General features: G+C 53.0%; 51 protein-coding genes and 4 pseudogenes (1 of these 55 running past the window's edge). 44 read left to right on the top strand and 11 right to left on the bottom strand.

Going from position 1 to position 57,671, the window contains the following annotated elements; all coding sequences use genetic code 11:
* A protein-coding gene (locus DS901_RS12890; protein ID WP_113777353.1) for an ATP-binding protein crosses the window boundary here: on the bottom strand, positions 1 to 1,118 show its 5' portion. Its footprint begins 640 nt before the window's first position; the window shows 1,118 of its 1,758 coding nt (coding positions 1–1,118); its start codon is at positions 1,116 to 1,118; its stop codon lies off the left edge, out of view.
* Between the two features lie 12 nt (positions 1,119 to 1,130).
* The gene (locus DS901_RS12885) at positions 1,131 to 1,673 is read right to left on the bottom strand and encodes a heme NO-binding domain-containing protein (RefSeq protein ID WP_113777352.1); all 543 of its coding nucleotides are present in this window, start codon (positions 1,671 to 1,673) and stop codon (positions 1,131 to 1,133) included.
* Positions 1,674 to 1,966: 293 nt separating this feature from the next.
* On the opposite strand from DS901_RS12885, the gene DS901_RS12880 reads away from it, so the two are divergent.
* From DS901_RS12880 to DS901_RS12845, 8 genes are read left to right on the top strand one after another with little or no spacing between them, the layout of a single operon-like run.
* Positions 1,967 to 3,163 (top strand): PP2C family protein-serine/threonine phosphatase, encoded by a 1,197-nt coding sequence (locus tag DS901_RS12880; RefSeq protein ID WP_258546729.1) that lies wholly within the window; start codon positions 1,967 to 1,969, stop codon positions 3,161 to 3,163.
* A complete protein-coding gene (locus DS901_RS12875) occupies positions 3,160 to 3,504 on the top strand; it encodes an STAS domain-containing protein (protein ID WP_113777351.1) in 345 nt (114 codons plus the stop codon). Before DS901_RS12880 ends, DS901_RS12875 begins: the two co-directional genes overlap by 4 nt.
* Positions 3,501 to 3,923: an ATP-binding protein gene (locus tag DS901_RS12870; RefSeq protein ID WP_147249928.1), complete on the top strand. Its 423-nt coding sequence runs from the start codon at positions 3,501 to 3,503 to the stop codon at positions 3,921 to 3,923. Before DS901_RS12875 ends, DS901_RS12870 begins: the two co-directional genes overlap by 4 nt.
* Positions 3,924 to 3,958: 35 nt before the next feature.
* On the top strand, positions 3,959 to 5,683 hold the full coding sequence (locus DS901_RS12865; RefSeq protein WP_258546728.1) for a DUF3131 domain-containing protein: 1,725 nt from the start codon (positions 3,959 to 3,961) through the stop codon (positions 5,681 to 5,683).
* 9 nt (positions 5,684 to 5,692) lie between these two features.
* Positions 5,693 to 6,838: an acyltransferase gene (locus DS901_RS12860; protein WP_113777349.1), complete on the top strand. Its 1,146-nt coding sequence runs from the start codon at positions 5,693 to 5,695 to the stop codon at positions 6,836 to 6,838.
* The gene (locus DS901_RS12855) at positions 6,835 to 8,661 is read left to right on the top strand and encodes a glycosyltransferase family 2 protein (protein ID WP_113777348.1); all 1,827 of its coding nucleotides are present in this window, start codon (positions 6,835 to 6,837) and stop codon (positions 8,659 to 8,661) included. The genes DS901_RS12860 and DS901_RS12855 overlap by 4 nt, the downstream gene beginning before the upstream one ends.
* On the top strand, positions 8,662 to 10,026 hold the full coding sequence (locus DS901_RS12850; protein WP_113777347.1) for a DUF3131 domain-containing protein: 1,365 nt from the start codon (positions 8,662 to 8,664) through the stop codon (positions 10,024 to 10,026).
* Complete coding sequence (locus tag DS901_RS12845) at positions 10,023 to 10,718, top strand: peptidoglycan-binding domain-containing protein (protein ID WP_113777346.1); 696 nt, start codon at positions 10,023 to 10,025, stop codon at positions 10,716 to 10,718. The genes DS901_RS12850 and DS901_RS12845 overlap by 4 nt, the downstream gene beginning before the upstream one ends.
* A gap of 147 nt (positions 10,719 to 10,865) precedes the next feature.
* Here the strand turns inward: DS901_RS12845 and DS901_RS12840 are convergent.
* The 3 genes and pseudogenes from DS901_RS12840 to DS901_RS19020 all read right to left on the bottom strand — a co-directional run.
* Positions 10,866 to 11,073 (bottom strand): annotated as a pseudogene (locus DS901_RS12840) (IS3 family transposase); the annotation flags it as partial.
* A gap of 95 nt (positions 11,074 to 11,168) precedes the next feature.
* Complete coding sequence (locus DS901_RS12835) at positions 11,169 to 11,675, bottom strand: hypothetical protein (protein WP_181820865.1); 507 nt, start codon at positions 11,673 to 11,675, stop codon at positions 11,169 to 11,171.
* Positions 11,654 to 11,800 (bottom strand): annotated as a pseudogene (locus DS901_RS19020) (transposase); the annotation flags it as partial. The pseudogene DS901_RS19020 and the gene DS901_RS12835, both read right to left, overlap by 22 nt.
* Positions 11,801 to 12,044: 244 nt before the next feature.
* Between DS901_RS19020 and DS901_RS12825 the strand changes: the two are divergent.
* The 14 genes from DS901_RS12825 (at position 12,045) to nagB (ending at position 28,100) form a co-directional block, all read left to right on the top strand.
* Positions 12,045 to 13,190, top strand: a complete 1,146-nt coding sequence (locus tag DS901_RS12825; RefSeq protein ID WP_113777343.1) for an MFS transporter — start codon at positions 12,045 to 12,047, stop codon at positions 13,188 to 13,190.
* Between the two features lie 182 nt (positions 13,191 to 13,372).
* Positions 13,373 to 14,131 carry a copper homeostasis protein CutC gene (locus DS901_RS12820; protein ID WP_181820864.1) on the top strand — a complete coding sequence of 253 codons (759 nt, stop codon included), beginning with the start codon at positions 13,373 to 13,375 and terminating at the stop codon, positions 14,129 to 14,131.
* Positions 14,128 to 15,321, top strand: coding sequence for a Gfo/Idh/MocA family protein (locus DS901_RS12815; RefSeq protein WP_113777341.1), 1,194 nt, complete (start codon positions 14,128 to 14,130; stop codon positions 15,319 to 15,321). The genes DS901_RS12820 and DS901_RS12815 overlap by 4 nt, the downstream gene beginning before the upstream one ends.
* Before the next feature lie 3 nt (positions 15,322 to 15,324).
* A complete protein-coding gene (locus tag DS901_RS12810; protein ID WP_113777340.1) occupies positions 15,325 to 16,212 on the top strand; it encodes a carbohydrate ABC transporter permease in 888 nt (295 codons plus the stop codon).
* Positions 16,209 to 17,051 carry a carbohydrate ABC transporter permease gene (locus tag DS901_RS12805; RefSeq protein WP_113777339.1) on the top strand — a complete coding sequence of 281 codons (843 nt, stop codon included), beginning with the start codon at positions 16,209 to 16,211 and terminating at the stop codon, positions 17,049 to 17,051. Before DS901_RS12810 ends, DS901_RS12805 begins: the two co-directional genes overlap by 4 nt.
* A 67-nt stretch (positions 17,052 to 17,118) precedes the next feature.
* Positions 17,119 to 18,333, top strand: a complete 1,215-nt coding sequence (locus DS901_RS12800) for an ABC transporter substrate-binding protein (RefSeq protein ID WP_113777338.1) — start codon at positions 17,119 to 17,121, stop codon at positions 18,331 to 18,333.
* A gap of 71 nt (positions 18,334 to 18,404) precedes the next feature.
* Positions 18,405 to 19,535 carry an ABC transporter ATP-binding protein gene (locus DS901_RS12795; protein WP_113777337.1) on the top strand — a complete coding sequence of 377 codons (1,131 nt, stop codon included), beginning with the start codon at positions 18,405 to 18,407 and terminating at the stop codon, positions 19,533 to 19,535.
* Between the two features lie 66 nt (positions 19,536 to 19,601).
* Positions 19,602 to 21,503, top strand: coding sequence for a beta-N-acetylhexosaminidase (locus DS901_RS12790; RefSeq protein ID WP_113777336.1), 1,902 nt, complete (start codon positions 19,602 to 19,604; stop codon positions 21,501 to 21,503).
* 9 nt (positions 21,504 to 21,512) lie between these two features.
* Complete coding sequence (locus DS901_RS12785) at positions 21,513 to 22,952, top strand: M81 family metallopeptidase (protein WP_113777335.1); 1,440 nt, start codon at positions 21,513 to 21,515, stop codon at positions 22,950 to 22,952.
* A gap of 23 nt (positions 22,953 to 22,975) precedes the next feature.
* Entirely contained in the window at positions 22,976 to 24,064 is a 1,089-nt protein-coding gene (locus DS901_RS12780; RefSeq protein WP_113777334.1) for an SIS domain-containing protein, read from the top strand.
* On the top strand, positions 24,061 to 24,978 hold the full coding sequence (locus DS901_RS12775; protein WP_113777333.1) for an ROK family protein: 918 nt from the start codon (positions 24,061 to 24,063) through the stop codon (positions 24,976 to 24,978). Before DS901_RS12780 ends, DS901_RS12775 begins: the two co-directional genes overlap by 4 nt.
* Before the next feature lie 25 nt (positions 24,979 to 25,003).
* Positions 25,004 to 26,269 (top strand): class II D-tagatose-bisphosphate aldolase non-catalytic subunit, encoded by a 1,266-nt coding sequence (locus DS901_RS12770; RefSeq protein WP_113777332.1) that lies wholly within the window; start codon positions 25,004 to 25,006, stop codon positions 26,267 to 26,269.
* A complete protein-coding gene (locus DS901_RS12765; RefSeq protein ID WP_220150240.1) occupies positions 26,266 to 27,372 on the top strand; it encodes an N-acetylglucosamine-6-phosphate deacetylase in 1,107 nt (368 codons plus the stop codon). The genes DS901_RS12770 and DS901_RS12765 overlap by 4 nt, the downstream gene beginning before the upstream one ends.
* On the top strand, positions 27,369 to 28,100 hold the full coding sequence (gene nagB, locus DS901_RS12760; RefSeq protein ID WP_113777330.1) for a glucosamine-6-phosphate deaminase: 732 nt from the start codon (positions 27,369 to 27,371) through the stop codon (positions 28,098 to 28,100). Before DS901_RS12765 ends, nagB begins: the two co-directional genes overlap by 4 nt.
* Here nagB and DS901_RS12755 read toward each other — a convergent pair.
* The 3 genes from DS901_RS12755 to DS901_RS12745 all read right to left on the bottom strand — a co-directional run bounded on the left by DS901_RS12755 (position 28,097) and on the right by DS901_RS12745 (position 30,902).
* Positions 28,097 to 28,951, bottom strand: a complete 855-nt coding sequence (locus DS901_RS12755; protein WP_113777329.1) for a transcriptional regulator — start codon at positions 28,949 to 28,951, stop codon at positions 28,097 to 28,099. The genes nagB and DS901_RS12755 overlap by 4 nt on opposite strands.
* Positions 28,952 to 29,632: 681 nt before the next feature.
* Complete coding sequence (locus DS901_RS12750; RefSeq protein WP_113777328.1) at positions 29,633 to 30,268, bottom strand: ChrR family anti-sigma-E factor; 636 nt, start codon at positions 30,266 to 30,268, stop codon at positions 29,633 to 29,635.
* A 1-nt stretch (position 30,269) separates the two neighbouring features.
* Positions 30,270 to 30,902, bottom strand: a complete 633-nt coding sequence (locus tag DS901_RS12745; RefSeq protein ID WP_113777327.1) for a sigma-70 family RNA polymerase sigma factor — start codon at positions 30,900 to 30,902, stop codon at positions 30,270 to 30,272.
* Positions 30,903 to 30,997: 95 nt separating this feature from the next.
* Here DS901_RS12745 and DS901_RS12740 point away from each other — a divergent pair, with 95 nt between their 5' ends.
* Genes DS901_RS12740 through DS901_RS12715 form a run of 6 tightly spaced genes read left to right on the top strand, consistent with a single transcriptional unit; the run spans position 30,998 to position 36,025 of the window.
* The gene (locus tag DS901_RS12740) at positions 30,998 to 32,278 is read left to right on the top strand and encodes an NAD(P)/FAD-dependent oxidoreductase (RefSeq protein ID WP_113777356.1); all 1,281 of its coding nucleotides are present in this window, start codon (positions 30,998 to 31,000) and stop codon (positions 32,276 to 32,278) included.
* Positions 32,275 to 33,030 carry a DUF1365 domain-containing protein gene (locus DS901_RS12735; RefSeq protein WP_113777326.1) on the top strand — a complete coding sequence of 252 codons (756 nt, stop codon included), beginning with the start codon at positions 32,275 to 32,277 and terminating at the stop codon, positions 33,028 to 33,030. The genes DS901_RS12740 and DS901_RS12735 overlap by 4 nt, the downstream gene beginning before the upstream one ends.
* Complete coding sequence (locus DS901_RS12730; protein ID WP_113777325.1) at positions 33,030 to 34,187, top strand: SAM-dependent methyltransferase; 1,158 nt, start codon at positions 33,030 to 33,032, stop codon at positions 34,185 to 34,187. The genes DS901_RS12735 and DS901_RS12730 overlap by 1 nt, the downstream gene beginning before the upstream one ends.
* A complete protein-coding gene (locus DS901_RS12725; protein ID WP_113777324.1) occupies positions 34,180 to 34,917 on the top strand; it encodes an SDR family NAD(P)-dependent oxidoreductase in 738 nt (245 codons plus the stop codon). The genes DS901_RS12730 and DS901_RS12725 overlap by 8 nt, the downstream gene beginning before the upstream one ends.
* Positions 34,917 to 35,630, top strand: coding sequence for a hypothetical protein (locus DS901_RS12720; RefSeq protein WP_113777323.1), 714 nt, complete (start codon positions 34,917 to 34,919; stop codon positions 35,628 to 35,630). The genes DS901_RS12725 and DS901_RS12720 overlap by 1 nt, the downstream gene beginning before the upstream one ends.
* Positions 35,627 to 36,025 (top strand): DUF2177 family protein, encoded by a 399-nt coding sequence (locus DS901_RS12715; RefSeq protein ID WP_113777322.1) that lies wholly within the window; start codon positions 35,627 to 35,629, stop codon positions 36,023 to 36,025. The genes DS901_RS12720 and DS901_RS12715 overlap by 4 nt, the downstream gene beginning before the upstream one ends.
* Positions 36,026 to 36,215: 190 nt before the next feature.
* On the opposite strand, the pseudogene DS901_RS12710 reads toward DS901_RS12715, so the two are convergent.
* Both DS901_RS12710 and DS901_RS12705 read right to left on the bottom strand, forming a co-directional pair.
* Positions 36,216 to 37,522: pseudogene (locus DS901_RS12710) on the bottom strand (O-antigen ligase domain-containing protein).
* Entirely contained in the window at positions 37,519 to 37,995 is a 477-nt protein-coding gene (locus DS901_RS12705) for a hypothetical protein (RefSeq protein WP_113777321.1), read from the bottom strand. Before DS901_RS12705 ends, DS901_RS12710 begins: the two are co-directional and overlap by 4 nt.
* A gap of 63 nt (positions 37,996 to 38,058) precedes the next feature.
* Between DS901_RS12705 and DS901_RS19165 the strand changes: the two genes are divergently transcribed.
* Positions 38,059 to 38,529, top strand: a complete 471-nt coding sequence (locus tag DS901_RS19165) for a glycosyltransferase family 4 protein (RefSeq protein ID WP_113777320.1) — start codon at positions 38,059 to 38,061, stop codon at positions 38,527 to 38,529.
* A gap of 280 nt (positions 38,530 to 38,809) precedes the next feature.
* Positions 38,810 to 39,127 carry a hypothetical protein gene (locus DS901_RS12695; protein ID WP_147249926.1) on the top strand — a complete coding sequence of 106 codons (318 nt, stop codon included), beginning with the start codon at positions 38,810 to 38,812 and terminating at the stop codon, positions 39,125 to 39,127.
* A 23-nt stretch (positions 39,128 to 39,150) separates the two neighbouring features.
* Here the strand turns inward: DS901_RS12695 and DS901_RS12690 are convergent.
* Positions 39,151 to 39,521 (bottom strand): annotated as a pseudogene (locus tag DS901_RS12690) (transposase); the annotation flags it as partial.
* 401 nt (positions 39,522 to 39,922) lie between these two features.
* Here DS901_RS12690 and DS901_RS12685 point away from each other — a divergent pair.
* From DS901_RS12685 to DS901_RS12620, 14 genes are all read left to right on the top strand, one after another.
* Positions 39,923 to 40,687, top strand: a complete 765-nt coding sequence (locus tag DS901_RS12685) for a helix-turn-helix transcriptional regulator (protein WP_181820863.1) — start codon at positions 39,923 to 39,925, stop codon at positions 40,685 to 40,687.
* A 225-nt stretch (positions 40,688 to 40,912) separates the two neighbouring features.
* Positions 40,913 to 42,232, top strand: coding sequence for a nucleotide sugar dehydrogenase (locus DS901_RS12680; protein ID WP_113777317.1), 1,320 nt, complete (start codon positions 40,913 to 40,915; stop codon positions 42,230 to 42,232).
* A 6-nt stretch (positions 42,233 to 42,238) separates the two neighbouring features.
* Complete coding sequence (locus DS901_RS12675; protein WP_113777316.1) at positions 42,239 to 43,714, top strand: glycosyltransferase; 1,476 nt, start codon at positions 42,239 to 42,241, stop codon at positions 43,712 to 43,714.
* A gap of 25 nt (positions 43,715 to 43,739) precedes the next feature.
* The gene (locus DS901_RS12670; protein WP_113777315.1) at positions 43,740 to 44,819 is read left to right on the top strand and encodes a hypothetical protein; all 1,080 of its coding nucleotides are present in this window, start codon (positions 43,740 to 43,742) and stop codon (positions 44,817 to 44,819) included.
* Between the two features lie 93 nt (positions 44,820 to 44,912).
* The gene (locus DS901_RS12665; protein WP_113777314.1) at positions 44,913 to 46,313 is read left to right on the top strand and encodes a mannose-1-phosphate guanylyltransferase; all 1,401 of its coding nucleotides are present in this window, start codon (positions 44,913 to 44,915) and stop codon (positions 46,311 to 46,313) included.
* Positions 46,306 to 47,829 carry a NosD domain-containing protein gene (locus tag DS901_RS12660; RefSeq protein ID WP_113777313.1) on the top strand — a complete coding sequence of 508 codons (1,524 nt, stop codon included), beginning with the start codon at positions 46,306 to 46,308 and terminating at the stop codon, positions 47,827 to 47,829. Before DS901_RS12665 ends, DS901_RS12660 begins: the two co-directional genes overlap by 8 nt.
* 33 nt (positions 47,830 to 47,862) lie before the next feature.
* Positions 47,863 to 49,278: an MBOAT family O-acyltransferase gene (locus tag DS901_RS12655; RefSeq protein WP_258546727.1), complete on the top strand. Its 1,416-nt coding sequence runs from the start codon at positions 47,863 to 47,865 to the stop codon at positions 49,276 to 49,278.
* Between the two features lie 13 nt (positions 49,279 to 49,291).
* Entirely contained in the window at positions 49,292 to 50,374 is a 1,083-nt protein-coding gene (locus DS901_RS12650) for an alginate O-acetyltransferase AlgX-related protein (RefSeq protein ID WP_113777311.1), read from the top strand.
* Entirely contained in the window at positions 50,367 to 51,125 is a 759-nt protein-coding gene (locus tag DS901_RS12645; protein ID WP_113777310.1) for a hypothetical protein, read from the top strand. The genes DS901_RS12650 and DS901_RS12645 overlap by 8 nt, the downstream gene beginning before the upstream one ends.
* Complete coding sequence (locus DS901_RS12640; RefSeq protein ID WP_113777309.1) at positions 51,122 to 52,471, top strand: alginate O-acetyltransferase AlgX-related protein; 1,350 nt, start codon at positions 51,122 to 51,124, stop codon at positions 52,469 to 52,471. The genes DS901_RS12645 and DS901_RS12640 overlap by 4 nt, the downstream gene beginning before the upstream one ends.
* Positions 52,468 to 53,088, top strand: coding sequence for an alginate O-acetyltransferase AlgF (locus DS901_RS12635; RefSeq protein ID WP_113777308.1), 621 nt, complete (start codon positions 52,468 to 52,470; stop codon positions 53,086 to 53,088). Before DS901_RS12640 ends, DS901_RS12635 begins: the two co-directional genes overlap by 4 nt.
* 30 nt (positions 53,089 to 53,118) lie before the next feature.
* Entirely contained in the window at positions 53,119 to 55,881 is a 2,763-nt protein-coding gene (locus DS901_RS12630) for a tetratricopeptide repeat protein (RefSeq protein WP_113777307.1), read from the top strand.
* A gap of 35 nt (positions 55,882 to 55,916) precedes the next feature.
* The gene (locus tag DS901_RS12625) at positions 55,917 to 56,918 is read left to right on the top strand and encodes an alginate lyase family protein (protein ID WP_181820862.1); all 1,002 of its coding nucleotides are present in this window, start codon (positions 55,917 to 55,919) and stop codon (positions 56,916 to 56,918) included.
* 400 nt (positions 56,919 to 57,318) lie between these two features.
* On the top strand, positions 57,319 to 57,671 hold a 353-nt coding region (locus tag DS901_RS12620), incomplete at its 3' end, for an SDR family NAD(P)-dependent oxidoreductase (protein WP_113777305.1).

Below are 57,671 nucleotides of genomic sequence, written 5' to 3'. Positions count from 1 at the left end.
ACTAGGTCGTATTTTCCAGGCGCAAATTTTTGTAGCGCAACGCTTCCGTCTTCGGCCAAATCTGCAATCAAGCCCATTTTGTCTGCATAAGTTAAGAGCAGCTTTTGGTTGATCGTGTTGTCTTCGGCAATCAAAACGCGGGTTCCCTCGATTCCTTCGGGGGGAAGGAGGAGGGGCGTATCTCGCCCGTCCGTCCCAATGGTGTCAGGCAGATCGACGGTTTCGATCTCGATTTCGAACCAGAATGTTGACCCCTCGCCAAGCGTGCTATCGACGGATATTTCACCACCCACACCATTAATGATGCGTTTGCAAATCGCGAGCCCCAGCCCAGCGCCTTGCGCCGCCGCTGTCAATGGGTTCGATATCTGCGTGAAGTCTTTGAACAGATTTGAAATGCCCTCAGCGTCGATGCCAACGCCGAAATCTTCAACTTCTAGGCGTAAAATTGTCTTATCAGCATCACCCTTGGCCGTCGCCTTGATGGTGATCGGACCGTCGAAAGAATAGCGAATGGCATTGCTGACGAAGTTTGAAATCACTTGTCGGATGCGCGTTGCATCCCCCAAGAATAGTTTGGGCACGCTGTCACTCACTTTGCTGACAATCTGTCGGTCTGCTCCAGTATCGTGCGATTGGGCAAGTATCTTGACGCTCTCAATCAACGCGCGAATATCGACATTTTCTTCTTCGAACAAAAAGACGCCTGCTTCCATTTTTGAGAAGTCCAGCACATCGTTCACGATCCTGCTGAGGCCGACACCTGCTGTCTTGGCATAGTTCAACAGCTCAAGCTTTCCGGGCTCTTGTTCGTCCATTTCCAAAAGGTCGATCATACCCAAAAGACCACCCAACGGCGTACGAATTTCATGGCTCATGGTGGCCAGAAACCTGCTGCGCGCGGCGGACGCGGCTTCGGTGCGTTCTAATGCCAACCGCACTTCGGCCGTCCGCTCTAAAACGGCCTGCTCCAGATCAGTGGAGTACTTTTCCAGTTTCTGATTGGCCAAAAACAAGTCACGGCTTTTCTCTTCGAGCAGCGTTTCCGCCTCTGCTCGGGCGGCCGTCTCTCGTTCGTATCTCTTCCTTGAGACGCGATCGTCTGTATTTTCAGTCATCAAGAAGCCACCCTACGCAGTCGTGGTGACGTCAAATGTTGTCGTGTTCTCTGCGGTGGGATGGGGTGTCCGTGCAATGTCGCCCTCTTCTCCGAAGTGCAACAAGCAAGCTTCGATCAGCCCTTGGCAAAAGGCATCCAAAGGACGCGGCGATGAATAGATCATCGAAAGATGGCTGTCTGAAAGGCGCTCGGTGTCAAAACGCGGGAGTTCTGCGTCAGGGTACAGCTTTCGCACTTCAACGTGAATTTCCTGATCTACCGATTCAAGAAGCGCAAATGCAGATGTCTTATCCTTAAAAAACTCGGGGTAGTGTTCGATGAAGAAGGCCATCATCCAATGGCCAAACTTGATTTGCAGAACTTCGGGGCTTAGTCCGGAGTGCTCGCTGAATGCCATGACGATCTTTACCAATTCAGAACATGGGTAGTTCCCAACCGTAGTGAAGGCGCCGTCATTTTCGAGTTCAGCTTTATCAAGAACACTGTCGACGGTGTCCTCACCGAACGCATCTTCAGCCATCTTTACAAGCTCGACAAAAACAACACCCTTCATACCATACTCCTAGCTTTGTTTGCGCCGCCGATACTGGATCGGCCTCTCCGATGCCGCGGGCTCATCGGAACCTGTTATAGTCTGCATAGATGGTGTGGCGAACTCAAGGCAGATGTGTAACATTGATGAGGGATATATGAGGTAAATAGAAACCATTGATGTTTTATCCCTGAAAAATGCCGCAATTTCCCCGCTTCGGTGACATAGTTTTATGGTTGATTCGAAGCGGAAATGAATCTGTCTTAGATTGTACCTTCACGCAGTAGTAGAGTATCTTTGAGGGGGCCCGCAACGTGCGCGAACAAATTGAAATCATCGTCGCTGAGGATAACGTGGTGCAACGCGCCTACATGTGTCGTCTGATCGAGAATGTTGGTTTTGACTTTTTCAAAGTTCTTGAAGCCGAGGACGGTGCGGTCGCCCTGGAATTGCTAAAGACGTCGCGCGCCGAAATCCTGATCACTGACTATCAAATGCCGCGCCTTAACGGCGTCGAGTTGACTAGGGCTGTCCGTTCGCTTGATCTTGGGCGCTATATCCATATCATTCTGATCACTGGAACCGAGACGGGTGATTATGGTGTTCGCGCCGATGCCTTGGACGCAGGTGCCGATGATTTTTTGAATAAACAAGACGATCCAACGGGCCTTAAGGCGCGTCTGACAACTGCAATGCGCCTAATTGACCACGGCAAAGAACTAGAAGAACAGCACAGGGTGCTGAAAGAAGCCAATGACCGAATAAATGAAGATCTTGCTGCCGCCGCCCACGCCCAGCGCAACCTGTTGCCTGACATCAACACCGACATCCTCGGCGCGCATATTGCGTCTGCCTTTGTGCCGTCCTCTGTGGTGTCAGGCGACATGTTTGGGTGTTTTCCACTGAACGACAGTCAAATAGGATTTTACGCGGTCGATGTTTCGGGGCACGGTATTCGTGCGTCCCTTTTATCGGTAGCCATTGGTTACCTCATCACGCCGGAGTTTTTTGTAAAATCGGTTCTAGACGAGGATGGAATCCCCCGTCCGGCGCGTCTGGTTCGTGAGCTAAATGCACGTTTCTGCACCGATGTTCATGATGATTATTTTACGATGTTTTGTGGCGTGATGGATACGCAAAGGATTAAGGTATTTTATTGTCAGGCCGGATATCCATCTCCTTATTATGTTGATGCACAGGGTAATGTGACGCGGATTGGAAGCGGCGGATTTCCTGTGGGAATGTTTGGCGACGCGGATTATGAAGATGGGGTTATCGGCGTCGATTTGGACGGGATGCTGCTTTGCTGCTCGGACGGTGCATTTGAGGCCGAAAACGATGAAGGCATCCCTTTTGGTGAACCGCGGATGGAAAAGATCGTAAAAGAGATCTACCGTGATCCGGCCGACAAGGTGCCTGAGAAGATTATAAAAGCCTTGGCCGATTGGCGCGGGCGAAAACCGCTAGAAGACGACCTGACCGTGGTCGCAGTGAAAAGGAATATGAAATGATCCATTCAACCCAGACGGATGATGGCATTATTATTGTGCGGCCAGGCGTCCAGCGATTAACAGCGGTCAACTCAAAGGCGTTTAAGGACGAAATTGTTGCACTGATCGACGCAGGCAACAGCGAGTTTGTCATCGATTTTACAAGCACCACATTCCTTGACTCATCTGGCCTAGGCGCGCTTGCGGGTGTCCTCAAGAAGATCGGCCATCGCGGCGATTTGGCCGTCTGCGGCTTGGGGCCAGACGTGATGCAAATGTTCACGATCTGCCGAATGGATCGTGTGTTTTCAATCTACCCTGACGAAGCTGCTGCCCTTCGGGCACTGAGCGAAAAATCGTGATCTCAGAAACGTTCTATTTGGATCATAACCTTGAGAGCATTGATCCAATGGTACAGCTCTTGGTCAGGACCGCAGAGAATTCTCTGCGGCAAGATGTGCTTGGCCGCTTTGGCATTTGTACAAGCGAAGCTTTGACTAATCTTGTCCTACACGCAAAGAACTGTGCGCCGGACGCAGAAATGCAAATCAAGTTATCGGAAACGGAAATAGCGGTGTTTCTTGAAGTATATGATCCTGAAGGCGCAGACCCTTTTGACCTTCGCAAATACGCCACAGATTTGTCTGAAATCGATGTTATGGCCGAAGGTGGTCGTGGTTTGGGGCTTATCATGGCCTGCGCTGATCATGTCGCTTACGGGCGCGTCGACAATAAATACCGACTGGGGCTGACGTTTAATAAAGCAGATAAACTCGGCTAATGGCGAAGAAGCTCACGAGAGTTATGGAGAGAGTTATGACGATTTCAACGGCCAAGAATAAGCTGATGACTTCTTTTGTCGTTACCGCTTTGGGACTGTTGTCGACGAGCGCGGTCTCGCAAGGGGCGCCCAACACGTTAGATCTTCAGCAGATCACGATCGACAATGTCACCGTAAATGGAGCAGAATTTAATTCCGTAACAATCACCTCGGATGCTCCACTTACGATCGAATATGGCGGTGCTTCAGACGTGCATGAATGTAACCGTGGCGTGGGCGCGGCTTCAAGTGTCCACTTTGGTCGCAATGGCGCGTTGACCGAGCGCGAATTTGAGATGGCAAATGTGGCTTGGTCCTATTTTGAACGATATTTCCAAGAGGAAACCGGGCTGGTTAACGCCGTTGGTAATTATCCTTCAACAACCCTTTGGGACACAGCTTCCTACATCAGCGCTATGGTATCTGCTTATGAACTATGTGTAATCGACAAACGTGAGTTGGATACCCGAGTGACCCAGTTAACCAATACGTTAAGAAACCTTGATCTATTCCGCGGCGAGGCGCCCAACAAAGTTTACCACACTCAAACCGGCGCCAAAGTGAACTACGCTAATGAAGAAGGCGAAGTTGGAATGTCTGCATTGGACATTGGTCGTATGCTTGTATGGCTTCGAATTCTGAAAGAACGCCACCCTCATCTGGCTAACAGTGTTGACAACATTCCAATGCGTTGGAATTTCTGCAATCTGGTCAGCGACGATGGGCGTATGTATGGCTCCTTCGTTCAGGGCGATGGAGACACCCGCTACGTTCAGGAGGGTCGGCTTGGCTATGAAGAATATGCAGCCAAAGGCTTTGCACTTTGGGGGTTTGATGTTCCACGTGCCCTGTCACCAGAACCATTGAACTATACAACGATCTACGGCGTCGACGTGCCCTATGATGGGCGCGACCCACGCATTTTCAAGAACCAGAACTACGTCCTGACCGAAGGCTATATCCTCGATGGGATCGAAATGGGCTGGGACCTTCCATCAGATCGTACAGGTGACGGACTTACGGCTTCGCATGGCTGGAGGGCAGAGTTTGCGCAGCGGATTTATCTGGTTCAACAGCGCAGGTACGAACAAACTGGCATCATCACGGCACGCTCTGAACATCAGGTGGATGGTCGCCCTTATTTTGTCTACGATTCAGTCTTTGCAGATGGCTATGCATGGAACACGCTTGACCCGACGGGTGAATACCAACCAGATCGCGCGGCCGTTGCGGCCAAAGCTGCGATTGGCTTGTGGGCGCTATGGGAGACCGATTACACCGATTTGCTCTTTGAAACGGTCGCGGATTTGTATGATCCTGAATTGGGGTTCTACGAAGGTCTTTACGAAAACGGGAATGGTTACATCCCTTTGCAGACAGCCAACAACAACGGAATTATCCTTGCCGCGCTCTTGTATAAAGTGCAGGGACCTATCCTTCAGCAAACTAATGACAACACGCAATATTGGGACACGGCCTATGCCGGCACCGACCTGCGCGACAACAAATGCCACCCGCGTCAGATGGAAGAAGTGGTGAACTGCTGCAACTGTGCCGGCGTCGAAATCCCGCCGGTCATTCCGCTCGAAGAGTTCACCTATTGTCGTCCTGTCCCGACAGGTGGCGAGACGGCAGCCACGGAATGCGGCACGACAGAGCATAGCTTCCCCTTGCCGGAACCACGCGCTGTCTTGCCGCAATCTTGCAGTGCGCAGCAGTAGGTTCGCGAGATGAGCCGCGCAGGAAATAGGATGGTTTGGTTCGACGCCAATCGCGTGTTTGCTGCGGTGGGCGTCGTGCTGATCCATTCTAGCACCGATTTTGGCGGGAAACCTTTCGAAGCCGCTGAGCCTGCCGAACGCCTGTTTCCGATTTTTCTGCGTTCCATTGGCGAGTTTTCGGGCTCAGAAATGTTCTTTTTGTTTTCGTTATTTCTGATGGCGCTTCGCGTTGATCGAAAACTCCCTAGTTACCGCGAAACGGTTCTGACGCAGGCGGAGCGGCTATTGGTGCCGTTCGCGTTCTGGGTCGTATTCTACGCGTTCTTTCGTCTTTTGAAGGCGGATGCGTTCAACTACTCAGACTATATTTGGACGCAACTGTCTGATATCAAGAACTGGTACGGCTATTTCCTGCTTGGGAAAGTGCAATACCATATGCATTTCCTGCCCACATTGTTCGCGCTGTTCTTGTTCTATCCATTGATGAGGGGGGCAACGCGCTATCCGATCTTTGGACTGATATTGTTCGTCACACTCGGGATTATGAACAATACCCAAGGGTTCGTCTGGGGGCTAAATCTGGACCCATCGCTGCGTGACTACATCATCCGCGCCCTTAAGATATTTGGATACGTCGGCTACGGCTTCGCAGCCTTCGCGCTGTACGGGATATGGAAAGACGGCGTGCCTCGGGGCGAAAGCCGGCTGATGCGTCGCTTTGGATTGTATTTGGCGATACTTGCCTATGTCGCGACGATCCCGTTCTTTGCAATCGCGTGGCAGACAGGCGACTGGGGCGTGCGCAGCGGCTGGGATTTTTACGGCCATTTCTTGATGCCTATCTGCATTTTCCTGATCTTTATGGGCGGGCAATTTCTTGATTGGTCGCCCCTATGGTCCAAGCTAGCCAAGTATTCGTTCGGCATTTATCTGGTGCACCCTGCGGTCATCGACCTGTTCGATATTGCCCTGTTTAAAAGTGGGATGTCAGGTGAGATGTCGCCAACGGTCATCGTGCTGGTACGGTATGCGTTTGTGTTGCCGGGCTCGTTCGGCATTGCATATGCGTTGTCTAAAATCAGCCTTCTTGCGTGGACGGTTGGCCTTGGTGAACCGCCTTTGAAATGGGGAAGATCAAAAGGTGGCATGGCATGATCCAGGACGACTATTTCCTGAAGTTCGAGGACCGTACGCCGCCGCCGCCGCTGGAGTATAACCCTTGGAGAGAAGCGCTTTGGCAGTTCCTCGCCACAATCGCCTTGGTGATCGGCGCTTGGTACATCATCTGGCGTTGGACAGGGTCACTGAACCCCGATGCGATGTGGTTCGCCGTGCCGTTGGTTGTGGCGGAAACCTGTGCGTTCATTGGGATGGTTCTGTTTGTCTTTAACCTTTGGAAAGATGACCCGATCAAGATTGGAGAGCCGCCCGTGCGGCTAGGCGATGTTGTAATGGAGCATCCCGAAGCGGACCGTCCGCTTGTTGTAGATGTAATGTTTGCAACCTATGATGAAGACCCTGAATTGGTCCGACTTGGCATTCTGGATGCCAAGAAGATGACCTATCCCCATCCAATTGATGTGCATGTCCACATTCTGGATGACGGCCGCCGTCCCGAGATGCAGGCCGTTACGGAAAGCGAGGGTGCGAACTACATTTCGCGTGCAACGAACGAAGGTTTCAAGGCCGGCAACCTGCGCAACGCTATGGAGCAAACCCACGGGGATTTTCTTGTGATCTGCGATGCGGATACGCGGCCTTTTCCAACTATGCTGGAACATACGCTCGGCTATTTCCGGGATCCGAAAATGGCTTGGGTGCAGACCCCTCAGTGGTTCTATGATCTGCCCGAGGGCGAACGCTTACCTCAAAAGCTCGGTCGCCGTTTTGGTGACCGTGGTCAGGCATTCGGAACATGGATCGAACGGCTGTTTGGCCCGGTTCGCGTGGGCGAAGACCCTTTCGTGAACGACCCGAAGATGTTCTACGATGTCATCCAAAGGCGCAGAAACCGCGCGAACGCCTCGTTTTGTTGCGGAGCAGGGTCCATCCACCGCCGCGAGGCGGTGATGATGGCAGCCTTGCGCAGCTTTGGCGCCAAAGTAGAAAAGCGGACGTGGGACGTTGAAGAAGTCGTCACCGTTTCGTCCAAGGAACGCGAACTGGCCCCCGATCTTATGGAGGCGATCAAAACCGAAGCTGCCGCCACAGAAGCCCTGACGCCCTATAAATTCCACGTCTCCGAGGACATATATACATCGATAGTACTCCATTCTGATCGCGAAAGCGGCTGGAAGTCAAAGATGCACCCCATCGTGGAAAGTAAAATGCTCTCGCCCCAAGATTTGCTAACGTGGACAGTGCAGCGGTTCAAATACGCGGGCGGTAGCCTTGATATTCTTGTCAACGACAACCCGATCTTCCGTAAAGGTCTGACGTTCGGACAGCGCATGATGTATACGACGACGTTCTATTCCTACCTCGCACCGCTGTGGAACATCATATTCCTACTGGCCCCGGCGATCTATCTTTTCACGGGCGTTTCACCCGTTGCGGCCTATTCAGCAGAGTTCTTCTTCCACCTGATCCCGTTTCTCGTCACGCTTGAACTTGCGATCATGATCGGGACATGGGGTATAGCCGGATATGCGCCGAAGGCCAGTTATCTGGCCTTCTTCCCTTTGGGGTTAAAGGCGATCTTTACCGTCGCCCGAGGAGAGAAAATCACCTTTAAGGTAACGCCAAAGGTCCGCCAGTCAGGTAACTTTCTTGGGCTGGTATGGCCGCAAATTGGGGTCGTGGTTCTGACAGGATTAGGCGCGATTTACGCCATTGGTGCACTTATTTCGGGTGCAACAGATCACTCTGCCAGTGGTGTCATCGCCAACATTATGTGGGGCATCAACAACTGCCTTGCGATGGCAGGCATGATTGCTGCCGCGGTGTGGCAACCCAGTAAGACAGAAAAGGAGAGCTAGATGAGCTTTCGTGAAAACATCATCAAAGCGCGCGGCAGTTTGATCTTTTTGGTCGCATTGATCTTTGGTCTGTTTCTGGTCACAACTTTGGAAAGAAATATGCCAACCACCCCCGAAACCGTGGACGGTGCCGACGCGCCAACCGAAGTATCCGCACCAATCGCGGCAGCTGCACCGATTACGGCCTTTGACGCTGTAGCGCCTTTGCCATTAGCAAACACCGGCGAAAGCAAACCCGACGATCTGGACTACGCCCGTATCGCGTGGCGGTATTTCGAGAACAACACAAACCCCGAAACGGGCCTTGTGAATTCTGCTGACCAATATCCATCCACAACGATGTGGGAAACGGGGTCCTACTTTATCGCTGTGATCTCGGCGGACCTGCTGGGTCTTATCGAGACAGAAGAGGCGGTTGGGCGGATTTCTTTGGCGCTCGACACGCTTGCAAGCATTCGCCTGTTTGATGACGTATTACCAAATAAAGCCTACAACACGCGCACAGGTGAATTGGTGGACTACTCGAACCAGCCTGTGGAACGCGGGCTTGGCTGGTCCGCCCTTGATATCGCTCGCATGGTCGGCGCGATGAGCCATGCTGAACAAAGCTATCCGGAATTGGCCGTGAAAGTTGACGCGGTAATTGATCATTGGGATCTGGATCAGATGGTCGAGAACGGTGAGCTGATTGGCGGCAACATCGCCGACGGCAACCTGCGCCGCGACCAGGAAGGGCGCGTGGGCTATGGTCAATACGGAGCCAAAGCCATGATGCTGCGGGGGTTTGATATGGTTCTTGCCTATAACGCCGAAACCAACCTGATGGTGCAAACCGTCGAAGGCCAGCCAATCCCTGTCGACTCCCGCCTGCACCGTAATATTACCCCGGCCTTCACCGTTTCGGAACCTTATGTTTTCGACGGGTTGGAGTTCGGGTTCGATTACCGATCACACCGGTTCGCTACAGCGATCTATCAGGCCCAAGAGGCGCGTTTCCGTGAGACGGGTCAACTAACCGCTGTCAGTGAATCGCACTTGGACGAAGCCCCGTATTTCGCCTATTCGACCATCTGGGGCGGTGGGGCGCCTTGGGCTGTCATGACCTTTAGTGGCGAACGGATCGACAGCAAACGCACAGTCACAGTGAAGACCGCCTTTGCTTGGGATGCCCTGTTTGGCACAGAGTACACGGCCCAACTTGTCGATGAACTGTCCGAACTGGGTGACCCTGAGCGCGGCTGGCCCGAGGGCATCTATGAGGCGGATGGCGTAGTGAATGGCTCGTTCACCACGAACACCAATGCAGTTGTGCTTGCGTCACTCGCCTTTAGGGCTTTCGGGCCGTTATCACGCGTAAATCAATGAGCGGAACACAACTTGGAGCGGCGGTTTTTACCATTTGCATCGTGGTCAGTGGCGCGCGCGCAGCCCCCTGTGTCGGGAGCGATTTTGCTACGCCGTTTCCAGGCGCGTTGAACGTTACAGTACATGCCGTCGACGTCCCATCGCCGCGCTTTCCGGGGTTTTGGCAAGAGGGCACGAAAGACGGATATTTCTTTTCGCTCTTTGCCAATGGGGATGCTGCCCTGACTGCTGGTCGCGATAGCTCTTGGCATCTCTCGTATAGTTGTGACGCAAGTTTGGATGAATGCTCTGCGAATATCGAAGGCAGCCCTCCAGACGGGGCAATGCAAGTCGCAGAGCAACTTAAACAATGCCTGCTGGAGGGCGAGGTTTCCCTACCAGCCGAAGAAACTGAAGCCCCTTCGCCAGAAGAGGAGCCCACAAACGGCCTTTCAGAAGAACCAGTTTCGCCCGCTCTGCCTGAAGAAACCCAAGCCTGCGGCATGGAGACAATCGACGACGAAAACCCGACCCGTAAGCTGCAACGCATGTTGATCTTAGCAGGCGCCGATCCTGGCCCTGTGGACGGCATTCCCGGCGCGATGACGGCCAACGCACTGGTGAGCGTTCTTGGCGATGCTGCAACTCAGCTTACTTCGCAAGACGCGATTAACGCCCTGCAAGAACGCGTTTGCTCTTACGGTGATCAATAGGGTTTCACATTTAGGGCTTTGGCTGGAATGGCCTTTTTCGAGCAATGTTTGGCATGAAGGCGATTTATCTGGTCCAAAGTTGGGGAAAATGTACGCCAAATCTACCGATAAATTCTTACTTCACTAAGTGTCTGACGTCAGCGCTTACCTCATTCGTGGTCGCCCCCACCGCCTGTCATGCTTTTTTTTGAGAAGACGCAGCTCGAGCGTTTGCTTGGCAACCACCTCCTTCAGATCACGCGCTTCGCGGCGCAGATCTTTCACTTCGTCGGTGTTTGCCGCACGTGCGGTATCGCCCGCCAGACGTCGTTTCAACAGCCTCCATGAAGTCTTTCGACCATTTGTAATAAGCGCTGACATCGGACAGTGCGGCTACTTTCAACAATAACTTTGCAATTTGATTTGTCTCGCTTCGAGGGATGTCCTGCCCCCAGGGCAATAGACGTTAGTCTAAACAGGGCACCTAAGCTTTGGTAGATCTCGGCGGTTGCAAGCTCCCGCAACCAACACTAATTCACTAGCATTATCAAAGACTTGAGTTTTTACACTCAGGTCATTTTTGCGTTTGGCCCCCAACGCAAGCGCAAGAAGACCAGATAACGCACCTTCCAGCATGATATCCAATTTACCAGTCTCGGGCGACGGTTGCAGCACAATGCGGTCAACGAGGCCCCGTAACGCTTCCTGTGCTTCTTGAAGCCCGTCCGCTTCGTTTAGACCTGAAATCAGCTCCGAGACCCGTTCTTGATATGTCACCGCCATCTTTGGATGAATACGGATGGGATCGGGGGCAGGAGCTCTGGACAGCTCCGCCTCAAGTGCCGCGCGTTGCTCCGTGAGGGTCTGCATCTTATCCTTCACCTGATCGGCTGGGATCCCTGCGATGATCGCATCGACAAGCTTTGCGTGATCGCGGGTGACCTGACACGCGGTGACTTCGCAAACTGCGCTTTCCACGTGTACAGGGATTTGGTGCTGATACCCAACCGCTCCGCCACTTCGCTGACCGCATACCCACGCTCAACAACCTGCGCCACAGCGTCCTGTTTGAACTCGTCTGTAAACCGTATTCCCTTGTTCATATCCGTCTCTCCTTGGTTCCAAAATTACCAAGCAAACCGTCTACAAATCTAGGGGCACCTCAGACAGTAGCAGCCCTTCTGCTTCGCCCTCCCTCGTACGTACGTTGCCCTTGGCGTTGCCTTGGTCATCCATGGGCTGCCATATTTTTTGATTGTTTATATAACAAATTTAATTTTTAAAGTAATGTATATGATCGCTTAACTGTCGTGACTTCTTATTTACTTTTGCAGAAGAACCTACCGCATGTCCCGTCGCGCTAATTTATCTCTATACCTGTTGTTCTTTATTCAGCCGCTAGCATGGGGCGGGTGGCTGGTCCGAATTTCAGAGATTCAGCAAAAGCTGGACCTTAGTCCAGCGTCGCTGTCGACCGCGATCGTCGCTGTGCCGATTGGCTTGATGCTGTCACTGGCATTCGCCAGCCGCCTGTACGCGCGTTGGGGCGTTAAGCGATCGACGGCATCTTCCTTGATGTTTTTCCTGATTATTGCACCAATTCCTGTATTCGCGTCCAGCTGGATCGCGCTGTTTATAGCGCTGTTCTTTGTCGGATTCGGTTTGGCGGCGACCGAGCTGGGGCTAAATGTGGCAGCGGATATCGTCGAAAAACGGGGCGGACGGCCTATTATGGGAACGGCGCACGGTTTTTGGAGCCTTGGACTGCTGACCGGTTCAGTTGTGTCTACGGGGTTAGCTTGGGCGGGCATTTCGGCTGGGGCAGCCTTGATCGTGTTGGCAATTGTATCAGGTATGATTGCTGTCTGGGTGTTCAAAAACCTTCCTGATCTCACGTCTCAAGTAATTGAAAATGAAAATAACAAAACAAAAAATAGATCTTTTTATCCGGGGTGGGGGACAGCATCCATTAGCTTGTTTGCCTTTGGGATTGCCTTGGGGGAAGGAGCGATGGCCGATTGGGCTGCGGTTTATATGACAGATGTTCACGCGGCACCGTTTGGGACAGAGGGGCTGGGTTTTGTTGTTTTTGCAGTCAGCATTGTTCTGGCGCGATTCGCGCTGGATCGTGTTCGTGGATACATGACGCCAGTTCGGATCGGGGTGATCGGCTGCGGTGTTGCTATGGTTGGCGTGACGGTGCTGGTGTTCGCGTCCGCGCCGCTGTTTTCTTACTGCGGTTTTGCAATGGTCGGCGTCGGGCTAGCTGCCGGGTTTCCAATGGCTGTAACCGCCGTCGCATCACAACCAGGTCGATCTGCCGAAGCGCATGTGGCGTTTCTGTCCCAGATTACACTTTGCGGTCAGTTGCTTGGGCCGTTACTGATCGGGTTTACGGCCGAGGTGGCAGGTATGCAGTTTAGCTTTATGGTGCTGATTCCCGTTTTGGTAATGAGTCTACTTCTTGCAAAGCAGCTGATGCCCGCAAAGTGAGGCACCACATTTACCGAGTGCAATAAATATTAACATTCAGAAAACTTTTGATGATTGCAGTAATAAATTTTTACTAAATGTGAATTTTTTGATTGATTGGTGTAAGATTTTGTCTAAAATTTTATTTGAAACAATAAAAAGAGTTGCGATCTTTACCGATGCTAACAGAAGCGGCAACAGCAATGACCAAAGGGGGCTCCGCAGGCGCAAAGCGCCCCGTAGCCCTTCTTGAGGTTTGCGTCGATAGTCTAAGCGACGCGTTTATTGCGTTTAAGTCTGGCGCCGATCGGATTGAGCTATGTGCTGGATTGTCCGCCGGAGGGTTAACGCCATCTTACGGGGCTGTGCGCGCTGCCGTGGCGCTGGGGGGACAGGTTATCGTTCTAATTCGCCCATCCGAGGGTGGCTTTATCTATCAATTTGACGAGATTGCCCAGATGGTTACGGATATTGAACTGGCGCGCGATGCTGGTGCTGCTGGTGTTGCGATTGGCGTGCTTTCGGATGATTTGACGCTTGATATGCCTGTTATGAAACGACTGTGTGATGCGGCTGCGGGGATGCAGATTGTGTTGCACCGTGCCTTTGATCTGGTTCCTGACCCCTTTGTCGCACTGAACCAGGCGATTGATTTGGGGATTGTACGAATTTTGACGTCTGGCCAAAAAGCGACTGCATACGACGGCCGTGAACTGTTGGCACGGCTTGTAACGGCGGCCAAAGGGCGAATTGAAATATTGCCCGGCGCGGGTGTGAGACCCGAAACCGCGGTTACGCTCATGAATGACACAAAGGCTACGCAGTTGCATTCTTCTTGTCGCGTAAATCGGAAATCGGATCCGCGACTTGCAGCGTTCGGGTTTGCGCCCGCGGACGAGGTTTCAACGATCAGCGCTGCACGAATCAAAGAAATGAAGAATATAATGGAGAGCGCGCTATGAAAGTCGCTATTGTTGGTCTTGGCGCGCGGATTTCGCATGTTGCGGCGCTTCTGAAAAAGGCCAAACCTGACTGCGAATTTGTCGCTTTTGCGGACCCGACGCCAACGGGCCATACCTACTTGGAAAGCGAGCTTGGCTATTCAATGTCCGCTTACGCTACGCTAGAAGACATGTTGGTGGCCGAACAGATCGAAATGTTGATGATTGGTTCACCCAACCACATGCATATCGACCATCTGCGCGCAGCAATCATGGCTGATATTCCTTATGTCTTTGCTGAAAAACCTGTCGTGATCAGCGAAGAGGAAACATTCGAGCTGCTTGAATTGATGCGTGACCACGGGGGGCATCAACGGATCATGATTGGGTTGGTTCTACGGTATTCTCCTCTTTATGTGATGCTAAAAGACGCGCAAGCCAAGGGGCAGCTTGGTAATGTCGTGTCCATCGAGGCGTCTGAACATATTGGTGGTTACCACGGTAGTTTCTTTATGCGTGACTGGCGGCGGTATTCAAAATTCTCTGGCGGGTTCATGCTGGAAAAATGCTGTCACGACATAGACCTGTATCAAGGCGTTGTCGGCGAACGCCCAAAATATATCGCAAGCTTTGGTGGTCGCAAAAGCTTTGTTTCTTCAAACCGCCCCGAGGTCGCGCCTGATTATGTGGGCATCGCTGAACGCTGCGCCCCCCAAGACCCTGAACGCCTCAGCAGCTATCAGCCGCGGTGGGGCGGCGGTAACGACGATTTCGAAAGCGATGGAGATATCGTCGACTACCAAACAGCAAATGTTGAATATGAGAGCGGCGCAGTGATGGCGTTTCATACTAATATCAACGTGCCAGATGAATTTCGCCGGTTTGCGGTCATGGGGACGCGTGGGATGGCGGAAGGCGACTTTATCCGAAATACTTTCAAGTTAACTGACGCATTTACCGCCGATACATTGTCGGAAAACGACCATGTTGGACCATCCAAAAGCAATCATTATGGCGCCGATGATCAGATGGTTGCCGATATTGCGGCTTATGTGGATCAAGGCATTCCGTTGAAAGTGACGGTTCTTGACGCGCTAGAGGCAGGTTTGACCGCATTGAAAATGGACGAAGCCCGTATGACGCGCACCGTTATCGATATGACGCCGACGTGGGAAAAATTCGACAGCTACGGCTTGAAGAAGGGATCATAAAATATGTCCGCCCACAAAAAAATCGATTGGTTTCCCTATATGCTGCTTGTGCCAGCGTCGCTGATCACATTGATCATCGTGGCATGGCCATTGGCAGAAACGATCCGATTATCTTTTACAGATGCATCGATGAGCCCGGAAACCCAGTATGTGGGTTTTGAGAACTACCAGAAAATGTTCTCTCGGCGTTTTCCAGAGGTTATCGCGCGCACCTTCTATTGGATGATGCTTTCGGTGACGTTCAAGATTGTGGTCGGTATTATTGGTGCAGTGCTCTTGAATGCCGCGGTGCCCGGACGCACCTTGGCGCGCCTGTTGATCATGCCTCCGTGGATTGTGCCGATTGCGGTGGGCGTGTTTATCTGGGGCTGGATGTACAATGGCCAGTTCGGCATGATTTCGGGCCTAGGACAACGCTTGGGGCTTTTGGCGGGGCCGTTCGAATTTCTCGCCTATCGAAACTCTGCCTTTATGTCGACGATCATAACGGATGTCTGGATCGGGACGCCCTTGGTTACCATCTACCTTTTGGCCGCGATGCAGGGTGTTCCGCGTGATTTGTATGAGGCCGCATGGACAGACGGCGCATCGCGCATGTACCGGTTTCGACGCATTACATTGCCACTGATCATGCCCTCGATCGCAACCATGTCGCTGCTGTCCGCGATCTGGACGTTCAATTCTTTCGACATCATCTGGATTCTGACCGAAGGCGGGCCGCGCAATGCGACTACAACGATGATTATCGATACATATAAGACGGCGATTTCACGTTTCCGCTACGGCGAAGGGTCCGCACGGGCCGTCATGATCGTGATCTTTCTCGCACTCTTCTCGGGGTTCTATTTCCTTATGATCCAGAAACTGTCCAAACGGGGAGACATCAAATGATTGATCGCTATAGCTGGTGGGAATACGTGCTGATCTATGTGGGCCTCGCGCTGTTCCTGATCTTTGCGCTTGCCCCGTTCTTTGAGGCGTTCTTAGTGTCTTTGCGGCCATTGGATGGGCTGTTTTCCATTCCCTACCGTTTCTTTACCGATGACATGTCGTTTGATGCCTATATTTCCATGTGGAAATCGGTGCCGCTTTTATGGCGCTACATGCTCAACTCATTCGGTGTTGCTGTTGCTGTGACGCTGTTTGGACTGATGGCGATTGTACCTGCGGCCTATGCCTTCGCGCGGTTCGAATTTAAGGGGCGCGACGCGTTACTTGGCGTGTTTTTGGCGGTGAATATGGTGTCGGGCGCGGTTCTGATCATCCCGCTGTATAAGGTGATGCAAGGACTGGGCCTGTTGAACACATATTTTGCGATGATCGCACCCGGGACGGCATTTGTTATCCCCACCGGGATTTGGTTGCTGCGGTCCTATCTGATGAAAATCCCGCGTGAGCTTGAAGAGGCGGCGTTGGTTGATGGGGCAGGGCGCGTCTATACGTTGGTCCGTGTGATTTTGCCGGTTGCGATGCCCGGAATCATGGTGGTTGCGATCGCGACATTCATTGCGGCCTACGCCCAACAGTTTCTCTACGCGCTGACATTCAATTCAGTGAATGAGCTGAACACATTGCCCGTCGGGTTATTTCAATTTTTCGGCCGCCAGAACGTGGTTTGGAACGAAATGATGGCTGCGAGTCTCGTGGGTATTCTGCCCGTGATGATCGTCTACGTTTTTCTACAAAAATATATCGTCGCAGGCTTAACGGCCGGGGCGGTCAAAGAATGAGGCAGCGCCAAGATTGGCCAAACTCATCAACCATAACTGCAACCAAAATGAACAGGGAGTTCACACAATGAAAAAATATACAGTAACTTTGGGTGCCGCGCTTATGGCGACGACAGCAGGCGTTTCTGCTGCCAATGCCGAGGACATGCACATGATCATGTGCGGCGACGACACTACCCCCGGAATCGCAGTTCAGGCGGACCTGATCAGCGAATGGGAAGCAGCCAACCCAAATTACGATGTTGTCGTAGAGTTCGTGCCTTGGGGCCAATGTCAGGAAAAATCCATGACACTTGCTGCTGCGGGCAATCCTGCTGCCTTGGCTTACCTTGGATCACGCACGTTGAAACAGTTGGCGCAGAATGACCTGATCGTACCAGTGAACCTGACCGAAGAAGAAGCAGCGACATACGCGGCACCCATCCTTGGAACCGTGACGTGGAATGACCAACAGTGGGGCCTGCCGCGTGCGTTCTCGTCTAAGGCGTTGTGGTATAACCGGGGGCTGTTCGAAGAGGCTGGCCTTGATCCGGAAACACCCCCAACTACTTGGGAAGAGCTTCTGACGGCTGCGAAAGCAATCACAGAAAACACCGAGGCTGCAGGTTACGGTCTGGCCGCCGCGTCGTTCGACAACACAATGCACCAGTTCATGACTGTGATATATTCCAACGGCGGCGAAGTTATTAACAGCGACGGCGAGATTGTTTTCAACAGCGAAAACAACGTACAAGCGTTGCAATTCGTGGCTGACATCGTTGAATACGCAGAGCCCGGCCCGGTTGCCTATGACCGTGGTAAGCTGGAAACATTGTTCGCAGAACAACAGATCGGCATGTTGATTGATGGTCACTGGCTAACAGGCCGTGTGGCCGAAGACGTTAACATGGACGTCGTGCCGTTCCCTGCCGGTCCAATGGGCGCATCTTCGTCTTTGTTGATCACCGATAGCCTCGCGATCTTTAATGGCTCCGGAATGGAAGACGCCGCATTGTCATTGGCAAAAATGCTGACGAACCCTGCGAACCAAATGTCCTTTGACATCGCTGAGGGTTACACCCCTATCCGTACAGGCCCAGAGGTTGACGCCCTGATCGCAGGCGACGCGACATGGTCGCCATTTATCGACGTGATCCCCGCAGGTGGCCCAGAGCCATTCGTAACAGATTACGTTGCAATGCAAGATATCCTGAACGAAGCAATCCAGGGTGTTGTTCTGGGCGAAGTCGATGCGGCTGAAGCCGTTGAATACGCTGCCGAAGAACTAGAATCCGTCAAATAACCACTCACGATAACTGGCCGTCCCGCATTTGTGGGGCGGTTAACCCAACCGAATAAAGATAAAGGTGTCCGATGGGCCAACTGAGCATGCGCGACGTCCGCAAAAGCTTCGGAACTGCCGAAGTAATTAAGGGTGTGTCGCTCGATATTAACCATGGTGAATTCGTGGTTTTCGTCGGCCCCTCCGGCTGCGGTAAATCAACCCTGTTGCGGATGATTGCAGGGCTAGAGGAAATTACAGCGGGCGATGTCACCATTGATGGGAAGGTCGTGAATGATCTGGCCCCCGTAAAGCGCGGGATTTCGATGGTGTTTCAATCTTACGCACTTTATCCGCATATGTCGGTGTACGAAAACATCGCTTTTCCGCTGCGTGTAGAAAAAATAGAAAAGGACGCGCTTGACGCCAAGGTGAAACGCGCCTCAGCGATCCTGAAGCTGGACGAACGCCTTAAACATAAACCGGGCCAACTTTCTGGTGGTCAACGCCAACGTGTTGCAATTGGCCGTGCGATTGTGCGGGATCCGTCCGTGTTCTTGTTTGATGAACCACTGTCGAACCTGGACGCGGCTCTTCGAGCCGAAATGCGGGTTGAGCTGTCAAAACTGCACGGCGAACTTGATGCGACAATGATATACGTCACCCATGACCAAGTAGAAGCCATGACCATGGCGGACCGTATCGTGGTTCTAGATGGTGGTGTCATTTCGCAAGTTGGTTCTCCTCTCGAATTGTATCACAAGCCGGCCAATATTTTTGTCGCCGGGTTCATCGGCAATCCAAAGATGAACTTTATGCCCGTGACATGTCTGTCTAGCACAGAAAAAAGCATCACGGTTTCTTTACCAAACAACGCCGAGGTTACCGTCCCCGTTGTGGCATCTGGCGGTGTGGTCAAAGGCACCGAACTTACACTGGGAATACGCCCCGAACATGTGCTGCCCCATGCTGGCGAAGCAAGAGTCGAAACCAAGCCGACTGTGGTTGAACGCCTTGGCATTCATACCGTGATTTACGCCACCCAAGAAGATACTGATGCACCTTTTGTGTCGCTGTTGCCGGGTGCTGCCCCTGTAGCGGTAGGAAAAGCTGCCCACCTTGGGCTGAACGGAGCGGATTGTCATCTGTTTGATACAGATGGCGCCGCGTTTGAGCGGGATGTCGCGCTAAGCGACGTGGACCCAAGCCTACTAACCCAGTGAACTATCGCTAACGATCTGCGCGGGTAACCGCAGCAACTGACAAAGACCGTACACATAGGAACCAATATGTCCTTTTACCGCCTTGATGCGCACTTTAATGGTGCCGCCACCCGAGAAGATTCGCGCCTTACGTTTACGTTTCATAACCTGTCTGAAGCCCCTCTGACTGGATTCAAGATTGGTTATTCCGCGTCAACTCGGATTGCAGAAGACGCCGCAATTCACGGTGCCGATTTTTCACGGATCATTGGCAATTATAATGAATTTTCTGCGCCTGATGGCTTAGTTATTCGTCCGGGTGGCACCTGGACATTCGGATTTACAGGGATCGAATTCCATATTCCCTCTCATTTGGTGGATGGCCCGAAATCAGCCATATTGCTAATTGATGGCGAAACCCATGGTGTGCGGGTGGGTGATCTATATTGCGAAGGCTTGGACGATACCGGCCCGCTGCGTGATTACCCCCAAGGCGAAACAAACCTACCGCTTTTGATGCAGCCTTGGCCTGAGGTGGTCACGGTGAGCGATTTTAAAGCGGCTCCGCGCCTTTTTGTTGGTGAAGGAACCACGGCAGATCGTTTGGCTGTGGCTGATGTCGCAGAGTTGCACAAACGTCTGCATCCAGCCGCGCGCGAAGTGTTTCGTTTGGATACTGGCGATCTGGCCGTGAATTTTGTCAAGACAGATTTGGCGGATGAGGCCTATGGGATCGCTTTTGCCTCCGACGCAGTGACCCTGTCATATGGAACCGAAAAGGGGCGATTTTACGGGCTTGTGACCCTCGCTCAACTTACGCATGGGGCGGCAGAGGCAGGGGACGTGTTTAAGTTCCCGCGCGCCGGTATGATCAGCGACCAGCCCCGATTTGGGTGGCGCGGTGGACATCTCGATGTGTCGCGGCATTTCTACACAATAGAAGAGGTTATGCGCCTGATCGATATCATGGCATGGGCCAAGATGAACGTGTTCCAATGGCATCTGACCGATGACGAAGGCTGGCGGATCCAGATCAACGCCTACCCGGAATTGACAGACATCGGGGCTGTTCGTGGTCCCGAAAGTCCGATGGTGGGTCAATATGCCCACGTGGCGCAGACCTATGGCGGGTATTATACTCAGGACGAAGCCCGCGCGGTGGTGGCCCATGCTGATGCGCTGCATATCGACGTTGTGCCTGAAATAGATATTCCGGGCCATTGTGCCGCCGTGCTCTATGCGCTGCCGCATCTAGTAGACCCCGACGAGCCTGCAAACAGCTATAAATCCGTGCAAGGGTTTACGAACAACGCGCTGAACCCGGGCATTCCCGAAACCTATGAATTTATTGAAACCGTCATGGCAGAAATCGCGGAAATCTTTCCCGGTCAATATGTTCATGTCGGTGCAGACGAGGTCGCGACAGGATGTTGGATGACCTCGCCTAAGGCGAAAATTCTGATGCAAGCAGAAGGACTGCAAGAAACTGCTCAAATTCAGGCGCATTTTTTGCGGAAAATTCAAGCTATCCTGCGAAGAAACGGCAAAAACCTTGCTGGTTGGGACGAGGTGAGCCATGGCGGTGGTGTCGATCAGCAGGGCACTTTGTTGGTCGCATGGCAGCGCCCCGATTTGGTGCCTGCGCTGACCGCAGAAGGATATCGCGTAATCGCAAGCCCAGGCCAAGCCTATTATATGGATATGGTCCAATCCCACGGATGGGATGAGCCGGGGGCGCAATGGGCGGGCGTCGTACCGCCGCAGCAAAGCTATGATTACGACCCCGAAGGTGATTTGCCAAAGGCGGACCGTGGTGCGCTTGCGGGGGTGCAGGCCTGTATATGGACCGAGCATATTTTTACCCAAGCACTGTTCAATCATCTTGTCTTTCCCCGTTTTTATGCTGTGGCCGAGGCAGGATGGACACCAATGGCACAAAAAGACTGGCTACGGTTCTGCGCCCTTAGCCGTCACATGCCGCAGCTATAGGATTAGATAATGCGTATCGCGATTGGCGGCCTTCACACCGAATGTTCAACCTATAACCCGCTGTTGCAGCAGGTGGGTGATTTTCACCTTTCTCAAGGGAGTGAAGTTTTGCCCGCCCTTGCCGTTGACATGCCCGATGACGTTGCGTCCATCGGGCTTAGCTATGCAAATTCTGTACCGGGTGGGCCGCTGACGGCGCAGACTTACGCGCAGTTCAAAGATAAGTTTCTGGCCCAGTTGCGAGACACTATGCCGCTAGACGGTGTCTACCTGTCTATGCACGGTGCGGTTCATGTTGTCGGCTTGGAGGACGCCGAGGGCGATTGGCTGTCAGCCGTCCGAGACGTGATCGGCACGGATGTACCGTTGGCCGTTAGCTATGATCTGCATGGCAATGTTACCCAGCAGATTATCGACCAGATCGATATTTTTGCCGGATACCGTACGGCCCCTCATATCGATGTGCGTGAAACCCGTCAGCGTGCTCTGGGGATGTTGGTGGATCATTTGCGGGGGGGACAAAAACCGGTTGTTGCCTGGGCCAAGGTTCCCGTTTTGATGCCCGGTGAACGCAGTTCTACTGAAGATGAACCAGCTAAGGGGCTTTACGCAGCGTTGCCAATAGAAGACAGTCAAAGCGGGGTTTTGGATGCCAACCTGATGGTGGGATATGTGTGGGCGGATACACCACGCGGCACGGCCTGTGCTGTTGTCACGGGTGTTGATACTCGCGCTGCCCTAGACAGCGCCTCGCGTTTAGCACAGGCTTATTGGGATGCACGGGCAGACTTTGCCTTTGGTGTGGAAACAAAACCGTTGGACGACTGTCTTGACGACATTGCTAAGTTGCAGTCGTCACCTGTGATCCTTGCCGATAGTGGTGATAACCCAACTGGCGGCGGTGTTGGGGATCGTGCTGATGTTCTGGACGCGCTTCTGAAACGGGGCGCAAGGGACGCGTTGATCGGTGGTCTAGCCGATGCACCCGCCGCGAATGCGGCCTGCGCAGCAGGTGTTGGGGCGCAGGTCGAACTCACTATTGGTGCCACATTGGGGTTGGGTGGCCCCGTCGTGACGGCGACCTGCAACGTGGTCTGCGTTCTGGGGACCATCGCCGGACGCAACGCCGAGGTCTTGGTCGAAACAGCCGGTATCCGCATTATTCTGACGGCGCGACGACGCCCGTTTCACAATCTTGATGATTTCCGCAAATTCGGGATCGAACCCGCCGAACAGCGTTTGATCGTTGTTAAGTCCGGGTATCTTTCACCTGATCTTGCCCCGCTTGCAAACCCGGCGCTGATGGCGCTGACCGATGGGGCCGTTAACCAAGATATTCCGCAGCTTGAGAACAAAAACCGCGTCCAGCCGATGTATCCGTTTCAGACGGATTTCACATGGACGCCCACACCCGAACTGTCGGCACGTGCCCGCAATTCGGGCCTGTAGATTTACACAAAGGGAGACTTGCGATGACCTTTACATGCACTGCTGAAACATGGCGCGAAATCAACGCCCAGCCTGACATCTGGGCTGACTGGGCCGCGCCGCTTGCCGATGCGCGCGACGATTTATGCGCCTGGATCAAGGCTAAGGGTATCCGTGAGGTCTGGTTCGCAGGCGCGGGGACATCGGCCTTTATCGGCGATACATTGGCGGCGGTTGGCCACCCGGATCTGGTCTTGCGTGCGATGCCGACCACCGATCTGGTCGGGGCCGTTATGGATTTGCCAAAGATGGGCGATGATCTATTGGTGATCCAGTTTGGGCGCAGCGGTAACAGTTCCGAAAGCGTAGGCACGTTGGATATGCTGGATGCGGTTGCGCCCCACGTGCACCAGTTGAATATCACCTGCAACAGCGACAGTGCCTTGGCCACACGCCCGGCCCCCGGCCCAGGAGAGCGGCGCGTTTTGAACCTGCCTGCAGCGACCCATGACGTGGGGTTTGCAATGACTTCAAGCTTTACCACCATGCTAATGTCGGCTTTGGCGCTGCTCGACCCGCAAGTCGATTTGACGAGCCAGATTGCCAAACTTTCGACGGCGGCAACGACATTGATTACGCAGCTATCAGCGACAGTTCAGCGGCGACCGGAACGAGCGGTTTTCCTTGGCGCGGGTGCGCTGAAAGGGGTTGCCCGCGAAAGCGCGTTGAAGGTTCTTGAACTGACTGCAGGTGAAACCATGACCCAATGGGACAGCACCTTGGGTTTTCGCCATGGACCGAAGGCCGGTGTCGTGGGCGATACACTTGTTGCTGTCATGATTCATCCAGACCAACATGCCGCGCGCTATGATATCGATGTCGCAAAAGAGATCACCGCGCAATTTCCGGATGCAACGGTGGTGACAATTGGGGGCGCGGGCAGTGATATCTGGTTCACGGGCACACAGGATGCCCGCTGGGATGCGGTTCTGTATGTTTTGGTCGCCCAGATATGGGCTGTAATGTGGTCGCAGGAGTTGGATTTGAATATCGACAATCCGTTTCACAGTCAGGGTAACCTATCGCGTGTTGTGACCGGTGTGACCCTTTACCCGGTGGACCTCGCGTCATGATTATTTGCGGTGCAATCGATCTTGGTGGCACGAAAATAGAAGCCCGTGCGTTTGATGGCGCGATGGCGACCGTCACCACGCGGCGCACCGCCACCCCTGTTGATACGTTTGACGCCTTTATCGCAGGTTTAAGTGCGCAAATTGAGTGGCTGTGTGAACAAGCGGGCGACCCCGATCTCCCGATTGGTATTGCAGTACCCGGCGTAATTGATCCTAAGACACAGCTCGCGTTTGCCTCAAATATCCCGGTGACGGGGCATGATATTGGTGCGACGCTTAAGGCGTGTTTCGGGCGCACGTTTCCCCTTGGAAATGACTGTATGGCGCTTGCCTTTTCAGAGGCCCATGGTGGTGCGGGGGCTGGGTTTGACAGCGTTGTCGGTTTGATTATTGGCACTGGCGTCGGGGCTGGCCTTTGTATCAACGGCGAAATCCCTCCGCGCAGTTCGGGGCTTGCGGTTGAGGTCGGACACCTCGGGATGCCAGCCCATGCGCTTGCCGCAGCAGGACTGCCGTTGTGGCCCTGCGGCTGTGGCAAAACCGGCTGTATGGAACGCTATATGGCAGGCAGCGCATTGGGGCGTTTGTATGAATGGAAAACCGGCACCCATATGGATGGGCCGCAGATTTACGCGAAAGCACAAACCGGGGATGCCGACGCCAGCGAGGTTCTGACATTGTGGCAGGGGCTGGTTGCTGAATGTCTGTTGGCGTTGCAGCTGTTGATTGACCCCGCTTGCATTGTGTTAGGTGGGGGGGCTTCGATGATGCCGGGCTTAGTCAAACGTCTGAGTGAAGAATTGCGCGACCGCCAATTGGGTCAGTCGGGCCAACCTGAAATTTTACTGGCGCAGCATGGCGACAGTTCTGGTGCACGTGGCATGGCATTGCTGGCGATGCGTGACGCCAAATAATGGCCTTCGGGCAAAGTGAGGAAAAATGTTGGATTTTGAAGCAGGTGTCGCGAAAAACCGGGCAACGGGTGATTTTGCGTTTACCTCTGTGTGTTCGGCGCATCCTGATGTGATCGCGGCGTGCCTGCGATTGGCTAAGGAACGCGATGTGCCCGTGATTATCGAAGCGACGTCAAACCAAGTGAACCAATTCGGCGGTTATACGGGTATGAACCCCGCTGATTTTATTGCCTTTGCGCTTGGCATTGCCAAAGACACGGGCGTGGACCCTGAACGTATTATTTTTGGCGGCGACCATTTGGGACCGCAGGCTTGGCGGTCCGAGCCGCCTCAGGTTGCAATGGAAAAGGCCCGCGAGATGATCGCAGCCTATGTGGCAGCCGGGTTTACAAAAATTCACCTCGATTGTTCTGAGGGCTGCGCAGGGGAACCTGCGCAAGTGGGGGATGATTTATGTGCGGCGCGGGCAGCGGATCTTGCGCAAGTGGCAGAAGGCGCGAGCACAGCACCACACACGCTATCCTATATTGTTGGCACCGAAGTTCCACCACCCGGTGGCGCCCGCCATGATGATGAAACGGTTCTGCCAACCGATCCCGCTGATGCGGCCCGCACCATTTCGATTACGAAACAGGCCTTTGCAGCCGCGGGGTTGGCTCATGTCTGGCCGCGTGTGCGTGCCTTAGTCGTTCAGCCGGGCTTGGAATTTGCGCCTGCACATGTACATAAATTTGATGAAACTCAGCCGGATTTTCTGACCCCCGTTTTGGCGGATGAAGCGCAGATGTCGTTTGAGGCTCATTCAACCGATTATCAGGTGCCAAGCGTTTTCAGGGATCTGGCGCGGCGTCATTTTTCGGTGATGAAAGTCGGTCCGGCGCTGACCTTTGCCTATCGTCAGGCGATATATGCCTTAGCCGCAGTACAGGCATGGCGGGAGGATGGGCCGGGCGTACCAGCTGTAATGGCAGCCCTTATGGCGGATGATCCAGGATATTGGGCCGGACATTATCACGGCGATGAGCCGATGCAGAAACTCATGTGCCATTTCGGCTATGCAGACCGCATTCGGTATTATTGGGCAAAGCCGGAGGCTCAAAAGGCGGTCGCGGAGTTAGAAGCCAAGATCGACACCGATCCACCGGCGGACCCGGCTCTTATGCAATATTTTTCGCATGACGTGATTGAACGTGCTGCCGTTTTGCAAGACCGAGGGCTGGCCACGGCAAAGTCATTTGTACATGCCCAGATCGAACTGGCACTGGCCCCCTATTTGGACGTCATATCATGAGACTCGTTTGTCCAGAGTTCCTGTGGCGCGACGGTGCGCTTCATCAAGGGCAGGCCGTAGAGATTGAACATGAAACGGTCACGCAGGTGCGGGATGTCCGAGCAGACGATATGCCTGAACTGCGCCCGCACATCCTGATGCCTGCTTGCACTGACTTGCAAGTCAATGGTGCGGGCGGGGTGATGTTGAACTCTGAGCCGACGGTCGCGGGTATTGCCCAGATTGTTGAAACCCAGACACGGCTCGGCACGGCTTGGGTTATGCCGACTTTGATCACGACCACGACAGAGGTAATGAATGCCGCTTGCGATGCGATGATTGCGGCGTGGGGGATGCGCGGGCTTTTGGGTATGCATATTGAAGGTCCCCACCTGAATGTCATCCGCAAAGGCACGCATAACGCCGAACTTATTCGACCGTTTGAAGACAGTACGTTGGATATTCTGCGCTGCTTACGGAACGCTGGTATTCCTGTGATGCTAACCCTTGCACCTGAACTGGTGGCCGATCATGTCATTACTGAACTGGCTGATATGGGGGTGGTCGTATTTGCCGGTCACACCATGGCTGATTTCGATGAAACAAACGCGGCGCTGAATGCCGGGCTGCGCGGGTTCACACATTTGTTCAACGCTATGCCGCAAATGACATCGCGTGAATCGGGCATCATCGCCGCTGCTTTGGCCTCTGATGGATATGCGGGTATTATCGCCGACGGTCACCATGTTGCATGGGAAATGATTGCTCTTGCGTGTCGGGCGCGGCCAACGCCTGGGCGAATGTTTCTAGTTTCTGACGCGATGTCGACCATCGGGGGGCCTGATCATTTCATGCTTTATGGGGAAAAAATCTCTGTCAAGGATGGCGCGCTTGTGAATGCGAAGGGGTCCCTTGCGGGGGCGCATATCGACATGGTCACCAGCCTGAGAAACATGATTTTGCACGTAGGTATAACCCCGCAAGACGCAATTGCGATGGCGACCGACATCCCGAACGTGGCGATGCGCCTGCCGACGAAAAAGATCGAAACTGGGCGCGCTGTGCAGGAATGCCTCGCGTTAGACGCGGGCTATAAGCGGATCGCATTGGACGTAGAGCAATGATCATCAAAACTTTCCAGACGCCCATTGAAGCCGAACACTACGCAGCCGACCTTATTTCAGCACAGGTGCGCGCCAAACCTAACAGCGTTATGGGCTGGGCCACGGGAGGCACGATGTTGGGCGTTTATAAGGCGTTGTGCGGGATGGACCTGTCGTTCAAAGACATCCGCGCATTTAACCTTGATGAATATATCGGCCTGCCGCCAGACCATCCGCAATCCTATCATTTCTATATGCGCCAGCATCTTTTCGATCACATCGATATTTCACCAGATCGCTGCCATCTGCCCGTCGGCATTGGCGATACGGCGATAGAAATTTCCCGTTATCAAGATTTGCTGCGCACCTATGGCCCCATTGATTTGCAACTGTTGGGAATCGGACAAAACGGACATATCGGGTTCAATGAACCTGGGGCTGACCTTGATGGGCTGACCCGCAAAACAGCGCTCAGCCCTATAACGATCCGTGCAAATTCGCGCTACTTTGGTACGGCAGAAACAGTCCCGAACGAAGCGATTACGATGGGGATCGGCACGATTATGACGGCGCGTAAAATTGTCCTGCTGGGGTGCGGCGCCTCAAAGGCAGATGCGGTTGCCGCAATGATACAGCAGTCGGTCACCCCAGATTGCCCGGCCAGCGTGTTGCAAAGGCATGATGACATCACCGTCGTTTTGGATAAAGCAGCGGCGGCGTCGCTAAGCCTTGAAAAACAGCGCGCTTAATCTGAGGAAACAAATTCCAGATTAATACCTTTGTGCGCGAATTGACGGGCTATTTCGCTGTCGTGGGGCAGATCAGTGACAATGCAATCAACCTGATCAATGCCGCAAATTCGATGAAGTGACGGTTTGTCGAATTTAGAGCCATCAACCAGCACAACGGTGCGGCGTGCGGCGCCCATGAGAATACGGGTATTTTGGGCTTCATCTTCAAGGAATGTGGAAATGCCGCGTTCTAGGCTGATGCAGTCAGCGCCCATAATGAAGGTGTCAAATTGGGTATCGCGCACTGCCTCTAACACCAAACGCCCTGTCATACACATAGAGGCTTGGCGCACGGTTCCACCCGTCACAACAACATTGTGCTTGCCATGGGACAGGGCTGCTTGCGCAACGAGCAAACCGCTGGTCATGATCGTCGTGGGAGGCAAGTCCTTGATCGCCAGTGCAAAAATCTCGGCTGTCGATCCATTGTCTAGCAAAAGTGCGCTTTCCCCTTGGACAAGGTTTACCGCCGCTTGTGCGATGGCCATTTTTCCGGATCGGTTGATCGATCGACGATCCGCCGCTTGGGGCTCTATCGCGCTGAGCTTGCGTTGTTCAGCGACAAGGGAAAGGGCCAGATTGATACGAAACTCAGCAACGCCCGACACGCCGAAAATCTTGCAAAATCGGATCAGCGTCGGTTCCGAAGTGCCAAGGGCTTTACTGACGTCTTTGCTATTTTGCCGAATGAAATCTTCTGGTTGGTCCAATGCAAAATCTGCAATCTTGCGCATCTTGGTGCTTAGTGTGCTGCGCGTGTCACGGATCTCCTGCAGTAGATTTTTTTGAGAAGGCGTACCTTGGTCCATCGTGGCTCTCTTTTAAATGCTCAGACAGGATCGGCTGAGCCGGGCATTTGTGTTAGCTGAATTGAAGTAATTATTAGCCGAACGGAAAGGTGGGATCAACTAAAGGCTTTATTTTGATAGCCTTGCCAAATTTTTCATAGCTAAGCGGATGAACTCTCGACTGGTGGGACTATTGCGGTAAGCTCCAATTGATCGAGTAGGGTCACGCGGAGGTCTTGCGTACGCGCTATCGCGTTCGTGGCGGTGTCAGCTACGATTTTTCTGGTAAAACAATTCTAGTGACAGGGACCAGTCGAGGGAATGGTTATAGCGTCACGCGCGGCTTCGCCAATGCGGCTGCTGAGGTTGTGTGCGGAGTGCATGTCAAGACTGGCTGAAGCGTTCGTCATATGGAATTGGGACGGCTTCAAGTTTCTACACCTGACCGATGTCTGCAATAGGAGTTCTTTAACTATGTCTCGTAGTGAAAATCGGTCATACCCTCAACCGGTTGGCGAATTTTTTGGCTAAATGGACTAAGATGTATATTTTTGGGCTTGTTCCCGGCATTACGCAGGGCGGTCAGACTTGGTTCACTTAGTCATAAATACGTGAGGGTGTTGACTTGAGTTTTTGTAAAAAAACAAAATCCACCGATAGTTCGGTGGCTTTTCTAGTCGGTCACGTGTCACTTAGTGTGTGCTAAATCCGAAACAGCGGCTGCAGCAATCGCGGTACAAACGAATTGAACCGCAAAGGCGCATCCGTGGCCGCCAGACAAATGCATGGTGCGCCTTCATCTGCAATCGGCGTGTGCTCTAGGCTCTGGTCCGCAACTTCAAGATCACCAACACCGAACCGTCCGGTTTCGTCGCGGAAGCTGCCTTGCAGAACCAGCGTCAGTTCCAAACCGTTGTGGCTGTGATCCGGAACCGCGCGACCTGGCGGGATATAGAGAAGGCGAACAGAACCATCGCGCCCGTCCGACAGAATACTCTGACGGACCCCCATCCCGAGCGATTTCCAACGCGGCGGCTTGCCTTTCAGCGCTTCCATCACTGGACCTGGGAAAGCCCCTGAACGCTGGTAAACTGGTTTCTCGGTAACCGGTGCGTCCAATAGATCAAGCACATTGGATTTCAGTCCGTCCGACACAGCTTCGCTGTTGGTCGTCTCTAGGACCGCGCCCCCAGTGGCCAGATGGGCTTCGTACGCCGCACGACAGTCCAAGCACAGCGATATATGTGCGGCCACGGCCAACGCAAAGGGCTTCGGCAGGCTTCCTCCAGCATAGGCCGCCAGCAAGGCATCGGGGGCATGGTGGGTTATAGTCGTCATCTTATCGTAATTCCTTTAACTCGTGACGTAGCTTTTCAAGGCCCAGACGAATGCGAGACTTGATGGTGCCAAGCGGCAGTCCGGTTTGGGTGCTGATTTCCTGATGTGTGAGCTCACCCAAATAAGCCTTTTCAATCATTTCGCGCTGATCCGGCTTCAATCGCGCTAGTGCGCCTTTCAGTTGACCAGCCTCTTGCTCGACGGCCAGTATTTGGCTTGCGTCGGGTTCTGCGCTTGGGTCTTCGCCCAGTTCTTCCGGTAGCGGCTTATTTTCCTTACGGATCACATCGATTTGGCGGTTTCGCGTGATTTGGTAGACCCATGCTGAAACCTGTGCGCGCTCCGGATCAAACTGGTCTGCCTTGCGCCAAACGGTCAACATGACATCCTGCACGATCTCTTCTGCTTGCCCTGATCCTGTGCCAGTGCGCATGATGAACCCCTTTAGCCGAGGTGCAAAATGATCAAACAGCAGGGCAAATGCATCACGGTCCCGATCATTGCGAACGGCAATCATTGCGGCCGTCAGATCGGATATCTGTGCAGACGATTGCTTCACTAAAGATCGGTCCTTTCGCGCTGCCACTAAAGGGCGCCGCTTAGCTTGTTCGATATCTATGCATTCTGTCAACATAGCCCAATTACGGAAGGGATCAGTTTTTGGATCATTTTTTTGATCCGAAATGCTTGAACGCGCGTAAACTAATCAAACAACCAACCGGAGTACCAATGTCTTTAGATGCAGTTCCGATCCACCCGCAACGGATAGCGATTATCGGCGGCGGTATATCGGGCCTTTCAGCCGCCCATCTTCTGTCCCCCCACCACGCGGTGACCTTGTTTGAGGCCGCACCAAAGCTGGGCGGGCACGCGCGCACCGTTATGGCGGGCCTCAACGGCGATCAGCCAGTCGATACGGGTTTCATTGTCTTCAATTACGCGAACTACCCGCACCTGACACGGATGTTTCAAGAATTAGACGTGCCCGTTGCCAAAAGCGACATGAGCTTCGGCGCCACGATCAACGGCGGTGAAATCGAATATGGTTTACGCGACTTCGGCGCGCTTACGGCTCAAAAACGCAATCTGCTGCGACCCGGATTTGCCCGCATGGTCCGAGATATCCTGCGGTTTAATGACAAAGCCGAAGGGCTCGCGACGGACGATACCGCGACGATCGGCGACCTGATGAATGACCTGCGATTGGGGGACTGGTTCCAACGTTACTATTTGATGCCACTTTGTGGCGCGATCTGGTCGACGCCACCGGATGAAATTCGCGGCTTTCCTGCTCGCGCTCTGATACAATTTTTCCGTAACCACGCATTGTTAAGCTCATCGGGCCAGCATCAGTGGTGGACCGTGGACGGTGGTAGCATCGAATACGTGCGTCGGCTGGAACATAGCCTGCGCGGGCGTGGTGTTGCGATCCGAACCGGAACCGCCGTGCAAAGCGTCAGTCGTGATGGTCAAAAAAGCACCGTACACAGCAGCGCGGGCCCGCTTGAACCGTTCGACCAAGTGATCTTCGCCTGCCATTCGGATCAGGCCCTACGCCTATTGGAACAGCCGACACCACAGGAACGTGCTGCCTTGTTCGCGATCCGGTTTCAGGACAATCAGATGATCCTGCACAGAGACGAAAACCAGATGCCCAAGCGCCGTTCCGTATGGTCAAGCTGGGTTTACAAAGCAGATACAACCCAACCGGAACCCGCCATAGGAGTGACGTATTGGATGAACCGCCTTCAGAACATCCCGTCAGATGACCCGCTGTTTGTATCTTTGAACCCATCCGAACCCGTGCCTGATGAATTGATCTACGATCAAAAGACATTTCGACATCCGGTGTTTGACGCACCGGCGTTGGTCGCTCAGCGGCAGCTGACCGAAATGCAAGGCCATAACAACACGTGGTATGCTGGCGCCTACACACGGCACGGATTTCATGAAGACGGGTTTGCAAGCGCGGCCCGCATTGCTCGGATGATGGATCGGCAGCTCGCATGAAGCATCAGCCAGAACTTGTAGTTGGTGTGACGACCCATGCGCGCCGTGGGGCGATCAAGCATGGCTTTCGCTATGGTGTCGACTTTGTTCTGATAGACCCAGAAACAGATGCCAGTGGTCCACGCTTGTTTTCGCGCAATCGTTTCAATCTCGCCGCGGTCCATGATCGCGATCACGGCGGGCCACTTAAGAACGGACGAGGCGCCAAATGGGCCCGTGACGTGTTGACGGCAAACGGACTTACCGCGGAGGACTATCAGCTACAATTGCTCGCTCAGCCGCGCCTATTCGGAAATTGCTTTAATCCAGTCAGCTTCTGGTTGGCAAAACGCGGCGAAGATCTGGCTGCGGTCATCGCCGAGGTTTCAACGCCGTTTGGCGACCGTCACTCGTATCTTTGCCACTTGCCAAATTTTGCGCCCATAATGTCTGACAGTCGCATCACCACGCCAAAATCGTTGCATGTGTCACCGTTCCAAGAGGTGAAGGGCAATTATGAATTCAGCTTTGACATTCAGCCCGATCGCATCGCCATCCGCATCTTTTACCGCCACGGCGATGAGGGCGTGGTTGCCACTCTCGCGGGGTCCCGTGCGCCCCTGACAAATGCGAAATTGGTCAAAGCCGTTCTGCGTCGTCCATTTGGTGCCTTTCGGACAATAGGGCTGATCCACTGGCAGGCCGTTCGATTGAAATTGAAGGGTGCCCGATACCGCACTCGCCCGACACCCCCCAAGACCGAGGTCACATAATGCTTTTCTTAACAAAACGCGTGAAACACGACTTTTTGGAAACCTGCACGCAAATTCATTCCGGAAGCCTGCAGCTAAGAACGCCAGAGGGCGAACTGTTCAACTTTGGTCAAGGCAGCCCAGTTGTCGAAATGCAGATCCACGACTGGTCCGTGGTAACCGCGATCGCTTCACGCGGCGACATCGGACTGGGGGAGGCATATGTCGCTGGCTTGTGGGACACATCCTCAATCGAAGACCTGACAGCCGTTGCTTTGAAAAACCTCGAGCAGTTTCGTGGCTATGCCTATGCAGGGTTCTGGAGCAGCCTGAAGTTTCGCGTCGTAAACCGGCTTATGCGCGCCAATTCCGTAAAAGGGGCCGCGCGCAACATCAGGGCGCATTATGACGTCGGCAACGAGTTCTATCAGCTCTGGCTGGATGAAAGCATGACATACTCATCCGCGATGTTTGCTGATGGGGACGATGACCTCGAACGCGCGCAAAATCGCAAATATGATCGTGTTCTGAACCAAATCGGGTCCGCAGAGCGTGTCCTCGAGATCGGCTGTGGTTGGGGTGGATTTGCTGAACGCGCGGCGGATAATGGGCGTCACGTTACCGGCCTGACAATTTCCCCCAGCCAAAAGGGATATGCTGACGCACGGCTAGACGGGCGCGCTGATATTCGTCTGCAGGACTATCGCCAATGCACGGGCCAGTATGACAGCATTGTTTCCATCGAAATGATCGAAGCGGTCGGGCAAACGTATTGGCCAACCTATTTCGCCACCCTTAAGGCCCGACTTTCGGAAGGCGGGCGGGCCGTCGTCCAAGCGATCACCGTCCCCGACGACTATTTCGAAACGTATCGGCGAAGTGCCGACTACATCCGGCAATATACCTTCCCCGGTGGCATGTTGCTGTCCGACGCCGTGATCGCCGATCACGCGAAACGTGCGGGTCTTGTGGTTCAGGGAAATCATGCATTCGGTCAAGACTACGCGCGCACCTGCGCTCAATGGAGTGATCGATTAACTCAGCAGTCGGCCAAGGTGAAAAAGTTAGGGTATGGCGCCGAATTCCTGCGCAATTGGCAATTTTACCTTGGGATTTGTGCGGGATCTTTCGCGGTCGGACAAACTGACGTTGTTCAAGTGGAGCTGGCCCATGCCTGAGTCCGAAACAATATGGATTATCGGTGCTAGCGAAGGCATCGGTGCCGCCTTGGCGCGCGAATGGGCCCAACGAGGTGCGCGCGTGATCATCTCTGCACGTTCACAAGATCGGCTGGACGTTTTGGCCACAGAACTAGGGGCAGGGCACATACCGCTTGCTCTGGATGTATCAGACCGTACCAGCATCGATGAAACGGTCGCAGAGATTTCAAAGATCGGCGCACTGGATCGCATTGTGCATCTGGCGGCCATCTATGACCCGGGCAAGATCGCCGATCTTGACCCCGATATGGCAGCGAAAATCGTCTCAACCAATCTGACGGGGAGCTTTCATATTGCGCATGTCGGCCCGACACTGCTGAAGGATGGCGGGCAACTGGCGCTGTGCGGATCGGTGGCAGGATATATCGGCTTGCCCCAAGGCCAGATCTATTCGGCTACCAAGGCTGGTGTGATCAATCTAGCAGAATCGTTGCGAGCAGAACTTGCAGGGCGCATCGACGTCCGCCTGATAAACCCCGGTTTTGTTGACACACGCCTAACGCAGCGCAACACCTTCCGTATGCCTGCGATGGTGACACCCCAACGCGCCGCTACCGCGATCATAACAGGTCTCACCTCAAGACGTTTTGAGGTGCATTTCCCACGCCGCCTGACTTGGGGCTTGAAGGTGCTAAGCGCGCTTCCCTACTGGGCGGCGATGCCCCTAACCAAGAGGTTAACACAATAATGAGATACCTCCCCCACGTTGTTCTGATTACAACGATAACATTCGTTTTATCACCGCTGGCATCCACTGGGTTCAATGGCTTCACGCCCGATCAGTTTCCTGTCGTCCAAGTTAACCCACCAGTACAGCCCGCAGGCTACGCGTTCTCGATTTGGGGCGTCATTTACCTGTGGCTGATCATCGGGGCGGCAAATGGCCTCTGGCGTAAAGCAGATGATCCTGACTGGCAGGCCATGCGCCTGCCGCTCGCGATTAGCTTGATCATCGGAACGTTCTGGATCGCAGCAGCGAATGTCGCGCCAATTTTGGCCACGGTCATGATCGTTACAATGGCAGCTTCGGCAATACTCGCCCTGTTTCGTGCTGGACATGAACAGCCTTGGCTACAGGCCCGCCCTGTCGCGCTTTATGCTGGTTGGTTAACCGCGGCCAGCGGTGTGGGCATTGGCGTCCTCCTCGGGGGGTACGCAATAGTGTCGGCCCAAACCGCGGCGATCATTTGCCTGTCAGGTGTTTTGATCGTCGCTCTAATCGTGCAATCAGTAAGACCCCGAGAATGGGGCTACCCCGTTGCCGTCATTTGGGCGCTCACTGGCGTGATTGTCCAAAATGCGTCCAGCACGAACTGGTCGGCGATCGCATTGGCGGCCATCGGCATTGCCGCGCTGACGTTTCGCGCCGTTCTCTCATTCATGAAAGGTCCAAGCTCATGAACATTCTGGTACTCTATCTCTCAACTGCCGTGATTTTTTTCGCCGCCGACGCTGTCGGCCTGCGTCTGCTCATAAAACCGGTGTTCGATCGTCATGTCGCGCACCTTTTCGCTGATCCGTTTCGCGTGGGACCAGCTGCCGTGTTTTATCTTGGTTATATCGCTGGCCTTTTGTGGTTCGTTTCGATCCCAGCGCTACGTGCAAGTGATCCGGCGGCCGCATTTTTTGGCGGCATTGCATTGGGGCTTCTGGCCTATGGAACCTATGAATTCACAAATTACGCGACACTACGTGACTGGTCGTTCCGGCAGGTTGCCATCGACACGCTTTGGGGTGGTGCTTTGACCGGGTTCGCGGCATGGGCAGGTGTTATGGTTACCCGTTCGATGGGGTAAGCAGGCCAGTGCACGAATGAAATACGGTTCGCTTTCAGCACGCATGCACTGAAATCGGCTTGCAGTCCTGAGAGGTGTTTAATTCGCGTGCCGGCAGTTACCACCCGCCGTTCGCGTTCTGAGATGGTTTCACGAGGTTAATACTCTTAGCCAGTTTTTGCCCAACTTACTAATCCCGGGCGTTAATGTATCATCGCACTGTGACCAAAGGCACGCGCAAGCCGTCGGCGCGAGAACGTAGACGCACATCCGCACATTCCCGCGCGTGAATGCCCAGAACAACAAGGCCTGGCCACAATAGATAGGCTTCGATTTCGATGTTCTCGCCGAATGATAGCAATGTCAATGTCATCATGATCCCGAGTGGCAAATACCCTCTCGGGCTTCGCGCCGCATCCATTAGCGCAAGCAGGGTTTGCCAGACGAAAGGGACCAATAACGCCAACAGGCGACGAGCCCCTTAACGAACAACAAACCGAACCAAGTGTGATGGCTACCGATGGGCATATATTCGACGGCGTGGCTCCCTGGGTGGATAGTGCCATGACCGAACCAGAAAGCCTCGTTTTGCCACCTTTCAGATGCGATGCGTTGCAGTGTTTCGCGAACTCGCGTGCTGTCTGCGCGTGCGCCTTTGAATGCGGCAACTGCGTCAGATGCTGCCGTCGCGAGAGTTGCCCCAAACACGGCCATAGATGCCGTTAATCCTGCCACCACGTGCCACGCCCAACCGCGCAGCAAAAGTGGCATCATGCGCGGGCCGACTGTGCACGCGACAATCCCGACGAGGCCCATGCGGGACTTGGATGCCAAAATCATCAAGGTTCCGGCGGCCACTCCGATGCTGCGCCATTTGATGGATTTCTCCTCAAGCGCGAACAACACCATCACCACGCCAAGCAAGGCGGCAAATGGTGACCATGGTGCATAGAACTGCCATCTAGGGGTCCAGCTTGCCGGGTCCCATGTGAAAAAGTAGACGGAGAAATACTCTGGTCCCGGGCCTCCAATCGCCTTCAGGGGGGATGTGAGAATACGTTCGGGTAAGCCGACGTAGGGAGCAATCAACATGATCGGTGCGAGAATAAGCGTCCACAGTCCGATGATACATTGCCCTCGGGCCAGCACCGATCTTCGAATTGGCAGTATCGCCCCAATCAAAGGAAAGAGTGCCAAAAGCGCCCAACCTTTTGCCCAACCTATGGAAGATTTGATCGTCTGTTTTAAGCCGAGCGACCAGTCCAGATGGCCGATCCAAAGCGCCACCAACAGCACAAACATCCCCCCAATCCATGCCCAAACGACTGGTGGGATTGTACCCGTCGCGCGCATATCGGGACGCACCGCTGGACCAAGGTAAAGAACCAGCACCCCCAGCCCTTCAAGCAGCCATGCTATCACCGGCCCAACCACATAAAGCGCGCCAAGACCATATAGTGGCCAGGTCCACACCAGCGTGCGATAGATAAACCGCTCGACGGGATTGAGATCCGTCATACGCCCGTCTCTGGTTTGCTCATCATTCGCGAAATGAGAGCCAGTCTGATCCAGCCGAGCGATAATCCGAACAACAACATCAATGTTGCCGCAACACCTGCAAGAAACGCCAATTTGCGATTGGGCGATGTGGGGTGGTCGGGCAGTGACGGATTCTCTAGAACCTGCACAAGTGGATAGGACGCGTAGATATCCGACTTTCCCGTTTCCGCGCGCGCGATTGCAGAGGCAAAAGCCGCCTCCGCGACCGAGAAGTCCCGTTCAAGGTCCTGCAAATCCGACGCAGCCCGCGACAGCCGAACGATTTCTGCCTGACCATCAGTAAACTGCACTTGTAAGGTGGCTAATTCCTGCTCTGCTGCGCTCAGCTCAACCTGTTTTCGGACAAGATCGGAAAGCAATTCGGCGCGCGCACCTTGTGGGGCGAGATCAAGCGCGGCCAAAGTTTGCATGTCCATGCCCGTGACAGCCATCGCCAGTTCTAATGCGATGGATGCCGCTTCGTCGCGCGCACTGCGCGCTTCCTCTACGCGGGGGTGACGCGATCCGAAACGCGCGTTAAGGTCATTGGAACAGGCCCTCAGGAAGATGCTTTACGCGATCTGGCCGGGGCAGACGATCGGATCGAATTTGTGGGGTTTTGTGCCGATCCCAGCCACGCATATCGAGATGTTGATGCCGTGGTAATGCCTTCACGGTGGGAGGCATTTGGGTTGGTGGCTATCGAAGCACTGGCATCTGGGCGGCCTTTGCTGTGCATGCATGTAGATGGCTTATTGGATCACGAACATCACGGGACAAGATACTTCGAATCTTTTACCAAAGACTCCCTCGCCTCAGCCATTGAAGGATTGGTTCGAACTTCCGGATCGGTTAGAAACCCGCTTGCGCCGTTTCAATCAAATCAAGCAATGGAGACGTTCCAAGACGCGTGGTTTCAACTAATTGCATCTACGTCGAATTCAATAAGTGGTCTCAGTGCCGCTGTCTACGCACGCCCAAATTGAATGTCTTCTATCAGGTAAAACTGAGCCAAAAGACGCATACCTGGCGAAGGTCCGCTTTCCGCACTTACCGACAAATGCGTGTTTGGTGTAGTTCTCGAAAATAGTGTCCAAATCGAGCTCCCGTAACCAACTTTTACCAAATAGTACCAGTACCGTAGCGCCCCTTGGGGCGATAGTTGCGTTCCCAACAAGCGTCACCATTTTTTTGAGTTGATGTCTCGCAGCATGGCGTTGCCCAACATCTGTTCTGCAAGCAGCTTCTTCAGCTTACGAAGCAGGAGTGACAGCGGTTGAGGCTATTGTTGAGGAGATGGCAAGTGGCACCATTCAAGAAACTACCGAGGAAATTACATTGCAGAATCCAGAACCAATTAGAGTGGCCTCGAAAAGAGTTCAAAAGCGTCTGACTACGTTGGTGCATCGATATCTTGACCTGCAGCTTGCATGGGAGAAGCGGACTGTTTGGTTGAATGAGATGCTCGGGAAAATGCAGAATTGGCTTGGTCGAGATGATCTGCCAAATGATATCAAGAACGATGGTGAACAGATTGAGCGTGAGTTAGAATGGGCCGGAGTTGTGATTGGGCGTGAGGCATGATCAACCACAAAATGTGGTACTCAACGGAAGGCACGCAAGCCCCGCGCGCTGACATGCATAACCAGGCACATGCGTTGGATGGAAAATGTGGATTGCTGCTCTTCAATGAACGTAAACCTCACGGCTTTTGGCTCGCAAAGAACTGGGTGGCCTTTTTTAATATCTCCCGCTCCTCCTTGAGAATGCGGTTCTCACGCCGAAGCCGGTCATTCTCTTGAGCGAGGCTCAAATCCTCTTTGGAAACCACATCCGTGTCTCGGTGCGCGGTAATCCATTTGTTCAGCGTCGACATGCCGACACCCAGATCGTCGGCTACTTGTTTACGCGTTAGCCCACTGGTCAACGCGATACGCACCGCATCTTGGCGGAATTCATCCGTCCGTTTCAGTCCCATAGTCAGTATCCTTTGCTACAATAAATGCTATCAAAGGAGCGGCATCAAACCGCGACAGGTCCGGTGCTAGTTGGTGCATCACACGACGTGGCTCCTGAAACTTTAGTGCTTAAGCTCTGAGCTACGAGATGCCATCAACCTGATTTGTGCAACAAAGCCAAGGCTGTTTATAAAATAGGCTAAATTCAACCTGGCGTTGGGTTCTTTCGGTGATTTTCCGCTCGATTGGTGGGAATTCGCTTGTTTTCTGCACCTCTTTTAGAAGTTACTGGAATTGTCATGAATTTAGAGACAATAAATCGTTAAATTGTGCGTGGACACTCCTCAGTGAGTCGGAGGGATGATTTTTGATTGCAGTTTGAAGCATTCAGCCATTCGTTTCATACGCATGTTATTTGGTTGTGATCAACGAGCTTAGGTTGCGTACGGGTCATCAATTTTGGCCAGATAGCTTAGAGTTTATAAGGGGTATTTTTCTAGTGGACTATTTTGGTGATACCGTTCGCGGCGCTCAGGAAGCTGCGGAACATTCTAAAAGACGCGTTCTTATTGTCGATAGGAATCCGGTTCTGGGTGAGGTTTTGGCGAATGAGCTCAACTCAACCCACGTTCTCGAATGCAGCTTTGTTTTGCATAGGGGCGATATTATCGACGAGGTTGCGACGCGCAAGCCCGATGCGATGATCCTTGACCCTGCTGATCTAGATTTATCTAAATACAACGATATTTTGGGCTTTGGTCGCGGTATTCGAAAGGCGAACCCTACGACGCGAGTGTTGGGCTATAGCTTCAAATCGACTAATGCGATGGTGCGCGCAACACTTGAGGCGGGCTTTTGTGGCTGCATCTCGAAGGACGCAAACTTGCGTCAGTTGGCGATTGCACTTGCGGTTATTCTGGACGGCGGGCTTTACTTCGATAAAGTCTTTGGCGCGCACCTTGTGCCCATGTTGAACGAGACCGTAGAAACAGACGCCCTGAGCGAACGTGAGAAAGAAGTATTGGTCGGATTCGCCCGTGGCTTGAGCGCTAAGCAGATCGCGCACAATCTAAAGATTAGCAATAAGACGGTCGATACATACAAGGCGAGAGCCAGCTTGAAGCTGGACCTAAATGACCGAGCGCAGTTGGTTGGTTACGTTCTAGAGCAAGGCTGGATGAACTAGGCGTCTCATTAATGCCTTATTTTTAGATCGATTATAGTGCAGGTGCAGCATAGCTGACATCTGCATTTTAGTTTTTTGGTCGCATTTTATTTATCAAAAAACAGTAGCTTAGGTGGTTTTCCGCCTAAATCTTAATGAATCCTTACGCTGTAAGGATTTTTCCTGACTGGTGCTGTCTCTGCAATGCGGCAATTTTATGTCGTATAGATTTACTGCGGGGAAACAATGGCACGTATTAGTATTTTTGGAATTGGATATGTCGGGGTTGTCGCGGCTGGTTGTCTGGCGAAAGATGGTCATGACGTCATCGCTGTAGACGTCGATCCGGGTAAGATTAAAGCGATCAATGCGGGCCTATCGCCTATCGTTGAAAACGGTCTTGATGAATTGATTAAAGATGTTGTCTCGGCGGGTCGTTTGACCGCGACGGACGACGTTGAATACGCAATTAATAACACTGACGCATCATTTGTATGTGTGGGCACGCCGAGCGCCCCAGATGGGTCGGTTGGTCTGAAATACGTCGTGTCAGTTTGCGAAAGCATTGGTGCGGCACTGGCCAAGAAAGACACATTCCATTCCGTTGTCATTCGTTCAACGATCGTCCCCGGAAGCTGCGAAAATACCTGTATCCCGACACTTGAAGGATCCTCAGGTAAGAAAGCGGGAACCGATTTTGGCGTTGGATACTACCCCGAATTCCTGCGCGAAAGCACAGCGATTGAAGACTATTACGATCCGGGTCTGATCGTATTTGGCGCATTGGATGATGGCACGCGTGCAATTTTGACCGAGCTGAACGAAAATCTAAACTGCAAAATTCATACCGTGGATTTGCGCACCGCTGAAATGGTAAAATACACGTCGAATACGTGGCGCGCGGTAAAGGTCACCTTTGCCAACGAAATCGGCAATATCGCAAAGTCATGCGGGCTTGATGGCCAAACGGTGATGGAAATTTTGTGTTCTGATCTTAAGGTCAACATGTCCCCCTACTTTATGCGGCCGGGCTTTGCCTTTGGTGGGTCTTGCCTGCCGAAAGATGTGCGAGCGTTGCGCCATTTGGCGGCTGAAAATGCCACACCGGCACCACTTTTGAACGCTGTACTTGACGCGAACGAGGCGCAAATTGTGAAGGCGCAGGATATGATTTCGGCATCGAACGCCGGAAAAGTCGGCTTTGTTGGTATCAGCTTTAAGCCGGGGACTGACGACATGCGCGAAAGCCCACTTGCAGAGCTAGCTTCACGACTGATCAAGTCGGGCGTCGCCGTCGAAATATATGATCCTTTCGTACACGAGGCCTATGCGAACGATAATTCGACCGCAGGTCGCGGGAATGATGTTGTTCCTGACTTAAAGGATCGCCTGAACGATAACTTGTCTGCAATGATTGACAGATCAGACATGATTGTCGTTGGGAACATCTACAAAGATACGTTGTCGGAATTGGATGCTGCGACGAACTCTAAGCCAATGATCGACCTGACACGTATCAGCCGGAACCGGGTTACCGGTGGCGGCTATGATGGCATTTGCTGGTAATCTTTCATGCTAAATGCCCTCAGCCATATCGCGTATCTTTCTATCGTCGTCATCCTTGCCGCGAGCGTTCCTGCTGGCCTGCTCGGTGATGTGAAAGAGGCTGCGGTCGTGCTGGGGGTACTTGGCGCATGGCGCTATAGCTGGGCCAGCATCAATTTTACCCGTGCGGCGATTTTTCGGTTGTATAGCTATCCGCGCCGCAAAGCACGCGCGCATGCACGCTATGCAAAACGCGCTGTACAGGCGCATGCCTATTTTCTGACGACATCCTACATGATCGAAAGTGGTGTCACAATTCCGGTTTACCGCAGCATTTTTCTTGCCGCCGCGAAGTCCGAAAACGGCGCGACCATTGTCTCATCTGTTGTCGATGGTGCGGACGAACGGCTGATCCAAGATATTTACGCGACGATGCCTGTCGATATGTCGTCGGTAAAGCTGATTGTCGACCGTATCCCCGGCACAGGTAAACGTGACGCATTGGCGAAATCGCTGACTTTGATTGCCCGCGAATGCCCGAGCGCGCGGGACATTGTAATCTTCGTTGATGGAGACAGCTGTGTGCCGGAAGATATCGTGGCCCAGTCGGCGCCAATTTTCACAAGTCCTAAGGTGGGCGCGCTCACCACCGACGAAGAGGTCGAAATTCCAGATCCAGGCTTGTTCCGCGACTGGTTCGAGCTGCGCTTTGATCAACGCCAAGTCATGATGTGTTCGATGGGGCTGGGCAACCGCGTGCTGACATTGACGGGTCGCATGTCAGTATTTCGCGGTGATCTTGCGACTGATCCCGATTTCATCAGATCTGTGCAACATGACTTTATCGATCATTGGCGTCTGGGGCGCGTGAATTTTCTGACAGGCGATGACAAGTCGACTTGGTATTGGCTGATGAAAAACGGCTACGAGATGGCCTATCTGCCCGACGTCGCGAGCAGTTCAATGGAAACGCAACCTAAACCAACGTTTGTTGGTAGCGCGACAGCCTTGATGGTGCGCTGGTTCGGGAACATGCTGCGTACAAACGGCCGTGCTTTGGAATTGTCGCCTTCGCAAATCGGATACTTCACTTGGTGGTCGATCCTTGACCAACGCTTATCGATGTGGACCACGCTGGCTGGACCATTGTGTATGATTGCCGCGGCTGTCTTTTTCGATCCGATGGTCATCCCCGTCTATATCGCTTGGGTGATGTTTACCCGCTACGTGTTCTGTACCGCGATCTGCCTATTCCGTGGGCGTAGTTTTCCAATTGTATACCCAGCGTTGCTCTACTTTGGGCAACTGTTTGGCGCGATTGTCAAAAGTTACGTCTTGTTCCGCCTAGATCGCCAGAAGTGGACTCGCCAGGTAAGTGCGGGGCCCTCTGGTGTTCGGCTTCCCGTTGGTGAACGCCTGCGCGCCGCAAGCTCTGCCTACATGCACGTCTTAACCTTGGGTTGGCTCACGATTGCTGCCTTGTATCTGACCGGCGTTCTTTGACGCAAATTTAACCTTGGATATCACCATGAGCGAAACACAACCAAAAAGTCCCGATGCGCCCGTTTCTGGTGGGTTTATCTATGAAAATGAGCATCCGATGTTGCCTATCCCGTTTTCGGCGCGTGTTGGCGACCGTCGGGTCGAAGGAAACGCGATTTCGATCACACAGGCGCAAGTTTCTGGGCTGATGCCGCCGAACATGGACACGCAAAAAAATCCAGTAGCGCTTCAGTTCCACTTTGAAGGGTTTTCCGTAAATCTGTTTTTGGAAGCGAATGTCATCAAGACCGGTGCTGTCGACAGCCCCGAACTCACGCTACAATTTTGCGACCCGACAGGAAGCCACCTTGCTCCGCTGCGCTATATCATGAACAGCTATCTCGCAGGGGATATTGTAACCGTGGGCCGTTTTTTGGGCTTTACTGGCCCGACGCAAGAGAAACCCAAAGCGTTGACAGCCAAGCCCGGTTTTACACAACGTGTTGGCCGCACCATGCGTCAAAGCGCGATTATTGCACTAAGTTTGGGGATCCTTGCCGTGGCTGCTAATGTCGTCCGCGAACGTGTGTTGTTTAGCTACGAGGCACGTCCCATTGTCATCAGCCAAAGCGGCGAGACACTGCGAGCAACGTCAGCTGGGCAAATCACATACGTCAACGAGGCGGCTGGCGCCGGAGACGTCGCATACTCTATTGGTGCGAACTCGGGCGATCTGCTGAGTGTGCGGATGCCATGCGACTGCACGATGTTGCCTTCAGAAAACTTCTATGAAGGGGCGACGGTATTGGCCGGTGCACCTTTGGTGAAACTCATCAGTGCCGAGAGCGAGATCGAAGCAAATACGCAAATCTCGTTCGACGGGGCTGCCCTTCTACTGGCTGGTGATGTCGCCGAACTTGAGTTGAGCGGTGGTCTCATTGTTCCTGTGAACATTAACATCGCTGAGTCAACCAACGATGTGCGGGTAAACGATACGATTGCCGCACAAATTACCATTGATCCAGACACTGCCGAGCAGTTGACGATCGGTGACACTGCTCGGCTCCGTTTTCGGCGCCAAATTCTACCTAACAGCGTAGCAAATCTATTTGATAGCTCCCTTTGAATAAGCTCTGGGTGCCGTCACTGGTTCACGACGAACCGCATTAAGTTCCCTAATCGCCCCAAAATTCGGGCTCAGAATAGGAATATTAGACCGATGCAAGATATACGACCAATTATTTTGTGTGGTGGTACGGGTTCACGTTTGTGGCCCATGTCCCGCACCCAAAGCCCAAAACAGTTTCAGCCTGTTGCGGGTGCTGGATCACTGACATTTTTTCAAGCCACGGTACAACGCCACCGCACCAAGAGCTTTGGCAAGCCCGTCGTCGTCACTGCGTTGCAGCATTGTAATACCGTTCAACGTCAGCTCGCTGAGTTACAGTGTGATGCGACGATTATCTGTGAACCGATGGCGCGCAACACAGGTCCTGCCGTTCTATCTGCTGCGATAGTTATTGCCGCGGAAGACCCTGATGCGTTGATGTTGATTTTACCAGCCGATCATATCATCGAAGGCAATGTGAATACCCCTATTCTTGCGATGCGCGAAGCAGCCAGCGCAGGCCGTATCGTTACATTCGGCATCAAGCCTTCATATCCTGAAACAGGATACGGCTACATTACGGATGGCGGGGAATTCGCAAGCCATAAAGGTTTGCACAACGTCTCAGAATTCGTTGAGAAACCGCCTCTCGAAAAAGCTGTCGCGTTGCTGGGCGGAGGACATGCTTATTGGGCATCTGGCATTTCTCTTTATTCTGCCAAGACGATCAAGGAGGAATTCGAACGCCTTGATCAGGCGTCTTTGACTGCCGTAACACAGGCGGTCGAAAAAGGAGAATGGGCGGAAAACTGTCTTAAATTGCAGGCTGATAGCTTCCGCAAGGCGACAAACGAACCGACCGAACGCGTAATCTTTGAGCAGGCGAAATCCGTAGCCTTTGCGCCCCTCGACGTTGAATGGAGCGACGTTGGCTGCTGGACTTCGATGCATTGCATTGGCCAAGCAGACGCCGATGGCAATGTCTTGACCGGCGATGTGATTTCGGTGGATTCGAAAAACACGCTTGTACGCGGTGATAAACGACTAGTTGCAGTGGTAGGGATGTCTGATGTGATTGTCGTTGATACCCCTGATGCCGTCCTGGTGACTGCGCGTGGTCGGTGCCAAAATGTCAAAAAGGTTGTTGAAACACTCAAGGCAGAAACGCGCTGTGAAGCGGTACGCCATCTGGCACGCGAACATCAGTGGGGAAAAAGCCAACACGTGATTTCGTCAAAAGACCACGACATGACGATGCTGAGCATTAACCCCGGATCATCAATTACCATTGATCCGTTGCCCGGACGTCAGATTATTGCAGGCCGTGGCGGACTATCCGTCTTTGATGGAATGAGCAATCGCACGTTGGGCAAGGGCGAACGCACGATGCTTGATATCCTTGATCGCACAAAGCTGACGAATACGTCATCGGACAAAATTGATGTTATCATGGTCACATTGAGTTCGTCTATTTCGCATCCCGCACCGATGGATATCGCACTCAATGCCTAAGCAAAAAGTGCCTTTTATCTGGGGATTGACCCTGACCGCATTGTTCTGCGGAGTGGGAGCAAGTGTATCCCACGCCCAGACAATTGCGGGTTATGCCGAATTAGGCGAAAATATCGCGACCACCTATGATGACTTCCAGCAAAAGGTTGATCACATTCGCCGCCCTTCTGATCTTGCTCAGGATATGCGACAAGACGGCCTAGTTGCGCCTACGACTGAACTGCAAATGGATTTGCGATTACCGACCATGTCCCTGGGGCAGCTTGAACTGGTCGATATGCGCTTTGCATTGATGCAATTGTCGTTTTCGATTGGCAGTAACGACCAACTCATCGTGATGCGCGCCCAAAACGCCGATCAACCACGCGTCATTGCGGTGCAACATGGCGCCTTGACCCTTGCTCAGTTGCGCGATTGGGTCGCAACGCAGCCAGAGCCTGAGACGTTAATGACCGATGACACGCTGCGTATTCCTTTGGTTGTCTTCCAAAATGCACGATTTGTAGTGCAGCCCGGTGATACGTTGCGATTAAGCCGCGCGGATGGTGCGTTCATCGCAAACCTAGGGACATTGGTCATTGAGGGGGCCGAAATATCCGGCACGGAGGTTCCAAACCCCCGTTCGTCCAATTTTGCACCGTTTGTGACCACCGTAGGCACCGGTATGGCACGCATTTCGGACGCATTATTTGAAAACCTCGGGTTTGGGGAAACATCAGGGTACTCTGGAGTTTCGGTGATTAACCGCGGGCTTTATACGCCGATCGGTGACTCCTACCTCGTGCAAAGCGTCTTGCGTGATATCACACGCGTCACTTTTGACAGCACCAACGCTGCGGTTCTGAAGGGCAATGTTTTTGCAGGGGAAAAGGCCGGCACAGTTGAACTGCGACAAACCACGCAGAGCCGCGTAATCGAAAACATCTTTATGGATAGCCAAAACGGAAGTGCGCTCCGCGTGACCGAAGGGTCAACAAGCACAACATTGAATCGAAACTTGGTGCTGAACAGCACAAGCAACGGCGTCACGATCAGCAACGATAGTAAAAACACGATTGTCCTTAACAATATCGTGTGGGGAAGCGAAGGCGGTGGCATTTCCGTGAACGATTCTGACTGTGTGTATCTGGCAAATAACGTTGTCATCGATAACCGCCGTAAAGGGATTGAACTGCGTACAAGTCAACGCTCGGTGGTGACCGAGAACTATATCTTTGGCAATCGCAGTGCAGGTCTGTTTATCGGTGATCAACCCATTGGCAGCCCGACCCGTATTTTGGACAATGTGTTTGTCGGCAATCGCATTGGGTTGTCGTCAGCCTCGGCACATCGGCTGACATTACGGCGCAATAATTTCCTCAACCAATTTCCGCGTTTCTTAGATGGCGATCTCGCATCGCAAAGTCACAAGATCGTTGCCGATCTTCAAGGCGACCAAGATATCGACCTTGTCACCGGTGGTATCCAATCCTTTGCGATTGCACCGGAAACCTGCACCTATGAACTGGATAGCTAAGCAATGGTTTTTTCGTCTGAATCATTCCTTTTCTTGTTTTTGCCTTTATTTCTATTGGTGTATTACGCGACGCCAACGCGGCTGAAGTCCTATGCCATTCTGGCAGGGTCATATGTTTTTTATGCGTGGTGGCGCGTCGATTTCTTGGGGCTTTTGTTCCTGACAACGGCCTTTGCCTATGTGATTGGGCAAAAAGTATCGCAGCACCGTGGAACGTCCCGGGGACGTTCCTATTTGATCATCGGGGTTGTTGGCTGTCTGGGTGTGTTAGGAATCTTCAAATACCTCAACTTCTTTATCGACAGTTTTGCAGCACTTGTCGGCACGGATACTGCGGGTCTGGGTATTCATTGGCGGCTCATCTTACCAATCGGAATCTCGTTTTATGTGTTTCAGGCGCTAAGCTATCTGATTGATGTTCACCGTGGGGATGCCGCCGCAGATGCGCCGTTCATCGATTTTGCTGCATTTATCGCTCTGTTCCCCCAGCTGATCGCGGGGCCAATCCTGCGGTATAAAGACCTTGAGGATCAATTTCGTGAGCGCACTCATTCTATTGAGATGTTCAGCGCCGGATTTGCGCGCTTCATTGTTGGTCTTGCGAAAAAGGTCATTTTGGCGGATGCCGTTGCGCCGCTCGCCGATCTGGCGTTTGCCACGGATAACCCCGGTATGGCGCTCGCTTGGGCTGGCGCTGCGGCCTATATGCTTCAGCTTTATTTTGACTTCTCTGGCTACAGCGATATGGCGATTGGGCTGGGCAAGATGATGGGTTTCAACTTTCTAGAAAACTTCCGCTTTCCCTATATCAGCAAGTCGATCACAGAATTCTGGCGCCGCTGGCATATTTCCCTGTCTAATTGGCTGCGCGATTATCTTTACATTTCGCTGGGCGGCAACCGCAAAGGGCCTGCACGGACCTATATCAACCTGATGCTGGTTATGGTTCTGGGTGGGCTGTGGCACGGCGCGAACTGGACATTTGTTTTGTGGGGGTTCTGGCACGGTAGTTTGCTCGCGGTGGAACGTTTTACCGGTTGGGATCGCACTGCCAAGAACTATTGGTTCGCGCTCCCTCTCACATTGCTGTTCGTGTTGATCGGATGGATCATGTTTCGGGCGGCCTATGTCGGTGAAGCCTTTGAGGTCTACGGCGGCATGATCGGGCTTAACGGTATCTTTGGTGATCCCACCGTCTGGATGTCTATAACACGCGAAAGCGTAGCACTCACCGCGTTGGCTGTCTTTGCCGTCTTTGCCGAACCCTATACCTGGAACGCGCTGTCCAACGAGCGCAACGCGATGTTGCAACCCAATGTCGATGGCACCGCAGCCGTTGTCCCCGTTGCGCTGGTTCTGCAAACCATTGCTGTTTTGCTTATCGGCACAGTCACGATCCTAAAGCTCGCCGAGCAGAGCTTTTCACCCTTCTTGTATTTCCAATTTTAGACAGAGGACCGGTATGTTCATTGATAAGACAATCAAACTAGCGGCTCCTGTTGCGTTTTTTGGATATGCCGTTTTTGCGAACATCGCTTTGTTCCAAAGTGATGTAGAAGGCCCCAAGCTAGATGGTCTTGTGAAAGGCGGCTTCACGCAAGAAGTCGATACACTGTATCGCGCGAACCTTCCCCATCGTGACTTGGCCGTCGGATGGGTGGGGGCCGCGCGCTATCTTGTGCTGAACGAAGGGCGCGATGGTGTCGTTGCTGGCGCAGATGGTTGGCTGTTCAGCGCCGAAGAGTTCCGCCCGCAAGACCCCGATATAATCAGGCTTGAGGCGACGCTTGATTATATCGTTCACGTTCAAGAGCAACTTGCAACTATGGGTTCTGAGCTGGTGCTGGTTCCTTTGCCTGCCAAAACAGAGGTCAATCAGACGCATCTGACGAACAGCGCCCCAGCGATGCAGATTGCGGGCACATATGACGCGTTCCGCGATGCGTTAAAGGCGCGCGGCATTCCTCACGTTGACGCACGCCCGGCGCTTTACACAACACGTGCCGCTTTTTTTCAGACTGACACGCATTGGACTGCTGAAGGTGCGCAAGCCGTGGCACAGACCATCGCCGCATCTGGTGTAATCGACCACGGCACCGATACATTTACGCGCATGGACCACGCGCCGATCACCTTTACCGGGGACTTGGTATCGTTTGTCACCTCCGAGAACTTGGCACCCGTCGTCGGGTTGGGCGTTGAAACCATCACGCCCTATATCGCGGAGATGGCAACAAAGAACGATACTGGTGCGATTGATCTGTTTGGAAATGATGGCCCTGCGCAGCTTGTTCTTGTTGGTACCAGCTATTCAGCCAACCCAAACTGGAGCTTTGTCGAAGCCCTGAAGCTGGCGTTGAACCAAGACATAGTGAACTACGCAAAAGAGGGCCAAGGTCCCATTGCACCGATGCAGGCATATCTTGAAACACTTGACCCGGAAGAGGCGTCGCGCGTGGTCATTTGGGAATTCCCTGTGCGCTACCTGAGCGATCCGTCCTTGATGGGCAGCGTTTCAAATAAAAACGGAGACGATAATGTTTAGGCATGCCTTAGCCATTTTAATCGCAACGGCAACCGCAGCGCCCGGGCAAACAACACAAGGCGTTGTTCCACCGACGCGGATTACCGTCCAAATGATGCCGGGGATCACGTCGTCGGCGCAATTGCCGACCCAAGAATTGATTGATGCACGCAAGGCGCTAACCGAAGGGCGTCCAATTTACACCATTCAAATGCGTGAACTTGCCGATCTTGGCGATGGGTTCGCCGCGATGAAATTTGGTGACTGGCTGGCGGATCACTCTGAGACATCTAACCTGTCTGACGTAGCACATTACTATGGCATCGCTGCAGCAACTGCCCGGGGCGGTGCGATGACGCGGCTGATCAACACGTTGGACCGTGTGGAACCGTCTGATTTGTTGCGTGCCCGCAGTAATGTTTTGGAAAATATTATGCTTACTTATGCCCGTGCTGGAAATAGCCACGCAGTTGAAGCCGTTTTGCGTTATCAAGCGACCGGCAAGCCGTTCGGACGTATCGATGCAGAAGTCGAAACCCTTGCCGCGGAAGCCCAAGGCGAAGCCGCCGCACAAATCGCGCTGCATTTGGCGGTGCAAATTATTCAAAACCCACAGCATACGACCGCAGATCTAGAACGCGCGCAAACGCATCTTGAAGCGGCATCTACGACAACGTCGTTGGAAACTCAGATTGTTGCAAGCAACCTCTTACCGTTGTTGGATTCAGCTGTCGCACAACTAAATTCCGCCCAATCGGAGCTCAGCCAATGATACGTTTTGAACCACACTTGGCGTCCATCCCTTGCAGTACGGTACTGGCGATTGCGCTGATTTCACCCGACTCCGCATATGCGGAGTCAAACTTTGGTTGTTCGGGATTGGAAATAGACAACGAAATCCCATCTCTTGAAGGCAAAGACGGGGTGTTCTTCCGGATTAACACTGACATCCGCATGAACCACCCGTTTTCGGACCACAGCGTCGCCTATGTGGCGGAACTGTCGCGCACGCTTGCCGCGCAGGGAACGACACTGGTCTATGTGCCAATCCCCACTAAAAGCGTCACGATGCCAGATCACCTACCACCTGAGGCCGCGCTATATGGTTTTGATCTAGACCTTGCCATCGCGGTGCATGATGACGTGCTGAACAGGCTGAATGCAGCAGGGGTTATGACCGTTGATGCGCGTGAGGCGATGCTTAAGACATCAGATGGTGAATTGCCATTTTTTAAAGCTGATTTTCACTGGTCTGCTGCAGGCGCGCGTGAAACAGCACGTGCGATCGCTGACGTGATTACAGCGCACCCGACCTACGAAGAGCTTGAAACAACGGCGTTTGAAACAATGCCGCTTGAGGTGGATATTGCCTTTTCCGGCATGCGGCGTGACTTGCAAGAACATTGCTTGGATACCCTGCCTGAGGCAGAAACAATGACCTATCAGACAATGCAAGTAGAATCGCTTGATTTAGCTGGTGGTGATCTTGATCTATTTGGCGACGAGGATTCGAGCATCCCGATTGCTTTGCTTGGCACATCGTTTTCGGACAGTGAGATCAACAATTTCCCCGGGTTTTTGGCGCAATATTCAAGCCTTGAGGTCGTTGATTATGCGCTCACGGGGGGCAACCAATTCGGGGCGATGATATCCTATCTTACCTCTACTGAGTTTCACGAAAACCCTCCGCGGTTCTTGGTTTGGGAAAACCCGATCTATACCAATCTTGCACAATATGGCGATCAGCCGATGCGTGAACTGATCGCAGCCGCAGGCCCAAACTGCACGATACCGCTCGCGCCTCAAATGAACGCAGACGACACCGCGTTTCGCGTTGATCTAACTTCGCTTGCATTTGGGCCCGAGGACACTCTTTTTGTCGATTTGAACCAATCGGCGGGAACCCGCGTCGAATTTAGCTTCGTCTCTGACGAAGGGTTAACGCGACGCAAAATTATCGAACGAGGCGAAAGGTTAACCCGTACCGGACGTTTTTATATGCCACTGTCCGGCCTTTGGCCAAATGGTGCCGTCACGGTCGATATCTCAACGCTTGGTGAATTCTACACAGAACCAAGCGTCTTTATCTGCACCACAAAAACAAAGGAAGAAATATGAAACGTCCACTTCTAGCCGCACTCACGGCTTCTCTCACTCTGGTCAGCCCTGTTTTCGCTGACGATGGTCTTTATCAGGACGTATCTGATCCAAACTCTAGCTTCGTGCGGGTTGTTGCACCGGGTCAAACAGTTGCTTCTATTGATGGTGAAAGTGTTCAAGATATCTTATCCGGGGTTTCGGGGTACGTGAATGTAATGCCCGGCGAAATTGATGTGGTTCTTCCTATCGGGACAGGTGTTATCGATGTGGCGCCGAGTTCTTACTATACGGTTGTCTTTACCGAAGATGGCCAAAGCGAAGTTATCGCTGACGATATTACGAATAGCCCGTCTAAGGCTGATATCTCGGTTTATAACCTTACAGACAGCGACAACGTCGCGTTGTTTGTGCCGCAAGCCAATACTGTGGCGATTGATGCTGTCGATATCATGGACGGTAAATCCATTGCGATCAGGGCACCGCTGACATTGGATTTCGAATTGCGCATCGGAGATGAGATTGTGGCCATAGTTGAGCAGGTCGATCTTCAGCGAAACGCAGGCGTATCGATTGTGTTGATGGAAAACGCGGATGGTTATTCCGCTTTTGCGACAGACAATTCTTACCTCAAGTAAACACGACCGGTGGACGATTAGGAGTAATTCATGTTCGGCTTTTTCAATTCCCACAACCAACGTTTTTCAACGGTGCTTGCCCTAACTGTCTTACCCTTTGCGGGCACCGCACAGGAGGTAAATCCGAACGCGATTGACCTTGCGTTCGCGCCTCCTGTGATTGCTCGAACCGGCATCTGTGTGCCACGTGCACCAGATGCCGAGACCATCGCGACTTGGGAGAATTGGGATGGTCAACGTCTACCAAATATCGAACCCGCGTTGATCAAACGTGACCTCAATCGATTGCGTCAGATCGATGCGGTTCGTTGGCTTCCCACAATTGACAACATCATCACGCGGTTAGAGGAAACAGAATCGAGTTACGCCGGACAAAACGCGCAACTCGCGCGTATTGAAGCCATGTTGGCCGCAGGAAGTTATGAAGACTTGCAAAGCCAACAGCTTGTTGCGCAATTGGCAGCTGATGAAGAAACTCTGTCTCCGCGGCTTAAAAATGCGTTGTCTGGCTATTTTCGCAATGGGATCGGCATCGAACGCGACGTTGCGCGTGCGAACGCTCTTTTAATTGACGCTGGATATTCTGGTAACGCCGATGCGTTGCTCAACCTGACCAGATACGAAATTGATGGTGAAGGTATCGAGGGATGGGACGTCGCCCCCGAATTGGCGGTCACAATGGCGTTCGGGTCACTGGTTGGCGAACTGGATCCGTCTATCTGCGACCGCGTTTCGCGCATCGCGCGGGAATACGGCAGTGGCGAAATTGTTGCACAAAACAAACGTCTGGCACATGATTGGTATCGGTTTGCGGCTGACTTAGGTGATTCAAACTCTGCCTGGAAAATCGTCGAATACCACATGCAAGCCGAAGAATTCGAACGGGATAATGAGGCTTTGTTGCAGTATTTGACACAAGCTTCAGATGCACAGCTACCCTATGCGCAGATCGCCCTTGGACGTATTTATGAAACGGGCGCACTTGCGGATCAAAACCTTGATCAGGCGCTCGCGCTCTATCGCTTGGCGGCGAACTCTGGTTTGCGGCCGGGTCTGACGCGGTTGACACTGTTTCTTGAAACCTATGCAGAACAATATCCTGATCTGAATGAAGAACGGTTAGCTGCATTAAGCGCGCTTTCGCTGTTACCTGATGCGTCAGGTTGGGTGTTTAGCCGACTGGCCGACGAAGTCACTTTGAACGAAGGACGTTGGGGCGGACGCGAACAGGCGCGTGCGTATCTCGAAACGGCAGCTTCCTTGGGCGATATGGACGGCACCATTGCTTTGGCCGCAAACTTGGTATTGCAACGGGACAACCCGCAAGATTTTGAACGTGCCGTTGATTTGTTGACATACTCAGTCGCATCATTGGGCGGTGTTTCACCCGCGAAAGCCCTGCACGGCATGTTCATGTGTCAGGCTGTCGATAGCCCCCGGATCGAAGAGGCCCGGTATTGGCAAGAGATTGAAGAGGCCACCGCCACGGCGAATGTGGATATTTCCGCAGTTGATCTGGTTGCTTTAGCGCCCGCAGATGATGCGTTAACCATTGCTGTCATCCAGTCGCACGCGCTGTATGGGCGACCACGCGCGATGGCACGTTATCTAAAGTACCTTGAAGCATCTGAAGATGTTTCCCCTGAAATTCGCGCATTTTGGCAAGAATACGCTGACCAATACGCTAGCGTGCTCGAAGCGTTGGCCGAATTGGAATTCGAACTGGCCAATGACCCAACACAACGCGACGTCGCATTCGAGCTTTTGCGTGAGCAATACGCGCGTATGGGGGCACCAGCTGCGCTCACGCTTGCACAAGCGATGCTGCAGTACGAAACAGATAAAGATGTGAACACAGACGAAGTATTGCGCCTTCTTGAAGAACCCGCTTCGACAGGGCAGGGCGCCGCGATGATTCTATTGACGACGCTGGATCAAACACCGGATGCGGGACAGCGTATTTTCGACAAATTCAGTGATGTCATTGCGCGAAACGGCGATTTTGATGCTTTGTTGTTTGCACTGCCCTATTTGGACGACACACAAAGAGCGGTGTATTTAGCGCGCGCTGAAGGCATCATCCCATGCGATTACAAGCACGTCATGCAGATGTCGCAAAGCTATCTTGATCTTGGTGATACAGAAAATGCGCTGCATTGGATGGGGATTGCTGAGCACCTTATCGACAACAATGCGTGGTCAATGGTTGATTTGGCGCAGTCACGGCTCAGCGTGTCGGGTCTAGAAGAGGCGCCGAACGTGATCAAACTGCTGGAACGCGCCGTCGCGCTTGAAGATGGCAACGCATTTTATGCGATGTTTAATCTATTGGTGAATGTCGATGCGCCCACGTATGATCCGAACCACGCCGCTGATCTGTTGGAAATGGCGCTTGAAAGGCCCGCTGATAGGGGGCTTGGACGGATATTAAGCGGATTCCGCAGTGCGGATATTCAGGCCCAGCAGGTTATAGAAAGCCGTCTGGACATGCCGCAAATCTATCGCATGTCCGCGGAATTGGGCGATATTTATGCGATGCGATCATATGCATTGTATCTGCGCGATAACGCGGCAAACAGTGCTGAGGTTGCAGAATCCACGGATTGGCTACGCCGTTCCGCCGAGGCTGGCAATACCGGCGCAATGGTTGATTTTGGCAATGCTCTTGCTTTTGGCATCGGGACACAGCCCGATCGCGATAACGCTATTATTTGGCTTTCGCGCGCAGCTGAAAATGGGTCCGAAAAGGCCGCCGAATTGACTGCGCTTCTTAACCTAAGTGGTGAACTATGATACATAAGCATTTATTACTTGGCGGAGTTGGGCTGATGTCTTTGTTAGCAACACCAGTTTTTGCGGCGAATGAGACATGTGCCGCCGCGCCTGAACCTGTGATCACGCTTGGGTTTGGGAGCCGGTATACCGATGACAGCGTATCGCGTTCGGACATCGATGAAGCGAGCAATGCGCAGGTTAACGCCGCACTCGGGCCGATAGATGACTTTTTGCGTGATTTAACCCGCGTTGCCAATGCTGCTTTAGAAAGCGAAGAAAACCGCACTGAAAAGGCCGATTGTGCGATTGCACAAATGGCGACTTGGGCCGAGGCTGACGCGTTCTCTGAACTGAACTCGATAGGTGCGAATTTTTCAATTGGCGCACGGTTGGCAGGCTTTGCGATGACCTACCGTCAGGTCGCGCCCTACAGCACGGACCCGCAAGCACGTCAAGTAATCGAAGACTGGTTGGGGCGGCGTATCGACGAACAAATGACCTTCTGGGAAGAAGACGCCACTTCAGGTGCTAAGACAGGTAATTTGCGCGGATGGGCGGCGCTTGGTGTCAATTTGGTGGGGCAAATCAGAAACGATCCTGTTGCACTCAGCTGGTCGCAATGGTCAGCTACGCTGTTACAATGCGAGGCGAACCCAGACGGAAGCTTGCCGCAAGAAATGCGCCGCGGTAAATATGCTTTACATTATCAATTGCATGCCGTTGCGCCGATGGTCCTGACAACATTGCTGTTGGAACAACAAGGCCGATCCATCAAAGGCATATGTGATAATGCGTTAGACCGGATTGTTGCATTTACCATTGCTGATTTGGAAGCAGGCGAAGCAAGCGAAGCCTATTCAGGCGAATCTCAAAGCTTGTTTGACGGGACAGATGAGCTTGAGAGCTTTCAAATGGCTTGGCTCGAGGCATATCTTGTTTTGTCCCCTAATCCAGACCTTGATGCTTATGCAGATCAGTTCCGCCCCCTGAGCCATAGTAAAATGGGCGGTGACCAAGCGTTGCTTTGGGCATCGCCCATCGGTTCGGACGGTTAAGGCACCTATCGCTTCCGTCCCGGTAACAGAAAGAAGGATCGGTTGCCGGGCTAAGGCGCCAGCGCGTAAAGGGCATTCTTGTCGAGCAAGAAGATGTCGAAGCTGTGGCTGCTCAATGTATTGAAGTTGAAATGTTTGAAACAACAAACCACCTAGTAACAGACATCGTCGTATTCGGTGGCCTTGGCGGGGTCACCGAAGTACAGTTGAAAACAACGAATTTTGTAAGTTATTTAACCGCAGACACGGCAGAAAATTCGGAAGCTGTCTTTGCTGTAACATCGTAGATTGCCGCTGCGCTTGAATTAGCTGTTGGTGAAACTCTTTTCAGGGAGAACGTTAAGCCAATTGAAGCATTTTCCTTACTGCGATTTCTTATAGGTATCTCATTTTAGAAGGTTTGTTAGGCAGGTGGTTTCCCGACCTCAAGGGAAAGACATTTGTCATCACCGGTGCGAACAGTGGACTTGGGTTTGAATGCGCCCGCGAGCTGGGCAAAAAGGGTGCCAGTATCATTATGGCGTGTCGTTCTGCTCAGAAAGCAGAGGCGGCTAAGCTTGAACTGCAAAAAGAAGTCGGCGGTTCGGTTGCGCTTGACCTTGCAGACCTGAGTTCGGTGCGCAAAGCGGCCGATACCGTACGCAAATTGACCAACAAAATAGACGGTTTGGTGAACAACGCGGGCGTCATGCAGACGCCGGATACCAGAACGGTTGATGGGTTTGAATTGCAGCTTGCTGCGTCGCGTGTGAG

This window comes from Loktanella sp. D2R18 (assembly GCF_003318235.1).
Classification (GTDB): Bacteria; Pseudomonadota; Alphaproteobacteria; order Rhodobacterales; family Rhodobacteraceae; genus Yoonia.
This window is presented reverse-complemented; position numbering and strand designations above follow the sequence as displayed.

Excerpts from the sequence above, each read along its gene's own strand:
- DS901_RS12885 (WP_113777352.1), bottom strand. The coding sequence starts at position 1,673 with ATGAAGGGTGTTGTTTTTGTCGAGCTTGTAAAGATGGCTGAAGATGCG.
- DS901_RS12875 (WP_113777351.1), top strand. The coding sequence starts at position 3,160 with ATGATCCATTCAACCCAGACGGATGATGGCATTATTATTGTGCGGCCA.
- DS901_RS12865 (WP_258546728.1), top strand. The coding sequence starts at position 3,959 with ATGACGATTTCAACGGCCAAGAATAAGCTGATGACTTCTTTTGTCGTT.
- DS901_RS12860 (WP_113777349.1), top strand. The coding sequence starts at position 5,693 with ATGAGCCGCGCAGGAAATAGGATGGTTTGGTTCGACGCCAATCGCGTG.
- DS901_RS12855 (WP_113777348.1), top strand. The coding sequence starts at position 6,835 with ATGATCCAGGACGACTATTTCCTGAAGTTCGAGGACCGTACGCCGCCG.
- DS901_RS12850 (WP_113777347.1), top strand. The coding sequence starts at position 8,662 with ATGAGCTTTCGTGAAAACATCATCAAAGCGCGCGGCAGTTTGATCTTT.
- DS901_RS12845 (WP_113777346.1), top strand. The coding sequence starts at position 10,023 with ATGAGCGGAACACAACTTGGAGCGGCGGTTTTTACCATTTGCATCGTG.
- DS901_RS12825 (WP_113777343.1), top strand. The coding sequence starts at position 12,045 with ATGTCCCGTCGCGCTAATTTATCTCTATACCTGTTGTTCTTTATTCAG.
- DS901_RS12820 (WP_181820864.1), top strand. The coding sequence starts at position 13,373 with ATGACCAAAGGGGGCTCCGCAGGCGCAAAGCGCCCCGTAGCCCTTCTT.
- DS901_RS12815 (WP_113777341.1), top strand. The coding sequence starts at position 14,128 with ATGAAAGTCGCTATTGTTGGTCTTGGCGCGCGGATTTCGCATGTTGCG.
- DS901_RS12810 (WP_113777340.1), top strand. The coding sequence starts at position 15,325 with ATGTCCGCCCACAAAAAAATCGATTGGTTTCCCTATATGCTGCTTGTG.
- DS901_RS12805 (WP_113777339.1), top strand. The coding sequence starts at position 16,209 with ATGATTGATCGCTATAGCTGGTGGGAATACGTGCTGATCTATGTGGGC.
- DS901_RS12800 (WP_113777338.1), top strand. The coding sequence starts at position 17,119 with ATGAAAAAATATACAGTAACTTTGGGTGCCGCGCTTATGGCGACGACA.
- DS901_RS12795 (WP_113777337.1), top strand. The coding sequence starts at position 18,405 with ATGGGCCAACTGAGCATGCGCGACGTCCGCAAAAGCTTCGGAACTGCC.
- DS901_RS12790 (WP_113777336.1), top strand. The coding sequence starts at position 19,602 with ATGTCCTTTTACCGCCTTGATGCGCACTTTAATGGTGCCGCCACCCGA.
- DS901_RS12785 (WP_113777335.1), top strand. The coding sequence starts at position 21,513 with ATGCGTATCGCGATTGGCGGCCTTCACACCGAATGTTCAACCTATAAC.
- DS901_RS12780 (WP_113777334.1), top strand. The coding sequence starts at position 22,976 with ATGACCTTTACATGCACTGCTGAAACATGGCGCGAAATCAACGCCCAG.
- DS901_RS12775 (WP_113777333.1), top strand. The coding sequence starts at position 24,061 with ATGATTATTTGCGGTGCAATCGATCTTGGTGGCACGAAAATAGAAGCC.
- DS901_RS12770 (WP_113777332.1), top strand. The coding sequence starts at position 25,004 with ATGTTGGATTTTGAAGCAGGTGTCGCGAAAAACCGGGCAACGGGTGAT.
- DS901_RS12765 (WP_220150240.1), top strand. The coding sequence starts at position 26,266 with ATGAGACTCGTTTGTCCAGAGTTCCTGTGGCGCGACGGTGCGCTTCAT.
- nagB (WP_113777330.1), top strand. The coding sequence starts at position 27,369 with ATGATCATCAAAACTTTCCAGACGCCCATTGAAGCCGAACACTACGCA.
- DS901_RS12755 (WP_113777329.1), bottom strand. The coding sequence starts at position 28,951 with ATGGACCAAGGTACGCCTTCTCAAAAAAATCTACTGCAGGAGATCCGT.
- DS901_RS12750 (WP_113777328.1), bottom strand. The coding sequence starts at position 30,268 with ATGACGACTATAACCCACCATGCCCCCGATGCCTTGCTGGCGGCCTAT.
- DS901_RS12745 (WP_113777327.1), bottom strand. The coding sequence starts at position 30,902 with ATGTTGACAGAATGCATAGATATCGAACAAGCTAAGCGGCGCCCTTTA.
- DS901_RS12740 (WP_113777356.1), top strand. The coding sequence starts at position 30,998 with ATGTCTTTAGATGCAGTTCCGATCCACCCGCAACGGATAGCGATTATC.
- DS901_RS12735 (WP_113777326.1), top strand. The coding sequence starts at position 32,275 with ATGAAGCATCAGCCAGAACTTGTAGTTGGTGTGACGACCCATGCGCGC.
- DS901_RS12730 (WP_113777325.1), top strand. The coding sequence starts at position 33,030 with ATGCTTTTCTTAACAAAACGCGTGAAACACGACTTTTTGGAAACCTGC.
- DS901_RS12725 (WP_113777324.1), top strand. The coding sequence starts at position 34,180 with ATGCCTGAGTCCGAAACAATATGGATTATCGGTGCTAGCGAAGGCATC.
- DS901_RS12720 (WP_113777323.1), top strand. The coding sequence starts at position 34,917 with ATGAGATACCTCCCCCACGTTGTTCTGATTACAACGATAACATTCGTT.
- DS901_RS12715 (WP_113777322.1), top strand. The coding sequence starts at position 35,627 with ATGAACATTCTGGTACTCTATCTCTCAACTGCCGTGATTTTTTTCGCC.
- DS901_RS12705 (WP_113777321.1), bottom strand. The coding sequence starts at position 37,995 with ATGGCTGTCACGGGCATGGACATGCAAACTTTGGCCGCGCTTGATCTC.
- DS901_RS12680 (WP_113777317.1), top strand. The coding sequence starts at position 40,913 with ATGGCACGTATTAGTATTTTTGGAATTGGATATGTCGGGGTTGTCGCG.
- DS901_RS12675 (WP_113777316.1), top strand. The coding sequence starts at position 42,239 with ATGCTAAATGCCCTCAGCCATATCGCGTATCTTTCTATCGTCGTCATC.
- DS901_RS12670 (WP_113777315.1), top strand. The coding sequence starts at position 43,740 with ATGAGCGAAACACAACCAAAAAGTCCCGATGCGCCCGTTTCTGGTGGG.
- DS901_RS12665 (WP_113777314.1), top strand. The coding sequence starts at position 44,913 with ATGCAAGATATACGACCAATTATTTTGTGTGGTGGTACGGGTTCACGT.
- DS901_RS12660 (WP_113777313.1), top strand. The coding sequence starts at position 46,306 with ATGCCTAAGCAAAAAGTGCCTTTTATCTGGGGATTGACCCTGACCGCA.
- DS901_RS12650 (WP_113777311.1), top strand. The coding sequence starts at position 49,292 with ATGTTCATTGATAAGACAATCAAACTAGCGGCTCCTGTTGCGTTTTTT.
- DS901_RS12645 (WP_113777310.1), top strand. The coding sequence starts at position 50,367 with ATGTTTAGGCATGCCTTAGCCATTTTAATCGCAACGGCAACCGCAGCG.
- DS901_RS12640 (WP_113777309.1), top strand. The coding sequence starts at position 51,122 with ATGATACGTTTTGAACCACACTTGGCGTCCATCCCTTGCAGTACGGTA.
- DS901_RS12635 (WP_113777308.1), top strand. The coding sequence starts at position 52,468 with ATGAAACGTCCACTTCTAGCCGCACTCACGGCTTCTCTCACTCTGGTC.
- DS901_RS12630 (WP_113777307.1), top strand. The coding sequence starts at position 53,119 with ATGTTCGGCTTTTTCAATTCCCACAACCAACGTTTTTCAACGGTGCTT.
- DS901_RS12625 (WP_181820862.1), top strand. The coding sequence starts at position 55,917 with ATGTCTTTGTTAGCAACACCAGTTTTTGCGGCGAATGAGACATGTGCC.